The following is a 57,671-nucleotide window of genomic DNA, read 5'->3' on the forward strand; positions in this document are numbered from 1 at the left end:
TTCCTAAATAACGTTCAATTGTTTTAGCCTTTGCAGGCGATTCTACAATTACTAGGTAGTCAGACATCTATTTGTTCCTCCTCAAGAGGTAGAATAAAATCTTCATTATTATTAAATATTTGGTTCTTGTTTGTCAAATGTCCAAAAGATAAGTCATACGATTTTACTACGTATCTCACTAGTATTTCGTACCATGCAAGAATATGACTACTTTGAAACATTCATCTTATATACATCATTTCATCTGTAATATCAGCAGCGCTTTGCACAAGTTTTGCCCCTAATTGGATTAACTTATTCGTTCCACATGATGTTTCTTCAAAAATAGAACCCGGTATGGCAAATACTTCTCTTCCTTGCTGAAGCGCCTGGTCGGCGGTAATAAAAGATCCACTTCTTTCTTTTGCTTGCACCACCAACGTGCCTCCTGTTAATCCGCTAATGATTCTGTTTCTGCGAGGGAAAAACCATTTTGTCGGCTTCATAAACGGGGCATATTCAGAAAGCAGCAAATGATGCTGCGCAATTTCTCTTGCTAAATTTTGGTTTCCTCTTGGGTAAATATTATAAAACCCTCCGCCTAAAACTGCAATCGTTTTAGCTTTTTCAGCGATAGCCAGTTCATGAGCAGCCTGGTCAATCCCTAAGGCTAGTCCACTTACAACGACAAATTCTTCATGCAGCATCGGCTTAACAATATGAGTCAGAGCTGCAGTTCCATATGAAGTGGGATTCCTTGTTCCTACAACGCTTAAGCTTTCTGGAGCGTGTAGAAGAGAAATCTTTCCTCTTGCAAATAATACCCAAGGCGGATCATAAATATGGCGCAAAAGTTCAGGATATTCATCATCTAGGATGGTGACACATTGAATATTCTCAGCGTCATATTTATCTAGAATATCTCGTATTGGAATAGTTTGCAAATCTTTTTTTATTTGATTAGCACGTTCAATCGAGAGAGTCAATAGTTTTTGAAGCTGTGATGGAGAGTACTCGTAGAGATTTTGTAATGAAGAATTCTGTTGAAGTAGCGTAAAAATTTGTTTCCAATTAACAGATGGACAATGTGCTAAATGAATTAATTTTTCCCGTAAATCAGACATTCTACAATCTCCTTTTTAAATGGACAAAATAGCCCCCGGTCAAAGGAGGCTATATGTCTTCTATTAATGAGTCTTACACTGCTCGTAAATGCCTTGTTCTTTTAACACTTTAATAAGTGTTTCTCCCATAACAGATGGTGTTTCAGCTACTTGGATACCGCACTCATTCATTGTTTTAATTTTTTCAGATGCTGTCCCTTTACCACCTGAAATAATAGCACCAGCATGGCCCATACGTTTTCCTGGAGGTGCTGTTTGACCGCCAATGAAGCCAACCACAGGTTTTGTCATGTTTGCTTTTACCCATTCTGCCGCTTCTTCTTCTGCCGTACCGCCGATTTCACCAATCATAATTACTGCATACGTATCTTCATCTTCATTAAACGCTTTTAATACATCGATAAAGTTCGTGCCGTTCACTGGGTCACCACCGATACCAACAGCTGTTGATTGGCCAATGCCAGCTTCAGAAAGTTGATGAACAGCTTCATATGTTAATGTACCAGAACGTGAAACTACACCTACATGACCTTTTTTGTGAATGTACCCTGGCATAATTCCAATTTTACATTCTTCCGGTGTAATAACACCTGGGCAGTTAGGTCCCACAAGGCGCGTACGCTTTCCTTCCATATAACGCTTTACTTTTACCATATCTAATACTGGAATACCTTCCGTAATACAAATAACTAAATCTAAATCTGCGTCAACTGCTTCAATAATGGAGTCAGCTGCGAATGCTGGCGGAACGTATACAACAGAAGCCGTTGCGCCTGTTTTTTCTTTTGCCTCGGCAACCGTATTAAATACCGGAACACCTTCTACTTCTAAGCCGCCTTTACCTGGTGTTACGCCACCAACAATTTTCGTTCCATATTCTAACATTTGCTGTGTATGAAAAAGGCCAACTCCGCCTGTAATTCCTTGTACAATTACTTTTGTATCTTGATTAATAAATACGCTCATTCCTATCCCCCAGCCTTTCTATTTCACTAGTGAAACGATTTTTTGTGCGCCGTCTGCCATAGATTCAGCAGCTGTGATATTTAAGCCTGATTTTTGTAAAATTTCTTTTCCAAGTTCAACGTTTGTTCCTTCTAAGCGAACAACTAATGGAAGGCTTAATCCAACTTGTTTCGTTGCTTCAACAACACCTGTTGCAATAACATCACATTTCATAATCCCGCCGAAAATATTAACGAAAATACCTTTTACATTTTGGTCAGATAAAATAATTTTGAATGCTTCTGTTACTTTTTCAGCAGTTGCGCCGCCCCCAACATCCAGGAAGTTAGCAGGGTCGCCTCCGTAATGTTTAATAATATCCATCGTTGCCATTGCTAAACCTGCACCGTTTACCATACAACCGATATTACCATCTAGTGAAATGTAGCTTAAGTCGTATTTAGATGCTTCAATTTCTTTAGCATCTTCCTCTTCAAGGTCACGATATTCAAGAATATCTTTTTGACGATACAGCGCATTTGAATCAAAGTTTAACTTCGCATCCAATGCCATAACGTCTCCGTCACCTGTTACAACTAGAGGATTAATCTCTGCAATTGAGCAGTCTTTTTCAACAAATACTGTATATAAACCTGTCATGAACTTAACTGCTTTTCCAACTAGTTCTTTTGGAATATTAATATTAAATGCAAGTCTGCGAGCTTGGAATGCTTGTAAACCAATCGCAGGATCTACATATTCTTTAAAGATTTTTTCAGGCGTTTTTTCCGCCACTTCTTCAATTTCAGTTCCACCTTCTTCAGAACCCATCAATACAACTTGAGACGTTGCACGATCAAGAACTAAACCGATGTAATATTCTTTCTTAATATCGCATCCCTCTTCAACTAACAAGCGCTTAACTTCTTTTCCTTCAGGGCCTGTTTGGTGTGTTACGAGGGTCTTTCCTAAAATATCTTGTGCATATGTACGAACTTCATCTAAGTTTTTTGCTACTTTGACACCGCCCGCTTTACCGCGTCCACCAGCATGGATTTGTGCTTTCACCACTGATACTTGTGAACCTAATTCCTTTGCTGCTTCAACTGCTTCTTCAACAGTAAAAGCTACTCGACCGTTTGGTACTGCAACCCCATATTTTCTGAGTAGTTCTTTTCCTTGATACTCATGGATATTCATTTCCCATCCTCCTAACATAATCAACCACAAAACTATACTGCACAAAATAGACTGCGCTTTCATTGTATAAAAATAATTGTCTAATTGTCTACTATTCTAGTGAAAAATATTGAAATAATAAGAAAATTGATATTTTTATGGAGATAGTACTTAACCATACCTTATGAGGTCAATGAGACTCTGCGGACGTTAAACGTACGGTTGATCATGTAAATCAACCTTCACAACTGAAGCGAACTGAGAGGAAAATAATTTACGAATTTCACCCTCTGCAATATCTCCACTTAAATAAGCTATATCCTTTTTGAGCCTAAAATCCCGCATGTGAAACATGCAAAGCAGAGATATGCTCGGGTATCATGTTCTAGTTTACTTGGTTTTTTATTGGTGCAAAAGATCGGCGGTGTTCTGGCAAAATTCCATATTGTTCGATTGCTTCTAAATGTTGTTTTGTTCCATATCCCATATGTTTTTCGAATCCGTATGCAGGATAGCGTTCACCAAGTTCTTTCATCATTCGATCTCGCGTCACTTTTGCAATAACAGAACTTGCAGCAATGGAAATGCTTGTAGCATCGCCTTTGATGATTGACTGCTGCGAAATAGGCACCGGCAGCTTCATCGCATCAATAAGTAGTTCATCAGGCTGAACAGCTAGAAGTTCAATTGCTTCAGTCATTGCCTTTTTTGTTGCTTCATAAATATTAATAGAATCAATGACCTCTGCGTCTATAATACCTATACCGATAGCGACAGCGCTTTTACAGATTTCTTCATAAAACGCTTCTCGCTTTGCTTCTGATAACTTCTTTGAATCCGTCAAACCAGGGAGAAAAAAATCCGGCGGCAAAATAACAGCAGCAGCTACTACCGGTCCTGCTAACGGTCCTCTTCCTACTTCATCTACTCCGGCAATATAGGTTGCTCCTTGATTGTATAATTCGTTTTCATATGCCATCATTTCATCAAACTGTTTCTTCAAGCGCTCAGCGGCTTCAAATTGCCTTTGTTTTTGAATAATAACCTGCTGCACACCTTTACGCTCATCTTGCGCATATGCCTTAAATAAAGCATCTTCCGGGCTTCTCACTTGCTTTAGTTCTTCTTTTATTTCCTTAATACTCTTTTTCATTAGCTCCACCTTCTTTATATCAACATTTTCATACGGCACCTTTACATAAAAAACGCCTCATGCTAAAAAGGCAGAGGCGTTTTTTGTTTCAGTTCGCAATGTATTGCTTACAGCTGCTGTTCAGCTTCACTTGGATCATCAAATGTAAAGGTGCCAATTTTATCCGTTCGAATTTCTCGAAGAACAAGCTCAGCTGTTTTATCATAATCCACCATGCCGCCACCCATTAAACAGCCGCGGCGCGACCCAATTGCATCAAAAAGCTCTACAATATCTTCTGGGATTTCATTTAAATCATAACGCTGCTTTAATTGTTCTGGGTAATGGCTAGTTAAGAAGCGCAGCGCATAAACAGCGACATCTTGCATATTTAAAATGGTATCTTTGATAGCACCCGTTGTCGCAAGCTTATATCCAACTGTTTCATCTTCAAACTTAGGCCACAAAATACCTGGCGTATCAAGTAGCTCTAGCTCATTTCCTACCTTAATCCACTGCTGTGCTTGCGTCACACCTGGACGGTCTCCGGTCTTGGCGATTTTTTTGCTGGCAAGGCGATTAATCAGCGTTGATTTACCGACGTTAGGAATCCCTACAATCATCGCTCGGATAGCGCGGGGTTTTTTAACTCCTTTTGCGCGCATGCGGTCAAACTTCTCTTGAAGAAGTTCTTTGGAAGACGAAACAATTTGTTTCATTCCTTTACCTGCTTGTGCGTCAATAGCTAAGGCATAAATACCTTGTTGTTTATAATAATCTAGCCACTGCTGAGTAACGCGCGGATCAGCTTTGTCCACTTTATTCAGCAATACGATTCTCGGCTTGTTCACAATAATCTCATCAATCATTGGATTTCGCGATGATTGCGGAATGCGTGCATCAACCAGTTCGTATACAATATCAATCAATTTTAGCTTTTCAGTTACTTGTCTTCTGGCCTTGGCCATGTGGCCAGGAAACCATTGAATTGTCATATTTTACTCACCTTTTATATTTTACTTTGCAAAACGCGCTTCTTTAATCGGCCAGTATACGGCACTCGTTTTACCAAGCACCTTGTCCATGCTCACAAAGCCAATCTGACGGCTGTCTTTACTGTAGCGTCGATTGTCTCCCATCACGAACAAATAGCCTTCTGGCACGGTCTTTTTACCCGTTACGTCTTCTAGTTTAAAGTCTTCGGTTAAATTACCGTCAATCACTTCTTTTTTATACTGATCTAAATAGGGCTCTTTATAAGCTTTTCCATTTACATATAGCGTATCATTTCGATACTCAATATGATCACCCGGCAGTCCGATAATACGTTTTATGTAATCTTTTTCCGCTGTAGCATGAAAAACAATAATATCAAAGCGATCAGGATCACCAATCTTATAGGAGAACTTATTTACAATCATTCGATTTTGGTCATGCAGCGTAGGCATCATAGAAAGTCCATCTACTACAATCGGTGCAAACAAGAAATAGCGAATTACAACAGCTAACAGTACGGCAATGGCGATTGCTTTTATCCATTCCCACAGTTCATTTTTCTTTCGAGCCATCTTCAGTCCTCCAACTCTTATGTCATACCTTTATTTTAAACGATAATGTTTGAAACGCCTAATAAATAAATAGAATAAAAAAATGATGACTTGTACGTCTATTTTTTACTGTCAGAGAACGAATCGTTCTAAAAAAACATTTGAAAAAAGGAGCTTGTATAAACAAGCTCCCCTTTACTATTATCGAATTTCTTTAATACGCGCAGCTTTACCACGTAATTCACGTAGGTAATAAAGTTTCGCACGGCGTACTTTACCGCGGCGCATTACTTCGATTTTTGCAATTTTTGGCGTATGAAGTGGGAATGTACGCTCTACACCTACACCGTAAGAAATCTTACGTACTGTAAATGTTTCGCTGATACCACCGCCACGACGCTTAATAACAACACCTTCAAATACCTGAACACGTTCACGAGTACCCTCAACGATATTTACGTGTACACGTACAGTATCACCAGGACGGAACGTAGGAAGATCTGTTTTTAATTGTTCTTTTGTAATCTCTTCGATTAATTTTTGCATCGCGTGTTTCAACTCCTTCCAACAGACGCTCATACCAATGCTTTTCAATCATTGCAGCGGAACATCGTTATAGGTGACCAGACATCTGCCCAAGCCACAAAATCTATCTTAGCACACTCTTATACCGTATGCAACAGAGTTTATGCATAAATTTTATGGATTTATGAAAGGTTGTTTTCCTCTTTTAATTGAGCTACTAGTTTCTTTTGCTCTTCCGTTAGCTCCATTTTTTCAAGCATATCCGGTCTTCGAAGCAACGTGCGCTTTAAAGACTCTTTTTGGCGCCACTGTTCAATTTTTTTATGATTTCCTGACATAAGTACTTCAGGAACTGTTAAGCCTCTAAAATCAGCAGGACGCGTATAGTGCGGGTGCTCTAGTAAACCTGTACTGTGTGAGTCTTGTACAGCTGAATGATTATTGCCAAGCACATCAGGAAGCAGGCGAACAACGCTATCGATCACAACCATTGCACCAAGCTCTCCCCCAGTTAATACATAGTCACCAATTGAAATTTCATCAGTTACCAGCTGCTCACGAATCCGTTCATCATACCCTTCGTAATGACCGCAAATAAAAATTAAATGCTCTTCCGCTGCTAGCTCTTCTGCTTTTGCCTGCGTATAGCGTTCGCCCTGGGGACAAAGCAAAACTACCCGGGGCTTCTTAGCTGTTTCAGTCAGCTTTTCTACAGCGTCAAAAATAGGCTGAGGTGTCAATACCATTCCAGCACCTCCGCCGTAAGGATAATCGTCCACATTTTGATGTTTGTTCGTAGAGTATTCTCGGAAATTAACTACATTCAGTTCAACCGCATTTTTTTCCTGTGCTTTTTTCAAAATTGATTCACCAAAAACACCGTCAAACATAGAAGGAAATAGCGACAGTACATCAATTTTCATTAGTCCAATAACCCTTCCATTACCGTAATAACAATCTCTTTTTCATCTATATCAATAGATTGTACAACGTCGTCGATGTAAGGAATAAGAACTTCTTTTCCGCCTTTTTTAACAACCCACACATCATTAGCTCCCGGCGTTAAAATTTCTTTGACCGTTCCTACCTCTACCCCGTCTTCTGTTTTTACTGTACACCCAATAATTTCGTGGAAATAGAATTCACCGTCTTCTAAATCCGTTAGCTGCTCCTCAGGGATTTTCACTTCACAGTTTTTATACTGCTCAACATCATTTACGTTGTGGTAGCCTTCGAATGTAAGCAGATCAAAATTTTTATGCCTGCGGTGGCTTGCTACCGTTACTTCTACCGGCTCGCTTTGCTTTTCTTTGAAGATATAAAGTTTATTTCCTTTTTCATAGCGCTCATCAGCAAAATCCGTAGTTGATACAATACGAACTTCTCCTTTTACACCGTGGGTATTCACAATTTTTCCAACCTTAAACCATTCCATGCTTCTTCACCTCTATCTAATCTCAACAACTTTGCTATCTTTTATAATAATTGTTTTACTTTCTTTTATCTTTTCCCAATCATCGCCGATTTTTACCTCTACTAAGGCATCCAGTTCCGTTTCAACGAGTTCGCTCCCTAAAGGAAGCTTTTCTAATTGCGTCAGCTGAAAGTTCAACACTTCAATTTTTTCAAGGCGAGCGGATTTTTCTTTTTCAAACTGACTATGTAATAAAGAAGAACCTTTATTGGCTTTTTCCATGTGCTTTAACTGAAATTTCAGCTGTTCCATCTCTTTTTCAAGCGCCTGCTTGCGGTTTATAAAACGATTTTCAAGATCTTGTTTGCTTGCTTCAGTTAACACTTGTTTCACAACCACTTTTTGAATAATGTTCAAAACGTTCCCTCCGCTCTCAAGATAGTGACCTTGTGCTTTTTACATGCATATTGAAATAGCTGCTTCTTGCTCGCAAAAGACTTACTGTGATCAAAACGTTCATCTTATCATAACATAAAAAAAGGGCGAGGTTATCCCTCTCCCTTTTTGATTACTCTTGAATTTTCACATACACTTTTTTACCTTGCTGTGATGCTGCTGCATTCACAACAGTTCGAATCGCTTTTGCAACGCGGCCTTGTTTGCCAATTACTTTGCCGACATCTTCTTGGTGAACAGTAAGGATGTACGTCACTTGACGTTCATCTTCTTGTTCCTCCACTTTAACATCAGCTGGGTAATCAACAAGCGGCTTTACAATTGTTTCGATTAGTGATGTCATCTCGAGTGAAATTATTTTCCTAATTTAGCATTATGGAATTTTTCCATGATGCCTTCGTTAGAGAAAAGGTTACGAACTGTATCAGATGGTTTAGCACCATTTTGTAACCATTTAAGAGCTAGCTCTTCATCGATTTTAACTTCAGCTGGTTGAACTACAGGATTGTAAGTTCCAACTACTTCGATGTAACGTCCATCACGTGGTGAACGAGAGTCTGCTGCTACGATACGATAGAAAGGAGATTTTTTAGCTCCCATACGTTTTAAACGAATTTTTACTGCCATTTTATAAAGCACCTCCGAATATGTTTCAACAAGATAATATAATATCAAATAGGTAAAATGTTTGTAAAGGTTTTTTTCTTAACACTAGAAAAATATTTTATTTTCTTTGGTTTTTCAGTCCAAATCAAGCGTTTTATCATGAAAAGAATGGAAGTTTCATACCCTTTTTCTTGCCTTTTGACATATTTGTCATTTGTTTCATCATTTTTTTCATGTCTTCAAATTGTTTAAGCAAACGGTTAACTTCTTGTACAGAACGTCCGCTTCCTTTTGCAATACGCTTTCTTCGACTTGCATTAATGATTTCAGGGTTTGTTTTTTCCGCTTTCGTCATAGAACGAATAATTGCTTCTACATGATTAATTTGCTTTTCATCAACCTGCAGGTTTTTGAGCCCCTTTACTTTATTGGCGCCCGGAAGCATACCAATCAGCTCATCAAGCGGTCCCATTTGACGCACCTGAGCAAGTTGATCTAAAAAGTCATCAAATGTAAATGACTGCGTGCGCAGCTTAGCTTCAAGCTCTTTTGCTTTTTCAGCATCTACATTGGCCTGAGCCTTTTCGATAAGCGTCAGCACATCACCCATACCTAAGATACGGGAAGCCATACGCTCTGGATGGAATGCTTCAATAGCATCCATTTTTTCTCCAAGACCGACAAACTTAATTGGTGTATCGGTTACTGCACGAATAGAAAGCGCTGCACCACCGCGCGTATCGCCGTCTAGTTTCGTTAATACAACTCCAGTTAATCCTAATTGCTTATTAAAGCTATCCGCAACGTTTACTGCATCTTGACCCGTCATCGCATCGACAACAAGGAAAATTTCGTCTGGGTTAGAAAGCTCTTTGATCTGTTCTAACTCCTCCATTAAATTTTCATCAACATGCAAACGTCCCGCTGTATCAATTAATACATAATCGTGATGCTCTTCTTTCGCATGAGCAATAGCTTGTTTCGCAATCTCCACAGGACTTACTTGATCACCTAATGAAAAAACAGACATGCTAAGCTGTTTTCCTAGTGTTTCAAGCTGTTTAATAGCTGCCGGACGATAAATATCTGCTGCTACAAGCAATGGATTACGGTTATATTTTTTACGTAATAAATTGGCAAGTTTACCGGTTGTTGTTGTTTTACCTGCACCTTGAAGTCCAACCATCATAATTACAGTTGGAGCTTTCGGAGCTACTGCAATCTTGCTTTGCTCTCCGCCCATAAGTGCAGTTAATTCTTCTTGTACAACCTTAATAACTTGTTGTCCAGGCGTTAAGCTCTTAAGAACGTCTTGACCTACAGCACGTTCGCTTACGCGCTTAACAAAGTCTTTTACTACTTTAAAGTTTACATCGGCTTCTAAAAGGGCAAGTCTAACTTCACGCATCATTTCTTTAACGTCAGCTTCGTTAACTTTTCCTTTTCCTTTTAACTTTTGCAGTGTGCTTTGCAAACGGTCGGCTAATCCTTCAAATGCCATATACGCCGCCCCCTAATCTAATTTCTCGAGCGAATCAAGAAGAGAAGAAAGCTTACTATTCTTGTGTAAGTCGGCTGCAAGTTCGTCTTTCAGTTGTTGAACAATTGATTGACGCTCTTGAAACCGTTGAAATAACAATAGCTTTTCCTCATATTGTTCAAGCATTTGCTCTGTACGTTTTATATTATCATAAACTGCTTGACGACTCACATCAAATTCTTCCGCTATTTCACCGAGGGAATAATCATCCAAGTAATAAAGTGACATATAACTTCTTTGTTTGGGCGTCAACAACGCCTGATAGAAGTCAAATAAGTAATTCATTCTTGTTGTTTTTTCGAGCATATGCACGCTCTTTTCAACCATCTGACCGCCCCCTTGTTAAGTGAAAAGCCTTTACATGTTATTAGTTTAACTAGGCGAGGTTTGAATGTCAAGTTTTTTCCTTAACACCTCACATTTTCCCACTTAAAAGAGATGGAGACATAACTAAATTACTTCAATTTAAAGACGAATAAATATGAAACCTGCGTCCATCCTACTAATAAAAAATCCGAACGATGAACCGTTCGGATCTTCCTTCAACTAAGATACTTATATCCTAGCCTCTTTTTAGATTACGCCTCTTTTTCTGTTTCTTCTTCTACAGCATTGGCAAATAATCCATAAATATATTGCTCCGTGTCAAACGGCTGAAGATCGTCCACTTTTTCTCCAAGTCCAACGAATTTAACAGGAAGCTTCAGTTCGTTTCGAATGGCAAGAACAATTCCGCCTTTAGCCGTACCATCTAGTTTTGTCAACACAATTCCCGTCACGTTCGTTGCTTCTGAGAATGTTTTAGCCTGACTTAAAGCGTTTTGACCCGTCGTCGCATCAAGTACAAGCAGTACTTCATGAGGAGCACCAGGAATTTCTCGCTCAATAACACGCTTTACTTTCTCTAATTCTTTCATTAAATTCACTTTATTTTGAAGGCGGCCTGCTGTATCACATAGTAAAACATCTGCTTTTCGAGCCTTGGCTGACTGAACAGCGTCATACATGACAGCGGCAGGGTCAGAACCTGCAGATTGCTTAATAACATCAACACCAACGCGTTCTCCCCATACTTCTAACTGCTCAATCGCACCAGCACGGAACGTATCACCTGCTGCCATTACAACTTTTTTGCCTTCTTGTTTGAATTTATGCGCAATTTTCCCAATTGTTGTTGTTTTCCCAACGCCGTTTACCCCTACAAACAAGATCACTGTTAAATCATTTTGCTGCATATTCAGTTCACCAATCTGCTCTTCACCAGACTCATAAATGTCAATTAATTTCTCAGAGATAACAGCCTGCACATCTTGAGGATCCTTAATATTACGGCGTTTCACTTCCGATTTTAAGTCATCAATTAAATCCAACACGGTAGCCACACCGACATCAGCACTAATTAAAATTTCTTCTAATTCCTCAAAAAACTCTTCGTCTACTTGACGATAGCGAGACACTAGATCATTCACGCGTTCTGAAAAAGAATTGCGCGTTTTTGATAGTCCATCTTTAAATTTTTGTGTAACAGAATCGGTTTGCATTGTAATTTTTTCTTTTAGTTTCTTAAAAAAGCTCATTCGTACCACCCTTTCATTCTATGAGTTAAACATATTGCTTTGATTCTTCTAAACGAACAGAGACTAATTTCGATACGCCAGATTCTTGCATTGTCACACCGTACAGTACATCAGCTTCTTCCATTGTACCTTTTCGGTGAGTAATAACAATGAACTGTGTTTGATTACTAAATTTGCGTAAATACGTAGCGAAGCGATGAACGTTTGCTTCATCAAGCGCCGCTTCCACCTCATCTAGCACACAAAACGGCACCGGACGTACTTTCAAAATAGAAAACAGGAGGGCAATGGCTGTTAACGAACGCTCGCCGCCTGACAGCAACCCTAGATTCTGCAGTTTTTTCCCAGGAGGCTGGGCAACAATTTCTACACCTGTATTTAATAAATCTTTCGGATCTGTTAATTTCAAATCCGCCTTTCCTCCTCCGAATAGGGAAGAGAACACTGTACCAAATTCATTGCGGATACGAGTGAACGTATCAGAAAAACGTTTCTTCATTTCCTCGTCCATTTCTTCAATCACTTGATACAGCGTATTTTTCGCTTCGTCAAGGTCCGCTCGCTGCGTATTTAAAAATTCATAGCGCTCTGAAACGCGTTCGTATTGTTCAATAGAACCTAAGTTTACGGTTCCTAATTCATCAATTGCCAGCTTAATGAGCTTGATTTTTTTCCTCGCTTCTTGAATATCTAATGTTAAAGGATATTTTTCTTTTGCTGCTTCAAAGCTAATTTCGTACTCTTCTGTCAGCTGCTGCAGACGGCTGTCTAGCTCTACGTCAATTCGATTGATTTTGACTTCTTCATCTTTTAAAGCATCCGTAATTTGTTTGTACTGACGCTGCAGCTCTTTTACAACCCTCTCTTCGTCTTCAAGTTTATTCTGGGCTTTCAACCGCTCTGATCTGCAGTCATCCATTAATTGTAACGTTTCTGTCTTTTCTTTTATTCGCTCATGCGCCGCTTCTTCGAGCTTAAGTTCACCCGAGTCATTGCTCGTGATTTCACTCGTTAAAAGAGAAAGATCATCTGTAGCTTCAGACAAACGCTGAATGGTTTGATCAAGCTCAAAGCACACTCTTTCATATTTTTCTTGCTGATTTGTGAGGAACTGTTCTTTTTTCGCAAGAAGCACTTTTACTTCTGTAAGCTCATGTTGAACCGTTTCTTTAGACGTTTGCTGTGTATGCTTGCGTGCAGCTAACTCTTCAATGTTTTTCTCTAATACATTTGCCTGCTGCTGATTTCCTTGCAAACTCGTATGCAGCTCATCAATTCGAGCGGACAAGCTTGTTTGATCTTGTCTAAAGCTAGCAATATCATGATCGTACATGGTTAAACGGTCATTCACTGCTTTTTCTTCGATGTCAATTTGCTTTACTTCTCGGTCAGATTCCTGCTCTTTGTCTTTCAAGCGTTCCACAAATGCCTGCTGTTTATTAATTTCCTGTTGAAGCTCTTCAATCTGTGACTTTTTATCTTTTACATCTTGCTCGAGCACAAGCGTCTTTTGTTCCATCTCTTCTATTTTTGCCGTAATGGCTTCCACTTCACGCTGACGGCCTAATAAAGAGTTGGACTTTTGCTTCATGGAACCCCCTGTCATCGAACCACCGGGGTTGACGACATCTCCTTTAACGGTCACAAAACGATAGCGATGCTGCACAAGACGGGCAAGTTCATTTGCACCTTTTAAATCATTGACAACAATAACGGTTCCAAGCAAATTTTTAATAACTCGGTCGTAGGTAGCTTCGTATTTAACAAGAGATGAAGCGATCCCTACATACGCTTCGTGACTCTCTAGCATAGAAATAGTTTGAGCCGGAACATAACGGTCTTTTACAGACGTCAGTGGTAAAAATGTAGCTCTCCCGTAACCATTTTGTTTCAAAAAGCCAATTGCCTGACGTGCACTTTGTTCGTCTTGAACGACAATATGCTGAGCTGCTCCTCCAAGCGCAATTTCAAGCGCTGTTTCATACTCTTTTGGAACATTGATTAACTCAGCAATGGCGCCTTTGATACCTGCAAGCTTCTCATCACGCGCTTTTAACACTTCTTTTACACCGTGAAAATAACCTTCATAGTCTTCTTGCATCTCTTCAAGCATTTCTTTTCGTGATTTTGTCTGCTGCACGTACTGATAAGCTTGATAAAGCGTAGACTCTTGTTTACGATAGGCTTGCCTTAATGACTCAAGCTTCTCTCCTTGTTGCTTATACACGTGTACAGCCTGCTGAAGCTCTTGACGAAACTGAGCAAGCCTTTTGATCGCCGCTTCTTTTCGCTGCGTTAATTCACGGCGCTGTTCTACGTATTGCTCGTTGGATTTTGTTAAACGCTGCTCTTTTTCAAACGTTTGCATTTTTTGCTGCTCTAAAAATGAAATTTCATTTCGAGCGGATGTTTGAGCGTTCGCTAATTCAAAATACTCGCTTTTCATCTGTTCAAGTTTTTCTTCTAGATTCTCGCTGTACTGCCTGAACAGCTGTTCCTGCTCAGTAAGCTTTAGACGTATCTCTTGTACTTCTTTTTGAGATTGCTCAAGATCTTTTCCTTCGCTGTCTTTTGCTTTACTTAGCTCTTGATGCTTATGAGTATACTCTTTTACTAAACGTTCCAGCTGCTCTTTATTTTGAAAGGCGTTTTTCTTACGCTCTTTTAATACTTCTTTTTTGCCTTCTAGCTTTTCTACTTCTTCACTTACATATAGTAGTTTTTTATGTAAAGAGTCTAGTTGTTCATCTATTTGCTGAATGTGCAAACGAAGGGTCTGGATTTCTCCTTCACGCGTGCGAATATTCGTCGCGAGAGATTCTTCGAGCTGCTCGTGCTGAGCCATTTCAGCCTTTAATTTTTCCCATTTCTGATGAAGATCTTCAACTTCAAATACCGTAACAGCCACATCAATGTGCTCTAATTCTTCTTTTTTCTGCAAATAATCTTTTGCAATAGACGATTGAATCTGTAAAGGCTCTAACTGACCTTCAATTTCATGAAGAATATCTACCACTCGATTTAAATTTTCTTGCGTTTCGAGAAGTCGAAGCTCCGCTTTTCGTTTACGCGTTTTGTATTTTAATACACCTGCTGCTTCTTCAAAAATTTTACGGCGCTCGTCAGATTTACTGCTTAGTACTTCTTCTACTTTTCCTTGACTAATAATCGAAAAAGCTTCTCTTCCAAGTCCTGAATCCATAAATAAATCGACAATATCTTTCAAGCGGCACGGCTGGTTGTTAATAAAAAATTCACTGTCTCCTGAGCGGTACACGCGCCTTGTAATACTAACTTCATGGTAGTCAAGCGGGAGAAACTGGTCATCATTTTCTAACGTAAGCGTTACGTCAGCAACATTTACTGCACGGCGCGATTCGCTTCCTGCAAAAATAATGTCCTCCATTTTCCCTCCACGAAGCGATTTGGCTGACTGTTCTCCAAGCACCCAGCGTATGGCATCCGTAATGTTGCTTTTTCCGCTTCCATTCGGTCCTACTACCGCCGTTACACCTGGCACAAAATCTATCGATACTTTTTCTGCAAACGATTTGAACCCTGCAATATCTAATCGTTTGAGGAACATAGAAATCCCCCCTCACACATGTAATTTTTTCATAGCAAATCCCCCTTTATAACGAATACGTTAAGAGGGGGATCATTTTATTTCGTTTGACTTGCTCTAATTTTCGTAATAGCTACTTGAGCTGCTTTTTGCTCTGCTTCTTTTTTCGAACGCCCTACACCAACGCCGAGCTCTTCACCATTTAACGATACGCGAGATAAGAATTCGCGATTATGCGCTGGACCTTTTTCTTGCAAAACTTTGTATTCTAAGTGTCCAACTCCATCACGTTGAATCACTTCTTGAAGCTGGCTTTTGAAATCCATCACATGAGAAAAAGCACCTTCATTAATTTTTGGAAAGACAACTTTTTTTAGAATCGTTACTACCGTATCAAGCCCTTGGTCTAAATAAAGAGCTCCGATAAATGCTTCAAACACATCGGCCAGTAAAGCCGGTCTAGATCGGCCGCCTGTCATCTCTTCACCTTTTCCAAGTAACACTAGTTTACCAAAATCCATTTCATTTGCAAAAGTAACAAGCGACGGTTCGCACACAACTGCTGCACGAAGCTTCGTTAACTCACCTTCACTCATCGTTGGATATTTTTTAAATAAAAATTGTGATACGGTTAGTTCTAATACAGCATCTCCTAAAAACTCAAGACGCTCGTTGTCTTCATACGGTCTTCTGCGATGCTCATTCACATAGGATGAATGTGTAAATGCTTGAAAAAGAAGCGCTTCATTTGTAAACTGAATACCAATTTCCTTTTGAAACTCTGCAAAATTTTGCTTGAATTTCACGTTTATCTTTCGATCTCGATTTGAATATTGTTTAGGCATAAAATACCTCCGCTTACCTGCTTCAATTGTTTCGTAGTTTTTTCCTAACATCTCTCATTATAAAACGAGGTATCCTAAAAGATACACTACCTTTTCAAAAAAAGAGGTCTTTTTTTGAAATTCTTAAAAAGAAGAGAAAGCCCCGCTGTTTAACGGGGCTTTTCATACATATACTACAGATTAAATTTGGCTCTGTATGTAATTAACTGCATCTCCTACAGTTGAAATTTTTTCAGCTTCTTCGTCAGAAATTTCGATATCGAATTCCTCTTCAAGCTCCATTACAAATTCAACTACGTCTAGAGAGTCAGCACCTAAGTCTTCTTTGAAACTAGATTCTAGTTTCACTTCACTTTTGTCTACACCAAGACGATCAACAATGATTGTTGTTACGCGTTCTAGTACCTCTGCCATTGTTCTTCACCTCCCCTCAAGTCATTATAGATGATTTCCATCTAAAATACTATGGTTGAATAATAAAGTTTATCGGTCGCCTAGTAAACGTCCCTTTGTACTTTATCACCAAATTACACTTTTCGTAAAGTGCCTTTTTTACATCACCATTCCGCCGTCAACGTGAATCGTTTGACCCGTAATATAGCGGCTTGCATCTGATGCTAAAAACGCAACTGCGTTCGCAACATCCTCAGGCTGGCCGAAGCTTGCAAGAGGAATTTGCTTTAACATTTCCGCCTGCACTTCTTCATTCAATTTATCCGTCATGTCTGTTGCAATGAAACCAGGAGCAACTGCATTCACTGTAATATTGCGGCTTGCTAATTCTTTAGCAGTTGTTTTTGTTAAACCAATCACGCCTGATTTTGCTGCTACATAATTTGCTTGTCCAGCATTACCGCTGACGCCGACAATTGATGAAATATTAATGATACGTCCTGCGCGCTGCTTCATCATTTGACGAGTAACCGCTTTTGTACACAAAAATACGCCTTTTAAGTTTGTATTAATAACATCATCCCATTCGTCTTCTTTCATACGCATAAGAAGATTATCACGTGTGATGCCCGCATTGTTCACTAAAATATCTACTGAACCAAATGTAGAAATCGCTTCTTTTATCATTGCTTGTACAGAATCACTTTCCGCCACATTTGCTTGTACAGCAATTGCATCCGTTCCTAATCCTTTAATTTCATCCACTACTTCAAGAGCTTTCGCTTCACTACCAGAATAGTTTACAACTACTTTAGCACCAAGCTTTCCGAGCTCAATTGCAACGGCACGACCAATTCCGCGAGAAGCGCCTGTTACAACCGCAACTTTCCCTTGTAACATGTTATTCTCCCCCTTTTAGTGCGTCAATCGTTGATTTTAATGATGTAAGATCATTAACAGCATAAACAGCCGCACGGCGATTTACTTTTTTCACAAGACCTGATAATACTTTTCCTGGTCCAATTTCAACAAATGTATCTACACCTTCTGCAAGAAGTGTCTCAACTGTTTCTTCCCATCTCACCGGAGAATACAGCTGTTCCACTAGCTTGTTTTGAATATCTTGACTGTCAGTAACCGGCTTTGCTGTTACGTTTGCTATGACTGGAACTTTCGCATCGCTAAAGCCCACTGTTTCTAGCGTATCACGTAGTTTTTCAGCGGCTGGCTTCATTAAACTAGAGTGGAACGGACCGCTTACCACTAGAGGAATCACGCGTTTTGCACCTTTTTCTTTGGCAAGAGCTCCAGCTTTTTCTACGCCATTTACCGTACCTGAAATAACAATTTGACCCGGACAGTTAATATTTGCAAGCTGGACAGCGTCGCCTTCGCTTGTAATTTGAGCGGTAACAGCTTCTAGATCTTCTGCTGACATGCCAAGCACTGCTGACATTGTACCTTGACCTGCTGGTACAGCTTCGTCCATATAGCGACCTCTTTTGTGAACAGCAACAACGGCATCTTCAAACGATAAAACCTCAGCAGCCACAAGCGCACTGTATTCTCCTAGACTGTGACCCGCAACAAAATCGGGTGTAATTCCGCTCGTTTTAAATGCTTCAAGCAGCATTGTACTCGTTGCTAAAAGAGCAGGTTGAGCATGATAAGTTAACGTCAATTCTTCTTGAGGCCCTTCAAAAATAATGTTTGAAAGACTGAATCCTAAAGCTTCGTCAGCCGTATGAATCAGCTTTTTCGCTTCCTCTGTTCCATCATATAAATCTTTTCCCATACCAACAGTTTGTGACCCTTGGCCTGGAAAGATAAATGCAATTTTCCCCATTTCTTATCTCTCCTTTTCTTCATTAGCAGTTTGTTCGATTGCTTTTTGAATAGTGGAAGACACATTGTTTTCCACCATATTCACAGCTTGCTTAATCGCGCTAAACACTGCATTCGCATCCGACGAACCGTGCGCTTTGATAACAGGCGCATGCAATCCAAACAGCCCTGCGCCTCCATATTCACTGTAATCCATTTTCGCTTTCAACCCCTGCAGCTGAGGTTTTAGCACCGCTGCGGCTAACTTGCTTTTTAACGTGCTCATTAATTCTTGTTTAATCATAGAAAACAAGGAAAGCGCCGTTCCTTCAATGCTCTTAAGAGTCATATTCCCTGTAAAACCATCTGTTACAACCACATCCGCTACGCCGTTTAGCAAATCACGGGATTCCACGTTGCCTACAAAATTAAGATCAGCATTTTTTAGCAGCTGAAAGGCTTGCTTTGTTAAATCATTTCCTTTTTTATCCTCAGTTCCAATGTTCAGCAGCCCCACTCTAGGAGCTTGAATGCCGCGTACTTTTTCGGCATACACAGACCCCATCACAGCGTACTGGAGCAAATGTTCAGGCTTGGCATCAACGTTTGCACCAACGTCTAGCATCAAAAAGCCTTTTCCATCTAGTGTCGGAAGCGTCGGAGCAAGTGCTGGACGTTCAATGCCTTTGATACGACCTACAATAAAAAGTCCCGCTGTCATTAGCGCACCTGTGTTTCCTGCTGAAATACAAGCATCCGCACGACCTTCGGCTACTTCATTTGCCATTAATACCATAGATGCTTGTTTTTTACGGCGCACAGCTCGCACTGGCTCATCAGTTGCATCAATGGTTTCTTCTGTATGAATAATCGAAATACGATCTGAATTTGTTAAATACTTTTTTATTTCTGATTCGTTTCCAATTAACGTAATATGTAATTCTTTAAATTGAGCAGTAGCTTTTTCTACACCTTCAATAATGGCTTTCGGTGCATGATCTCCGCCCATTGCATCAATAGCTAGTTTCATGTTGCGTCTCATCCTTTTTATTATTTATCCTTTGTAGAACGATACATTTTAAAAGTGCCAGAGAACACTTGCTCTTGCCCTACATAGCTGTTTACCTCAACGGTGGTTCGCACTTCACTAGTTGACAGAACTTTCGCTTTTGCTATCACTCGTTCATGAAGCTTAACAGGGCGATGATAACGGATCGACGCATCTGCTGTGAGCGCTAGTTCGTTGTTAATAACAGCGACAGCTAACGAATTAGCTTGCGCAAAAAGGTGGTGACCACGAGCAATTTGATTACGCTGAAACACATGCTCTGTTTTCACATCAAAAATAGATATCGCTGATTGATCTAGTTCAATGTCGATAACTTCTCCAATTACTTCTTCAATCGGAAGCGAACGCACTTCCTCGTCTAGTTGTTTGGAAGCTACATGCTTAATACGTTCTCGCAGTTCAGGAATCGACAACTCTAGGCGGTCTAATCGAATTGTTTGAACGCTCACTGAAAAACGGTCTGCTAGTTCTTCATCCGTAATAAATGGGTTTTCTTCAATTGTCGTTTTTAATAGCTGCTGTCTTTCTTTTTTACTGCGCTTCATTGTCCACCATCCGAACTTTTAATACTAGGTACTAATAGCAGTATATAATCATTGCCTTCTAATTGCAACATTTTTCACATGCTGTATTCTGTGCATTGACGTCGTAGTAATGGCCACCAGCCGCTAACTCTTTCACTCTAAGCCGCTTTTTATCTTTATAGACGAAAAGAGATTGTCACTTCAATCTAAAGATGAACAAATGGGATAAAGGAGCTCGTATAGATTGCTTGTTACACCGCTGCTGATTTCCGTGCAAGACTTCGCTTTCCCCGCAGGAGTGCCATGCCCTTTACTTAACAGTTAGAAGCACCTACATACCCATCACATACATGAAATCTACGTTCATCACCACAATGAAAAAAATCCGAACGATTGATCGTTCGGATTTTCCTTCAACTAAACTACTTTGTTTCAGTCTCTTTTACTAATCAAATTTTTCTCCAGTCAATACGCCCGTTGCTTCTAGTTGTATTCTCAGCAGTGCAAACTGATCTTCTGTCCAAAAGCTGTCGGAATTTACAAGCTTAGCAGCATCTTCTCGAGCTACTTCAAGCGCACGGTAATCGTGCACCATATCGGCTACTTTAAACTCAGGCATCCCGCTTTGTTTTCTGCCAAAGAAATCACCAGGTCCACGAAGCTCTAAGTCTCTTTCTGATAATACAAATCCATCGTTTGTTTCCGTCATAATGGTCATTCGTTCTTTTCCAACTTCTGATTTCGGATCCGCGAGCAGAATGCAATACGACTGTGCATCTCCTCGTCCTACGCGTCCTCTTAGCTGATGAAGCTGAGATAACCCAAAGCGCTCTGCATCATAAATGACCATCACGGTTGCATTCGGAACGTTCACTCCTACTTCTACAACCGTTGTTGATACTAAAATCTGCACGTCATTTACGCTAAACTGTTTCATCACTTCTTCTTTTTCATCAGGTGACAATCTTCCGTGCATGAGACCAACGCTTGCTTTTCCATTAAAATAGTGAGTGAGTGTTGCATGTACATCAATTGCATTTTGAACATCCAGCTTGTCCGATTCTTCAATCAACGGACAAATAACGTAAGCTTGTCTGCCGTCATGTATTTCTTTTTCAACGAAATGTAAAATACGTTCAAGCATATCATGTTTTACCCAGTATGTTTCAATTGCCTTACGTCCTGCTGGCATTTCATCAATAATGGACACATCCATTTCTCCAAACACCGTAATAGCAAGAGTTCTTGGAATAGGAGTCGCCGTCATAAACAGTACATCAGGACTCTCTCCTTTTTCACGTAAAACCCGGCGCTGCCCAACTCCAAAGCGGTGCTGTTCATCCGTAATGACGAGTCCTAAGCTATTATATATAACTTCGTCTTGAATTAAGGCATGTGTACCTACTAATACATGAACATCTCCGTCTTTCACTCGCTGAAGCAGCTCTCTTCTTGCTTTTCCTTTAACAGACCCTGTTAGCAAGCCTACGCTGATTCCTACCTTTTCAAGCATCGCAGTCAATGACTCAGCATGCTGTTCAGCTAAAATTTCAGTCGGTACCATTAAAGCACCTTGATGCCCTGCTAAAACAGTGGCGTATAAAGCAACCGCTGCTACGACTGTTTTACCTGACCCTACATCACCTTGCAGCAAGCGATTCATGCGATAAGGCGATTTCATATCGTGCGTAATTTCGTTTACTACACGTTTTTGAGCGTTTGTTAACGGAAACGGCAGCAAGTTCGTGAAGTTTACCAGCTCAGTTGAATCAAACGCTTGCTTCATTCCAGGCGTTTCTTCTCTTTCGCGCTTTCTAAGCGCCTGCATTTTTAATTGAAAAAGTAGAAATTCTTCATAGACAAATCGACGTCTTGCTTGTTTTAAATCTTCATGATCACGAGGCAAGTGAATACTTCTAACCGCTTCTTCACGCGTTACTAGTTTGTATCTAGAACGAATAGAAGCCGGGAGCATATCCTGAATGCTGCTGCCATAATTCTTCAACGCAAGAGAGACGAACTTCCGCATTCCTTTGACCGTTAAGCTGCCTTTAACCGAGTAAACAGGCTCAATCGTTTGATTTTTAACAAACGGAGAAAATTGAAGCTCCTGCAAGTTAATCGTTTGCCGATGCTGATCCCATTTCCCCGTAACCGTAACAGTTTGATCGATTTCTAACTTTGACTTATAGTAAGGGCGATTAAAACAAGTAACCGTAATCAAATAGCGGTTTACTAGCAGTCGAAATGTCAGGCGCGAACGTTTTTTTCCGTAATACGTAAGCGAGGGGACGCTGTGAACCTTTCCTTCTACGGTGACCTTTTCGTCGTGCTTTGCTTCAGCCAAATCTTTTAACTCATAATCTTCATAGCGGTATGGGAAATGTTCTAATAAGTCATGCACACTGTGAATATGCATATCCTCTAATGCTTGTGCTGTTTCCTCTCCAATACCTTTAATGGTTTTAATTGAAATAGTTGTTAGTTCATTCACTTTTGTTTAATGCAATACCAAAGATCTTCGCTTCAAGCTCGCGACCTGTTGGTGTTGCCGCTAAGCCTCCTTGTGCAGTTTCTCGTAATGCAACCGGCATTGTTTGACCAATTTTATACATAGCATCAATGACTTCATCACATGGAATACGACTTGTAATGCCTGCCAAGGCCATATCTGCTGCAATCATTGCATTCGCCGCTCCCATTGCGTTTCGTTTCACACATGGAACTTCTACTAGCCCCGCTACTGGGTCACATACTAATCCTAGCATATTTTTGAGAGTAATTGCCATTGCTTCAGCTGCCTGACTAGGTGTACCTCCTGCCATTTCAACAATCGCTGCTGCTGCCATACCTGAAGCTGAACCAACTTCTGCTTGACATCCGCCTGCTGCTCCTGAAATAGACGCATTATTGGCTACAACAAACCCAAAAGCACCTGATGTAAATAAAAATTCAATCATTTCTTTACGAGTTGGGTTTAGCTTATGTTGCACTGCAAACAGCGTTCCTGGCACTACCCCCGCAGATCCAGCAGTAGGCGTTGCACAGATTGTCCCCATTGCCGCATTTACTTCGTTTGTCGCTACAGCTTTGCTGACTGCATCTAAAATTAAATTTCCAGATAAAGATTTTCCACTTTGAATATAGTTTTGAAGCAGCACTGCATCTCCGCCTGTTAAACCTGTAACAGACTGTACCCCTTTTAAACCTCGTTCAACCGCTTCTTCCATAACCGTTAAGTTCCGGTCCATTTTTTCCATAATTTCTTCACGAGTAACTCCCGTGATATCTATTTCCTGTTGAATCATAATCTCTGCAATTTTTACATTTTGACTTTCTGCTAATTCTACTAGTTCTGCTACGTTTCGAAACATAGTAACCTCCGCTATTATTCTGTCTTATTTTCACTTCAGAATCATCTATAACCACTCGGCTCCAGTTATTCTCTCAAGCCGTTCCTATTCGCTCTATCCTACTCCACCATTCTTGTTACTTGAATAATGTGAGGTAATGTTTTTAACTCTTCAATTACATCATCTTCAATATTCGTATCCATTTCAATTGCCATGAGCGCTACTTCTCCGCGCTCTTTGCGAGATACTTCCATATGTCCGATATTAATTGAATGTTTCATCAAAATATTCGTAACGGTCGCAATGGCACCAAATCGATCATTATGCACAACGAGAATAGCTGGATTCATGCCTGATAAATTTAATTCAAATCCGTTCAGCTCCGTAATTTGAATTTTTCCTCCGCCAATTGAAATTCCAACAACTTCAATTTCCTTTAATCCGTCGCTCATTTTGATGCGAGCAGTATTCGGATGATCTGTGATTGCCGCTTCCTCAACAAATGTGACGTCCATTCCTTCTTTTTTAGCTAAGTCCAAAGATTGCGGAATACGCTGGTCGAACGTATCAAAATCTAAAATACCGCCAATTAGCGCTACGTCTGTTCCGTGCCCTTTATACGTTTGAGCAAAAGAACCGTACAGTGAAACCACAACTTTTGTGGGCTGCTTGCCAAAAAGCGTTCGGGCAACGCGTCCAATACGCGCTGCACCAGCTGTATGCGAGCTGGATGGTCCAATCATTACCGGACCAATAATATCAAAGACAGATTTATATTTCATAAGGATTTTCCCCCTGCTATTTAGACATTGTTATTACTTATATGTTACTTGAGCTTTTGACTTTTTGGAAGCTTTGTTTCACGCTCTTAAAAAATTTAAAAATTCTCATTTTTATTAGGGATTCACGCACAAAAAAAGCAGTGTATTTATCCATAAAAATAAGATAAGCACACCGCTTTTTTTGCTATATTATGCAGGAAAAGATAAATTACTTAAGCTGCTTCTTGCTCGGAAGCTACATCGTCTACTGTTTTAATTTTAAAGTTTTTAAAAACAACTGAACCTATAAATCCAGCTAATGCTCCCGCTAGTGCGCAAAGCACTGCACAAATTGTGACCTTCATAGGGTCATTAAACCCAAACATCACTGCAAGTCCTGCGATGGGCGTTGCCGTGCCTGCAGCATCATTTACCAATCCGAACAGAGCCACAACCACACCCGCCATTGCACCTCCAACAAAGTTTGTAATGTAAATAGGAATTGGATTTGCTGAAATAATATTCGCTTGCGTTAAAGGTTCAACTGCAACTGAAATGGTTGTACGACGATCCCCAATTTTTAATCGATCAAACAGCACATAGTTCATGAAAGAAGAACCAAACACAGCAAGAGCTCCAATCGCCATAGGCAATCCCGTTAACCCTAGCATAGCCGTTAAAGCCATTGAGCTAAGCGGAGCCGTTGCTACTACTGTAATAACTCCCCCTAAAATAATTCCCATCAAAATAGGGCTAGCACTTGTTGTATCTTTGATAATTCCTCCAATATTTAAAAGAGTCGCATCTACAATAGGTGAGAATGCATTACCAATTAATCTTGTTAAAGGTGCCGCAATTAAGATGTTGCCTAATAAGTCTAGACCAGCAGGTGCCTTTTTCTCAATAAATTTCACGACAAATGCCATGAGGTATCCCGCAAAAAATCCAGGAAGCAAGCCTAGCCCTGAACACACCACTCCCATCATAAGAGCATATACAGGAGATACTCCTAACGCCAAAGCAACTAGTGCTGCCGCTGCAACTCCTCCCATTCCTCCTGCAGCCTTTCCAACTTCACCCAGGAATGAAATACCTAGTAAATCTCCTCCTACATATGACTGAAAGGCCTCTACGAGAAACGCAGCTACCGCTCCGCTTGCCAGAGCCCCCATTGCTTTCATGCCGTAAGGTGCCTTGTTGCTAAACAACCAAAATAAAAATAAAACTAATAATAATAAACCTGTTCCTTTTAAAATATCCACTGTTGTCTCTCCTCTCATGCTGTTTTCTTTCACATTTGACTTAATCAGTTTTCAAAACTACCATATAAACGGGTTCTTTTCAACTAATATACCTAACATACCGAACGATTACAACACTTAAAAATAAAATAGTTCGTATTTAACTTAAAAAAACACCAAAAAAGAAGCGCCCCTCGGGAGGGATGCTTCTTTTTTGGTTATTCAATTGCAAAAATGTAAGAATATAAAGGTTGATCTCCTTTATGAAGCTCTACTTCAACTTCTTCAAACGTTTCTTCTACAAACGATGTTAGCGCTTCAGCTTCATCGTCTGAGACGTCCTCGCCTTGAAGAATCGTAAGGATTTCCGCTTCCTCATCCATCATATAAGTCAAAAGCTTTTTTGCTGCTTCTAATTTCTCTGAATCTTTTACGACGATTTTCTTTTCGGCAATACCCATAAAATCGCCTTTAGCTAATTCAAGGCCATCAATATTTGTATCGCGAACTGCATACGTTACTTGTCCTGTTTTCACGTGCTGTAGAGCTTCTGTCATTACTTCCTCATTTTCTTTTAAGCTTTGCTGAGGATTAAATGATAGCAGCGCTGTCATTCCTTGAGGAACCGTTTTAGACGGGACAACCGAAACGTGACTGCCGGCAACAGCAGCCGCTTGGTTAGCAGCCATCACAATATTTCCGTTATTAGGTAAAATCAGTACCTGTTCAGCATTTGTTTCTTCAATCGCTTTGACAATATCCTCCGTACTTGGATTCATTGTTTGTCCGCCTTCAATGACAACCGTTGCCCCAAGGCTCTTGAACAATTCAGCAATTCCTTTTCCCATTGACACAGTAACAATGCCAAAGGGCTGTTTTTCAGCATTTTTTACTGCAGGCTTTTCTTCACCTGAAACAATGCTGCTATGCTGTTCTCTCATGTTTTCAATCTTCATTTTAATTAAACTTCCGTACTGCTGCCCGTAGTTTAACACTTCTCCAGGATGCTCGGCGTGAATATGAACTTTCACGATTTCATCATCAGATACTACAAGCAATGAGTCGCCCCATTTACTTAAGTCTTGACGAAACGTTTCTTCAGAAAATGTTTTAGCTGCAGGCTTATCCTCTTCCAGCCTTACCATAAATTCTGTACAATAGCCAAATTCAATATCTTCTGTATTCATATGGCTTTGCGCATGCTTATGATGCTCAGCATTTACGAGTTCATTCATTGAAGGGGCTGACATGGGTACACCCGGAAGTTTTTCACCTTTTAATTCAGCTAAAAAGCCTTCATAAATTAAAACAAGCCCTTGACCTCCGCTATCCACTACGCCTACTTCTTTTAACACGGGTAAAAGATCTGGCGTGCGATTTAACGAAGCATTAGCTTCCTTAAGTACTTCTTCCATGAACAGAATCATATCAGATTGCTTTTTAGCAACAGCCGCTGCTTTTTTAGCAGTATCCTTAGCTACTGTTAAAATGGTTCCTTCGATTGGTTTCATAACAGCTTTATAAGCAGTTTCTACACCAAGCTCAAGGGCTTCAGCAAACTCTACTGTTGTAATCGCTGACTTTTGCTCAACCGATTTCGCAAAACCGCGGAATAATTGAGATAAAATAACTCCTGAATTACCGCGCGCGCCCATCAATAAGCCCTTAGACAAAGCTTGACTCACTTGGCCGATGTGATCAGATAGTTTATTTTTCACTTCTTTAGCACCAGACGTAATCGATAAGTTCATATTTGTTCCAGTATCGCCATCTGGTACGGGAAAAACGTTCAGCGCATCTACATAATCTGCATTGTTAGATAGATGCTGGGCTCCTTGAAGCACCATTTCTCTAAACCGCTTTCCGTCTAACGTTGTCATTGACACGAATCTTCCTCCTTAATTAAACGTTCGTTACACGAACACCCTGCACATAAATATTTACTGAATCAACCGTTAAACCAACCGTTTGTTCCAGTGTGTATTTTACTTTTGTTTGCACATTATGAGCAATTTCAGAAATTTTTGTTCCATAGCTTACGATAATGTACATGTCGATATGTACGTCATCCTCTTCTTGTCTTACCACAATACCTCGTGTAAAGTTTTCTTTGCGAAGAATTTCTGTAAGACCATCTTTAAGCTGATTTTTTGAAGCCATTCCGACAATCCCGTAACAATCAACAGCTGCTCCTCCAGCAATTGTTGCAATTACATCTGTAGAGATATCAATTTGACCATACTTCGTTTTCATTTCGATGGACATACTCGTTCCCCTTTCTACTTTCATAGGTTATAAATATTCTACTATAATCAATCTCGTTTTAAAAGAGGCGTCCAGCTTGTCCCTTTTAAAGATGACAGTATTAGGTATCAACTTGTCTTAAAATAAGTAATAGCCCAAGTTATACCTATTTCTACTCTCTATATTATTGAACATAGATTCATTTTATATGTCAAGGAAAATTTCTTGAAAGCTTTTCTCCAGAACTATTGCATTCTCTGTAAGGCTATGATAAATTAATATAGTATTTCTCAAAACAGAATTGAGTAGTTTTTTTGGTGTTAGGAGGGAAAATCATGGCACGCAAATGTGTAGTAACTGGTAGAAAAGCTCGTTCAGGTAACGCACGTTCTCACGCAATGAACGCTACTAAGCGTAAATGGGGTGCTAACGTTCAAAAAGTACGTATCTTAGTGAACGGTAAACCAAAACGTGTGTACGTTTCAGCTAGAGCCCTTAAGTCTGGTAAAGTTCAACGCGTTTAATCTTTATAATGAAAAAGCACCATATTTTATGGTGCTTCTTTTATTATTCCGGCGTTGTTAATCTTTTTTGAACGAATTAAGCATGACCTTTACGATCCCACCTAAAAACTTTGGAAGTTTGATTGTATAGAATTTCATACTGTCCCTCCTAACCGTCTCCACACTTTATCTCCTTTTAAAGAAAGCCCTATGTCCTGCTCTCATTTTCCATACTTCATCACAAGCAACGTTTATCATTGCTTCTTACCATCATTAATATGCCTTTTGCAAATGAAAAAGTACCTCTTTGTTGAATAAGTTCATTGCTAATACATAAAGTTGAGCCGAGTTCTACTTCATGCTTATTGAGCGGATATTTGAAACCTTCTAGCGTAAGCTCTTTTACACTGCCTGCAAATGGAACGAATGAAATATAGTGAAATTCCTTGAAATGATCTACATGATAAGTGCCTGGTTCAAACAATTGAATGATATTTTGATTGTCAATCATTTGTACATTCGCTTTCTTTTTTAACCCTTTGTACAGGAGCTGAATGCTTCCAAACATGTGGTCAAGCCTTCCACCTGTTGCTCCAAAGATACAAATACTGTCCGGTTTTTGCTCTATTGCCCACTCAAAGGCAAGCTCCAAATCCGTTGCATCTTTTTCTGCAGGATACAGTTCAACATCTTGTAATGCTTCTCTCACTAGCTTAAGCTGCGCATTTGTAATGGAATCAAAATCTCCGAATGCTTTTACGGGCAAAATGTCTTGCTGAAGAAGAAGGAATACGCCGCGGTCTACTCCTACCCACTTTACATCATTTGATTGGTGCAAGGGCGGCATATGTTCATCCGGTCCCCCTGCTAGAATATGAATTTTCATTATGTATATGCTCCTTTTCTATTAAAAAATGAACGAAATAACTATGTTTTCTTTATCCTAAAAGAAAAAGCTGCTGTGTACAAGTTCTACTCGTTGTACACAGCAGCTTTTATTACTTACGCTTGAACAGTTGTGCGAATTTGACTAATTGCGCCAGCTCGGTCTTCTTGGTTATAAATAGCTGAGCCAGCCACTAAGACATTTGCTCCTGCTTCCACACATTTTCTTGCTGTTTCTTCATTAATTCCTCCATCAACCTCTACTTCAATAGAAAGGTGACGAATTTCAATAAGCTGAGAGATTTGCTCAATTTTCGGCAGTACACTCGGAATAAAGTTTTGTCCTCCAAAGCCTGGGTTCACCGTCATTAATAAAATAAGATCGATATCTTCTAAGATATGCTTTACCACGTCAATTGGCGTTGCAGGATTTAAAGCAACGCCTGCTTTCATGCCGTGCTCTTTGATTAATTGAATGGTGCGGTGCAAATGAGTACACGCTTCAGCATGTACCGTTAAAATATCAGCACCTGCCTTTGCAAACATTGGAACGTATTGATCTGGGTTTTCAATCATTAAATGCACATCTAATGGCAGTGTTGTGACAGGGCGTACAGCCTCAACGATAAGCGGTCCAATTGTAATATTAGGAACAAAATGGCCATCCATAACGTCTATATGGATGTAGTCTGCTCCACCTGCTTCAACTTCACGAATTTCTTCAGCAAGCTTTGAAAAATTGGCAGATAAAATGGAAGGTGCGATTTTTGTCATTTTTAATACCTCGGCTTTCTTTGCTTAATTTCCTCAATAAATTGCAAGTAATGTTCGTAGCGATAACTCGGAATTTCTTTTTGTTCGTATGCTTCTTTCACCGCACATTTTGGTTCTTTCACATGCAAACAACCTCGAAATTTACACTGTTCACTCAAACGCGACATTTCAGGAAAACAATGGGTTAACTCTTCTACTTCTAACGTTAAAAATTCCAGTGAGCTAAAGCCTGGCGTATCGGCTACTAAACCTTCACCAAACGAAATCAGTTCTACATGACGTGTTGTATGCTTTCCTCTTCCAAGCGACATTGAAATATCATTTGTCTTTAACTCAAGCTCTGGTTTAAGTGTATTTAACAGTGAAGATTTACCTACACCTGACTGTCCGGCAATAACCGTTACGCGATCTTCAAATAACGGCTGAATTTGTTCCATGCCTTTTTCTGTGACTGTCGACGTTAAAATGACCTCATATCCTATTTTACGATATTCTTCGGCATATTGCTCGATTTCTTGCTTTTGCTGCTGTGATAAAAGATCTACTTTTGAAATACAAATAATAGGTTCAATATGATTAGACTCCACTAACACTAAAAATCGGTCAAGAAGCATCGTGCTAAAATCAGGTTCAATCGCTGAAAAAACAAGCAGCGCCTGATCAACATTTGAAATTGGGGGACGAACTAATTCATTTTTACGTTCTTTAATTTCAAGTATATATCCTTCAAGCTTATTTTCTGCCTGAAATACTACATTGTCACCGACTAAAGGCGTTACCTTCTTTTTACGAAAAACACCTCGTCCTCGACATTGCGTTACTTGTCCGTCATGAAGAACATAATAAAATCCGCTAAGGGATTTAATAATTCTTCCTTCTGGCATAACCTCACTCCTATCACTCTGGATATTCAACGTCTTTTTCTTCAATAACTTCCCCGTCTCGGACAATTTTATAAGACGCTTTTTCATTTTCATCAACTAAAACATCGAACGATTCTTTTGTTGTTTCAGTAATCGTTAGTTCTTTAGCAGGAACGGACATATCGTTATCTGCATCTTCGATATAAATTTGTACTTTTTGCGGCTTTGGCTTTTCCTCTTCTGTTCCGGTGGCATCGCCTGTTTCCGTTGCGTCGCCTTGTTCCGTGCTTGCTTCGGTGTCAGTCTCTTCTTTATACGGAATAGTCACATCCACTGACACCGTTTGAGGAGCTTTTGGCTCCTTGCCCATTGAGACCGTAATGGTGAGCTTATCACCTTGCTCGATACTCTGCTCCGCTGCAGGCTTTTGAGACATCACAAGACCTTTTTCAACAGTGTCGGAATACGCTGTTTTTACGTCCACTTCAATATCTTCATCTGACGCATAATCTTTTACGCTTTTTTCCGTCCAGCCCGAGAAATCCTTTAATGTAATCTTCGGCGGACCCTTACTTACCCATAGCGTAACCGTTGTATCTTCGGGCACGACTTGTTCGGTTTCTTTAGGCGTCTGATCTGTAATATTGCCTTTTGGTTCTGTGCTTTCAACTTCGATGGATTGGATATCTTTATAATTCTGCTTTTCTAACAGACTTTTTACTTCCGTAAAGCTTCTTCCAATGTACCGATTAAATGCTTCTTTTTTCTTTCCTGTACTCCGATAAATAATGACATTAGATCCTTCTTTGATAACGTCTCCCGCTTCTGGCATCGTTTTAACCACGTCGCCTTCTTCCACCTCATTATCAGATATATCTTTAGGATTCTTCACTTTAAAGCCTAAAGAAACTAAATCGGTTACTGCTGATTCATAATCTTGATTATGTAAATCAGGAACCTTTACGTCTTTTGGCAGTAATAAAGCCGGAATAAATGTAACGGCGGCTACGCTAGCAGCTGCCAGCAGCAAAAAAATTAAAACAAGCGTTACAATCAGCTTGCTCTTGCCTTTTTTCTTTTTCTTCTTTTTTTTCTTCGGCTTTAACTCTTCTTCCTCTTGTTCTTCCCGCTCTAAGTGAGGCGGTTTTCTCACAGGTACGTGCGTTTCTTCGGATTCAACAAAATCCTCCTTAATAACTGGAATGGCTTTTGTCACTTCTTCATCATCAGGCACCGTAAACCTTTGTTCATTATAACGATTTGGATGAACAGCAGACTGTAAATCCGCTTCGAGTTCTTCGACGGAACTGTATCGGTAAAATGGATCTTTAGTTGTTGCTTTTAATACAACATTCTCCACGCTTTGAGGGATAGATGGATTCCATCTTTTAGGAGAAGGTGTTTCTGTCTGTAAATGTTTTAAGGCAATTGACACAGCCGATTCCCCAGAAAAAGGGACTCGACCCGTTAGCAATTCAAATAGGACGATGCCAAGCGAATAAATATCAGAACGCTTATTCGCAAGCCCTCCCCTTGCCTGTTCAGGAGATAAATAATGAACAGAGCCCAAAACAGAATTAGTATGCGTAATGGTTGTAGAACTTAGTGCTACGGCAATGCCGAAGTCAGTAACTTTAATGGTATCATCATGATCAATTAAAATATTTTGAGGCTTAATATCCCGGTGAATAATTCCGTACTGATGAGCATGGGCAATAGCTGATGTAATCTGCGTCATAATATGTATGGCTTTATCAAGAGATAGTGGTGATTCTTGCAGAATGTATTGCTTTAATGTCATACCCGGTACATATTCCATGATGATATAGTAAATATCTTCTTCTTCTCCAACATCATAAATGCTGACGATATTAGGATGAGCAATACTCGTAGCAGATTGTGCTTCTCGATGGAAACGCTTTATAAACGCATCGTCACTTGCAAAGTCTAAACGAAGCACTTTAATTGCCACATCACGATCCAAAATCATGTCGCGACCTAAATAGACGTTTGCCATTCCGCCTCCACCAATTACTTGCAATACCTTATAACGGTCGTTTAGCCGTCTACCTATTAGCAACACTCTCACCCACTTTCAGATGTAAAGTCCACAATTGCAAGTGTAATATTGTCTTCTCCACCAAGCTCATTTGCTAATTGAATCAGGCTCGTACCCTTTTCGTGAAGTGATGAACTTGTTGATAACGTTTCGTTCAGCTTTTGTTCCGTTACCTTATTTGTCAGTCCATCTGAACATAATAATAATCGATCTTCTTTTTCCACTTCAATTGTTTTTACATCTAAACTAACATTTTCTTCGGTACCTAGTGCTCGCAATAAGATATTTTTTCGTGGATGATGCTCGGCATCTTCTTTGGTGATTTGACCATTTTTTACGAGTTCATTCACAAGAGAATGATCTTCTGTTACTTGTTGAAATCCATATTCATTTGAAATATAGCATCTGCTGTCTCCTATGTTACCAATCGCACAAAACGTATCGGCGCATAAAGCAAGTACAACTGTTGTACCCATTCCTTTACACTCTTCATGCTCCTGAGCATACTGATAAATATCTTGATTAATTTGCGAAACATGCGTACGAATCCACTGCGTCGCCTCATCAGGAGACGTTACTTTGTCCGCTTCTTCCCACGCTATTTGCAATTTTTTAACCGCCATCTCACTGGCGACGTCGCCAGCTCGATGACCTCCCATACCATCAGCCACAATTGCAAGCAGCTGATTGTATTGGTTCAAAAATACCCCTCCGTTATCTTCATTATGTTGTCTAACTCTCCCTCGGTCTGTCATGAAGACAGTTGCCATACAATCACCTCGTCTCTTCTTTACGCTCCTTCGCACGTAATTGGCCACAAGCTGCATCGATGTCATGACCTTGCTCACGTCGAATAGTCACGTTAACGCCACGCTTTTTAAGCGTACGTTCAAATGCAAAAATCTGTTCACGCGGTGTACGAACATAATCACGCTCAGGCACATAGTTTACGGGAATCAAGTTCACGTGACATTTAACGTCTTTAATCAAATCCGCTAATTCCTCCGCATGCTCTACTTGATCGTTTACTCCTCCGAATAGACCATACTCAAAGCTAATACGTCTTCCCGTTTTATCCGTATAGTATTTAATGGCTTCCATCAAATCAGGAAGTTTGTACGCACGGTTGATCGGCATTAAGCGTGAGCGGATGTCATTGTTTGGAGCGTGAAGTGAAATCGCAAAATTGATTTGCATTTTTTCATCAGCAAACTTATAGATTTTCGGAATGATTCCACTTGTCGATACTGTGATATGACGTGCACCAATATTTAATCCATCATCACTGTTAATTGTTTTTAAGAAGCGCATCATTTCATCGTAGTTATCAAATGGCTCCCCAATACCCATAATTACGACAGAGCTCACGCGTTCTCCTTGTTCATCTAGCGCTTTTTGTACTTTTACTACTTGCGCTACGATTTCTCCAGCTTCTAAGTTACGCTTTAAACCTCCAAGAGTAGACGCACAGAATGTACAGCCGATGCGACAGCCAACTTGAGTTGTTACACAGACAGAATTTCCGTATTCATGACGCATAAGCACCGTTTCAATTGTATAACCGTCATGGAGTTCGAATAAAAACTTCATCGTGCCGTCCCCAGACGTTTGCTGGACAACTGTTTTTAATGTCGTTAATGCAAATTTGTCTTTTAACTGTTCACGTAATCCTTTAGATAAGTTTGACATATCGTCAAAGTCCGTTACGCGTTTAACATATAACCAGTCAAAAATTTGTTTAGCACGGAACTTCTTATCTCCGTGTTCCACTAACCAATTTTCTAGGTCGTGCATTTCTAATGAATAAATAGATGGTTTTTGCGCTTTTTCTTCTGCTTTTGCTTTTCTTTTAGCTACTTCTTCCATTTTTACACCTTCTTCTGTAAACATGCAATATAAAACCCATCGCTTTGTGCATCTGGCAGCAATTGAATTTCACCATGTTTTACGTTTTGTTTAAGCTTTTGCGGCATGCGTGCAGCGAGTGTTTCATCTTTTTGAAAATCAGCATGATCTGCTAAAAATGCTGCTACAACATCCCCATTTTCATCCCGGTCAATTGTACATGTACTATATACAAGGGTCCCACCTTTTTTTAATAAAGGCGCAACCGCATTTAAAATATCTTGTTGAATACGCGCCAGCTGCTTTACATCTTGCTCAGTTTTTGTATATTTCAAATCAGGTTTACGTCTCATTACACCAAAACCTGAGCACGGAGCATCTACTAAGATGCGATCAAACATTTCTTCATCAAACTGTTCGCCCGCTTTGCGGCTGTCTTGAACCGTCGGCTCAATATTGGTAAGATGCAGACGCTCTGCCTGCTGGGCGATCAGCTTTACTTTATGGTCATGAATGTCCAAGGAAATAACTTTACCACTGTTTTTAAGCTGCTCTGCAATATGAGTTGATTTTCCTCCCGGTGCAGCACAGCTATCTAAAATTAGCTCTTCTGCCTCCGCACCGAGCGCATGAGCCACTAACATAGAGCTTTCATCTTGAACGGTAAACATTCCTTCACGAAATGCTTGTGTATGAGCTGCATTTCCTTTTTGAACTTCTAGCGCTTCTTCTACAAAATGGCCTGGTTCTACAACAATACCTTCTTTTTCAAGCGCTTCTTTTACTTCATTTTGCGTAAAGCGTGCACTGTTTACTCGGATTGTTTGTTTAGGGGCCATTAAATTAGCTAAACAGATTCCGCGTGTTTTGTCCAATCCATATTGTTCCACCCAGCGTTTTACAAGCCACAATGGATGACTCGTTTCAATTGCCAACCGCTCCACAGGATTTTGTATTTCTTCTAAAGAAGGCGTGCCGCTGCGCTGAATATTTCGTAAAACGCCGTTTACCATTGAGGCAATTCCTTTGTGGCCGCGTTTTTTGGCAATTTCTACTGCTTCATGAAGGATTGCCCGGTCCGGCACTCGGTCTAAATATACCATTTGGTAAAGCGATAAACGAAGCAGCACTCGCACCCAAGGCTGCAGTTTTTTTGGATTTTTCAAGAAAGGCGCTAACCCGTAATCTAACGTATCACGTCTTTGAATCGTTCCATACACAATTTCCGTTAACAGTCCTGCATCTTTTCCTTGAATACCACGTTTTTGTATACTGTTATTTAACAATAGATTGCTGAATGCCTGATTTTTTTCAATAGCTAGTAAAATATCTAAAGCTATGTCTCGAACGTTGTACTTACTCATTGACATCCCCTAATACTGTTCCGACTTCAACGGATGTACCTCGTAAATACTGCGCTGCATCCATACGTTTTTTTCCAGCCGGCTGAAGTTCCGTCACTTTAATAGCTGTTTCATTTCCAGTTGCTACTATAAATCCATCCTCTTCAAGTGATAAAACGGTACCCGGTTTGCCTGATGCAGATACTTTCTCTCCCCACCAAATTTTCATGACCTGACCGTCTGCTGTTGTATAAGCAACCGGCCAAGGGTGAAGTCCGCGGATATGGTTATAAATTTCTTCTCCTGTACGGGCCCAATCAATTTTCTCTTGTTCCCGCTTAATGTTAGAAGCAAATGTCGCTTCGTCATCGTTTTGTTTAACCGGCGTAATTTCACCTTTTACAAGAGAAGGAATGGTTTCTGAAAGCAGTTTTGCACCAGCAGCGCTGAGTTTATCATGAAGCGTGCCAACGTGATCACGTTCTTCAATCGGAACTTCTACCTGTGTTAAGATATCACCTGCATCTAATTTTTCTACCATATACATAATTGTAACACCAGTTTTCGGCTTACCTTGTAGAATTGAATAATGAATCGGCGCGCCTCCGCGCAGTTCAGGTAACAGAGAAGCATGCACGTTAATACAGCCGTATTTAGGCGCTTCTAAAATAGGGGTTGGTAAAATTTGACCAAAAGCCGCTGTTACAATTAGGTCAGGCTCATACGCTAATACTTTCTGATATTCTTCTTCTAAACGAATCTTTTCTGGCTGCAGTACAGGTATTTCATGCTTTAACGCCTCAACTTTTACTGGAGGAGGTGTTAATACGCGCTTGCGCCCTTTTGGTCGGTCCGGCTGTGTAACCACTGCGACCACTTCATATCCATCTTTAAGTAATGTTTGTAAAACCGGCACTGAAAAATCCGGCGTTCCCATAAATACGACTTTCATCGTGTAAAACCTACCCTTCTAGTTCATCCTCTTCGTAATACTTTGTTACTTTTTCCGTGAACAATACACCGTGTAAATGATCAATTTCATGTTGAATTGCTCGTGCTAAAAAACCTTTTGCTTCTATAAAATAAGGTTTTCCTTTACGATTTTGCGCACGTACTTTCACATAATCAGCTCGAGCCACGTCACCAAAAAGGCCCGGAAAACTTAGGCAGCCTTCTGGACCGATTTGTTCGCCTCGTTGCTCAATAATTACCGGATTAATTAACTCAATTTTACCGTGTCGGTCATCCACGTCTACCACTGCCACTTGCTGCAGAACTCCTACTTGAGGAGCAGCTAGACCCACACCGTCTGCTTCAAGCATTAAATCATACATGCCGTTTAGTAATTTCGCTAATTTATTATCAAAGTTTTTAACGACTTCACACTCTTGTTCAAGTACTTCATTAGGATGGTAAACAAGCTTAAGCTTAGCCAAATAGGCACCTCCTTTATTCTTTCTATTTATATCCAAAAACCTTCTTCTTTAACGCCATCAAGACGACTGGTTACATCATCGAGTATGGATTCAAATCAATAGTGATCGTTAAATTCTCCTTCTGCATTTCCGCTTGATAGCGTTCTAATATATATTTCAACAGCGGAATCAGGCTTGGTTCCAGCTTGTATTTTAACATGCATTGATAGCGATATCTATCTTTTATCTTAGCAATCGGAGATGCGACTGGCCCTAAGATCGTTGTTTGCGGCGAAAGTTTCTGACGCAGATACTGCGAAATTTTGTCTGTAACAGACACCACTTTTGCAATATTTTCATGAGATACGGTGACAAGCGCCAAGTAAAAGAAAGGAGGATATTTATGCATTTTACGAATTTCCATCTCCTGCTTATAAAACGCATCATAATCATGCTGACTCGCAAGTTGAATGCTGTAGTGTTCAGGCGTGTACGTCTGAATCACTACTTCTCCTGGAAGTTTGTGGCGTCCTGCTCTTCCGCTTACTTGTGTTAAAAGCTGAAACGTTTTTTCAGATGCACGAAAGTCAGGTAAATTCAGCATCGTATCTGCTGTTAGAACGCCTACAAGCGTGACGTTTGGAAAGTCCAGTCCCTTCGCAATCATCTGGGTCCCTAGTAAAATTTGCGCTTCTCCACTTGCAAACTTGTTCAGGAGCTTTTCATGCGCGCCTTTTCTGCTTGTCGTATCAACATCCATTCGAACGACTCTAGCCTCAGGCAGCACTTTTGTTAATTCTTCTTCCACTTTTTGTGTGCCAGATCCAAAAAAGCGGATATGTTCGCTGTGGCATTCTGGGCACTCAGTGTGCACTTGTTCTTCATGTCCGCAATAATGGCATTTTAATTTATTTTGATAGCGGTGATACGTTAGTGAAATTTCACAGTGCTCACATGTCGGAACGTAACCGCAGTCTCTGCACATAACAAAAGAAGAGTGACCTCTTTTATTTAAAAATAAAACGATTTGCTCCCCTTTTTCCAAACGGTCTTTCATCTTTTCAAACAGCAGAGTTGAAAACATAGAGCGATTGCCGCTGCGAAGCTCTTCTCTCATATCAACGATATCCACCGACGGCATTGATGACTTATTCATTCTTTGCTTTAACGTCAGCAGCTTATACACACCTTTTTGCGCTCTTGCAAAGGACTCAAGCGTTGGTGTTGCACTTCCTAAAATGACTGGACACTGATGATGCTGCCCTCGGTAAATAGCTACATCTCTGGCATGATAACGGGGGTTTTCTTCTTGTTTATAACTCGTCTCATGTTCTTCATCGATAATAAGAAGACCCAAATTTTCAAATGGAGCAAATACAGCAGAGCGGGCCCCTACTACAACGGATACTTCTTTTCGCTGAATTTTTCGCCATTCATCGTATTTCTCTCCAGTAGACAAGCCGCTATGAAGCACAGCAACTTTTGAGCCGAACCGCTCTTTAAACCGCTTGACCATCTGAGGGGTAAGGGAAATCTCCGGAACAAGCATAATCGCTTCTTTTCCTTTTTTCAGCACTTGATCAATTGATTGGAGATACACTTCCGTTTTTCCGCTTCCGGTTACTCCGTACATTAAAAACACATCGTGAAGATTTTCTTCGATGTCCCGCAGAATTGGTGCAATTACCTCAGCTTGTTCATCCGTCAATTGAAATGGCTTTGATGGTGTAAAGTATCGATCTTGATAAGGATCACGGTATATTTCAATTTCCGTTTCCGCTAAGAGTCCTTTGTTAATCAGCGCTTTTATAGGAGCGGAGGTAATCTGCAAATCTTCCGCTATTTCTTTTATGGCTACTTCTTCATTTCGCTCGAGCATAAAAGACAGCACTTGTTTTTGCTTTTCTGCCTGCTTATTTAACTCGCTCATAAACTGCTGAATTTCTTCAAAGCTTTGATTCAGTTTTACGCCTTTTGCCGTTTTTTTGTTTCCTTTGTTTTTCACCACGTAGACAACTTCGATTAGACCTTTTTGAATATCACGGTGAAAAGCTGGAGCAGCGGCTGTCTTTTCTACTTCACTCCACTTCAGCGAGGATCTTGACTGAAAAAACGGCTTTACTTGCTCATGGAGCTGTTCGTATGCCTCTTTTGAAAGGAGTGACAGTTCTTTATCATATTTTGCTTTCATCGCCGCAGGCAGCATGACTTGAAAAGCCGATATCATAAAACAAAGCGTTTTTTCGGTTAGCCAGTGCCCAATCTCTAACAGTTCGGGAGTCAGAACCGGCGTTAAATCAAGCAGGTCAGCAATTGGTTTAACACGCTTAACTTCGGCCTCTTCTTTAAGAGCCACCACAAACCCTTGAACTTTTCTAGGACCAAACGGAACGACAACTCGCATACCCGGAACAATAATTCCTTTCCATTTGTCAGGAACAGCGTAGTCAAAAGCTCGATCTGTTTGCTTAGCAGCCACGTCCACAATTACACTAGCTACACTCATTTTTTCAGCCCTTCTAACATTTCCTTCACTTCTTTTAACACCTCGGTAGCTACATCGTGTTTTGAAAGAATGGGAAGTTTCCTAGACTCTCCGCTTCGCTTATAGAGCGTTACAATATTTGTGTCCGTTCCAAAACCTGCTCCCTCTGTCGTTACGTTATTGGCTACAATCATATCCAAGTTTTTAGATAAAAGTTTCTTTTGTGCATATTCATCCACTTGTTCTGTTTCTGCTGCAAAGCCGACTAAAAGCTGGTGTTCTTTTCGCTCTCCAAGCGTGCGTAAAATATCTGTTGTTCTCTCTAGCTCTAATACTGCTGCACCAGGCTGCTTTTTCATCTTTTGATCAAACACATGCTTTGGTCGGTAATCTGCCACTGCGGCTGATTTGATAACAACATCTGCTTCATGATAGCGCTGCATAACAGCTTCAAGCATCTGCTGCGCACTTTCAATTTGAACAACCTGCACTCCTTTTGGATACTCTAAATTCGTCGGTCCCGTTACAAGTGTTACCGATGCGCCTAACTTAGCAGCTTGTTCTGCAAGAGCATAGCCCATTTTCCCGGTAGAACGATTGGTGAAGAATCGTACGGGATCGATGCGTTCTACCGTAGGTCCTGCTGTAACCAATACATTCACACCTTCAAGGATCTTTTGTGTACCTAATGCTTGTGAGAAATGAGATCCGATTAGTGAAACAATTGTTTCTGGCTCTTCAAGACGGCCTTTTCCTACATAACCGCATGCCAAATACCCTTCTCCAGGTTCTACAAAAGAGTAACCAAATGATGAAAGAGTGCTCATATTTTTTTTAACAGCTGGATGATCGTACATATGAACATTCATTGCAGGTGCAATCCACACAGGTGCAGTAGCAGCGAGCAGCGTTGTGGAAATCATATCATCCGCAAGACCATTTGCTATTTTCCCTATCATATTTGCCGTAGCAGGAGCTACTAAAATTAAATCAGGCCAATCTGCTAAATCAATATGTGCAATCACAGATGGATCTTTTTCATCAAACGTATCTGTATAAACTGGGTTTCGAGACAGAGCTTGAAACGTAAGCGGCGTTACGAACTCGCATGCCGAAGCAGTCATCATTACTTTAACTTCCGCTTCCGCTTGTACTAATTTACTTGCTAAAGCTGCGGCTTTATATACGGCGATCCCGCCGCTAACACATAATAAAATTCGTTTTCCCTTCATCATTATGCCCCCATCTATTTATCCCGCTCAACCAGCATCCGCTTGTTTACTCGGGTAACTATCTAAAGCTTTTCAATTTAATTATTATACCATTTTTGTAATGAGACATTCACTATCCTGCTTGAATACAAACAAAAGCATCAAAAAAATAACAACCTATAAAGTAGGTTGTTATTTTTTCACTTACTGATGTTTAGAATCTTCTTCTGCTACACCTTGCTTATAGCTTAATTGTTCAGCATTAATTTCTTCTAAAGCACAGCCTACAAATTTATAAGAAACCGGCTTTTCAATCGGCGTATCATTGTGAAGCTGTAATTGACGTGCACGTTTTGCAGCTACTGTCACAAGCGTGTACTTAGAATCTAATTTTTCCATTAGGGAATCAATTGATGGATAAAGCATGTTTATTCTACCTCCAGCATTCTTTTATAGCGCGCAGAAATACGATCACGACGGCAGTGTTCAGCCGTTACGATAGCACGGATGCGAGCACAAGCATTTTCTACTTTGTCATTTTCTACAACATAATCGTAGGCGTCCATAAGTTCAATTTCTTCTTTTGCCACGCGCATACGGTTATTGATTAAATCTTCTGTTTCAGTACCGCGGTTTACGATACGACTTTTAAGCTCTGACAAACTCGGCGGTGCCAAGAAGATGAACAAACCTTCTGGAAACGCTTCTTTCACTTGAAGAGCACCTTGCACTTCAATTTCTAGAAATACGTCTTTGCCTTCAGATAACGTTTGTTCTACATAATCAACCGGGGTACCGTAGTAGTTGCCTACGTATTCAGCCCACTCTAATAATTTCTTGTTTTCAATCATGCGCTCAAACTCTTCGCGTGGTTTGAAGAAATAGTCAACACCGTCTACTTCACCTTCGCGGGGCTTTCTTGTTGTTGCAGAGATAGAATACTGCAATTTAATGTCTTCTTGCTCAAACAATGCTTTTCGTACCGTTCCTTTTCCAACACCTGATGGTCCGGAAAGAACAATTAATAAACCTCTTTCAATCATCGGTTCAAGTGACCTACCCTTCTAATAATTCTTCTTTGTTTATAAGTCGCTGTGACACAGTTTCTGGCTGTACAGGAGCTAAAATAACATGATCGCTATCCATAACAATAACAGATCGTGTTTTACGTCCTTGCGTTGCATCTATTAAAGAGCCTCGATCTTTTGCATCTTGAATAATGCGTTTGATTGGAGCTGATTCAGGATGAACGACAGAGATTATACGATTAGAAGAAATAAAATTTCCAAATCCAACGTTCACTAATTTACCGCTCATAAGAAGCCTCCCGCTATACCAATATAATCTTTATCTTACACGAAGGCTATTCAATATTTTGAACCTGCTCTTTTATGCGTTCTAATTGTGCTTTCATACTAATAACATACTGAGCAATAGTACCATTATTTGCCTTCGCACCGATTGTATTCATTTCACGATTCAGCTCTTGAACAAGGAAATCCAGCTTGCGTCCTACTGAATCAGGTGTATTTAATGCTTGAATAAATTGTGAAACATGACTTTGAATTCGCGTAAGTTCTTCGCTAATATCTGCTTTTTCAGCAAAAATAGCTACTTCAGTCAGCACTCGCTGCTCATCGAAAGTACCTTCTAAATAATCGCTCAGCTTTCTTTTAATACGCTCGCGATATTGTTCAGCAACTTCAGGAGCAAGCTGTGTAATTTTTTCGCGAATGTCTTGAATATCCTGTAAGTACCCCATCAAATCGTGATACAGCTCTGATCCCTCTCGTTTCCGCATATCCACTAACTGATGCACAGCAGCGTCAACGGCTTCAAAGATTGCACCATGAATACTCGTCTGATCAGCTTCTTCTTCATAAGTTGTCATCACTTCAGGCATGTGTAAAATGTCTTGAATTTGAACAGATTGTGACAGCCCATGCTTTTCTTGTACTTGCTGCAACGCATTCATGTATTCCTCAAGCAGCTGCCAATCCGTCTGCAGTTTCTTTTTTGCCATTTCTTCACCTGAAATAGTAACAAATACTTCTACTCTACCACGTTTTATGTATGTTTGAACGATTTTTTTTATTTTATCTTCAATTTCAATTAATTGTCTTGGCATACGAATAACAATTTCACAAAAACGATGATTAACAGACTTCATTTCCACTGTTACTGATCGATTTTCCACTTCCGCTTTTCCGCGGCCAAAACCCGTCATACTTTTTATCATTATCATCACATCCACTATGTACATCTTACATAAAAAGTATCATAAAAGAAAGTGTTAGCAAAAAAAAGAAATCTCTCTTCTTTATTCAACCTGTAAAGGCTGCCTTCATGAGTTTTCTCATTTAGGACAGCCTGTATTAAAGTATAGCACAATTTATGAAGCTTTTCTTGTTAAAAGTGAACCGGCAAGTAAAAAAGTTGGAAGGCTTGCAAGTCCTAGAATAACGAGCCATTCCCGCGGTGCAATAGCCATTGTATGGAAAATAGGCTGCAGGGGCGGATAGTAAATGGCCACCAGCATAAGGATAATAGATGAAATAACGGCTCCTACAAGATATAAGTTTTGAAATGGATTGCGATCAAAGATTGATTTTTCGCTCCGGCAGTCAAATACGTGAATAAGCTGTGCCATGACAAGTGTGGCAAATGCAATCGTCTGTGCATACTGCAGCCGATCTGGGTCATTGTCGTAAACAATCATGAATGCAGCAAGTGTAGCAGCTCCAATTAAAAATCCGCGGCTGACTACTTTCCACCCTAATCCTCTTGCAAAGATACCTTCACGCGGATGCCTTGGATGGCGCTTCATCACGTTGTCCTCTGGCTGGTCTAAGCCAAGAGCCATCGCAGGCAAACCGTCTGTTACTAAGTTTACCCATAGTATTTGAATGGGCACTAGCGGAAGCGGAAGTGCTAAAATCATCGCAAAGAGCATAACTAAGATTTCTCCTACATTTGATGCAAGCAAGTAACGGATAAACTTTCGAATATTTTCATAGATGTTTCGTCCTTCTTTGATCGCTGATTTAATAGTAGCAAAATTATCATCAAGCAAAACGAGTGAAGACGCTTCTTTTGCTACGTCTGTCCCGGTGATGCCCATCGCGATGCCTATGTCTGCTGCTTTAATAGCCGGTGCATCATTTACGCCGTCGCCCGTCATGGCTACAATGTGATCTTTTGCTTGAAGAGCCTTAACAATTTTAAGCTTATGCTCAGGTGATACCCTGGCATATACGTAAACATCATCCACTACTTCTTCTAGCTCTTCCTGCGTCATTTTGGATAAATCCGTTCCTTCCAAGACTTGACCGTTTTTCGGTAGAATGCCTAGCTGTTTTGCAATCGCCTGTGCTGTAATGACGTGATCACCTGTAATCATAACGGTTTTGATTCCTGCGTCTCGGCATTCTTTGACCGCTTGCTTGACTTCTGGTCTTGGCGGATCAATCATTCCTTGAAGCCCGAGGAAAGTCAGGTCTTTTTCCGCTTCCTTCTCTGTATGAACGCTCTCATGGTCTTCTAACGGCCGATAAGCAATCGCAATAGTTCGAAGCGCTTGGCTAGCTAACTGATCAATCGCTCCTTTTACTTCATTATGAACTGTTACCGACAGCGTTTGTTGTCTGCTTTCCCATAAAATATTTTTGCTGTTTACAAGCAGCACATCCGGAGCACCTTTTGTTATAACATAGCGCTTATTAGATGCGTCTTCAATGACTACACTCATCATTTTACGCGTTGAATCAAATGGAAACTCTTCAATAATCGTAAACTGCTTTTGAATGTTTTCTTTTGTCAGCCCCGCTTTCATTGCGGCAACAAGCAAAGCCGCTTCAGTAGGATCTCCGTCGATGACATATTCTTTATCTTTTCTCGAAATGGACGTTTGATTGCAAAGCAGACCAAACACTAAAAGCTGCTGAAGCGGTTTTTCATTCCGTGTATCAACTTCTCTTTCCTCTCGCGAAAATACGCCCGTAGGTTCATACCCTGTCCCTGATACCCTCCACGTCATTCCTCCTGACCAGAGGTGAGTAACCGTCATTTTATTTTGCGTTAATGTGCCCGTTTTGTCTGAGCAAATGACTGATGCGCATCCTAGTGTCTCAACAGCAGGAAGTTTGCGAACAATGGATCTTTGCTTAATCATGCGCTGTACACCAAGAGATAGCGCCACGGTTACGATGGCAGGAAGACCTTCGGGTATGGCAGCAACAGCTAACGAAACTCCTGCTAAGAACATACTGTATAAATCATGGCCTTGCAGTACCCCAATCCCGACAACTAATACAGTAAGTGCAAGCGCTACAACTATTAAAATTTTACCTAATTGCTCTAACTTCCGTTGAAGAGGAGTAATCATGGCTTCAGCATTTTGAAGCAAATCAGCAATTTGTCCCATCGCTGTTTTCATTCCAATCCCTACAACGATACCTGTTCCGCTTCCTCGCGTCACAAGTGTACCCATAAACGCCATATTGTCCTGATCTCCAAGCGGCACTTCATCTCCGGGCAAAGCTTTTATTTGCTTGGCAACTGGCAAAGACTCTCCCGTAAGCGCTGATTCTTCAATTTCTAGACTTTTGGCTTCCATAATCCGAAGGTCAGCCCCGATGCGGTCTCCGCTCGAAAACTTTACAATGTCTCCTACTACCAGCTCTTTAGATGGCAACTTAACCCATTTCCCTTCACGCATAGCTGCTACTTGAGGAGCAGAAAGCTCTTTTAATGCATGAAGAGATTTCTCTGCTTTTCTTTCTTGAAAAAAACCTAGAAATCCATTAATTACTACAATGGCAATAATAGCAATCGCATCGATGTATTCGCCTAAAAGACCTGAAATAAGCGTAGCAGCTAGTAAAACCAGCACCATAAAATCTTTAAACTGCTCTAGAAACACAAGAATGGCCGGTTTTTTCTCTCCTTCAGTCAATTCATTAAATCCTTGCTGCTGCTGACGTGCTTTTACTTCTTTGTGTGTAAGACCATGCTGTCTGTCTGTTTTTGTTACTTCCACTATTGCTTTTTCACCTAATTCATACCATTTCATTGCATCTTTTCACACCCTTTTATTTGTAAATGCACCTATTAGATTGTTACAATCTTATATCGTATGCTTATTCAGACTCGTCCTAAAAAATGCTATACTTTTCTATAGGACAATTTTCAATTACTTAAGGATGTGAGCACTATGTCATTTGATGGTATTTTTACATATGGCATTTTACAAGAATTATCTGAGACCTTGGTTTCAGGACGAATTTCAAAAATATATCAGCCGTTTCCAAACGAGTTGATTTTACAAGTGCGCGCTAAAGGTGAAAACCGCAAACTTTTAATCTCAGCTCACCCTAACTATTCACGCGTTCATTTCACAAATGAGCCCTATGAAAATCCATCTGAGCCTCCTATGTTTTGTATGCTTCTTCGCAAACATTTAGAAGGAAGCATTATTGAACAAGTGTATCAGCTTGGATTAGACCGCATTTTAGTCATTGAAACAAAAGGACGAAATGAAATTGGCGATGTGACGTACAAGCAGCTTATTATTGAAATCATGGGAAGACATAGTAATGTTGTGCTTGTAGATAAAGAAAAACAAACGATTATCGACAGCATCAAACACGTTCCAATGGCCTTGAACAGGCACCGTACGCTTCTGCCCGGAGCTCCTTACGTACTGCCTCCTAGCCAAGATAAGCTTCATCCATTTGAAGCGGATGAAGAAACCGTGGTTAAAAAAATTGATTTTAATAGCGGAAAGTTAGCGACTCAGCTAGTGCAAACCTTCTCGGGGCTTTCTCCTTTAATTGCAAATGAAGTGGTGTTTCGCTCAGGCTTAGCGAATCGTTCTACCCTTCCAAAATCATTCGTCGAAACGATGACGCTGATCAAAGAAGGTCAGTTTACACCGACTCTGACAACCGTTAATCAAAAAGACTACTTTTATTTACTGGAATTAACGCATTTAGAGGGTACGAAAAAAACGTATGCAACCATCAGCGAGCTTCTTGACCGATATTACTACGGGAAAGCAGAGCGAGATCGTGTAAAGCAGCAAGCGCATGATTTAGTACAGTTTATCTCTACCGAGAAAAAGAAAAATGAGAAAAAAATAAAAAAACTTGAGCAAACGCTGCAAAATGCAGAAAAAGCATCTGATTACCAGCTAGCCGGTGAACTCCTTACCGCAAATTTACACCTTGTCAAAAAAGGAGATGCGAAAGTGGACGTGATTAATTATTACGACGAAAATAGTGGTACGCTCACCATTTCATTAGATCCACAAAAATCACCGTCTCAAAATGCTCAAAGCTATTTTACAAAGTATCAAAAAGCGAAAAATTCCGTTTCGATTGTAATCGAACAAATTGAAAAAGCAAACGAAGAAGTTCAGTATTTTGAATCACTTATTCAGCAAATGGATACTGCTACTCACAAAGACATTGCCGAGATTCGTGAAGAGCTTGTGGAAGAAGGATATTTGCGCAACCGTCAGCAAAAACAAGCAAAAAAACAAAAAAACACCACGCCTACACTTGAACAATACGTTTCAAGCGACGGCACGACGATTTTAGTTGGAAAAAACAATAAGCAAAATGAGTATTTAACAAATCGCCTTGCTGCTCGTGATGACATTTGGTTTCATACAAAAGATATACCGGGTTCTCACGTTGTTATCCGCAGCCAAGAGCCTTCAGAAGAAACAATTTTAGAAGCGGCTCATCTTGCTGCTTACTTTAGTAAAGCCAAGAATTCAAGTTCAGTACCCGTGGACTATACAAAAATTCGCCACGTCAAGAAACCAAGCGGTGCTAAACCTGGTTTTGTGACGTACGATAACCAGCAAACGGTGTACGTAACGCCTAGCGAAGAACTTGTACTGAAGCTGCGTCAGTCATAATAAAACCCCCTTTCTATATAGAAAGGGGGTTTTATTATATAGATCTAGTTTAGTTCATCCATGAAGGGTCTGAAGGATTTTCACGCCATTTAAATAGCTTGTCCATCGCTTCTTCTTCAATGTATCCCGCTTCGTTTGCTGCTTCTACTAGCGTAGAGTAGTCTGTTAGCGAATAAACTTGAAGTTCTTTTTCTTTAAACAGCTGACGCGCTTTTTCCAGCTCATATGTAAAGATAGACACAACTCCCAGTACTTCACACCCCTGCGCTTTTAATGCATCGACTGCGGTAAACACACTTCCGCCAGTTGAAATCAAATCTTCAATCACAACAACCTTTTGACCTTTTGTTACTTTTCCTTCGATTTGATTTCCTTGGCCATGTTCTTTTGCTTTGCTTCGCACATAGCACATTGGAAGCTCTAGCGCTTCGCTTACCCATGCTGCATGAGGAATACCAGCTGTAGCGGTACCAGCAATCACTTCTGCATTGGCAAAATACGTTTTAATTAAATGCTGCAGACCTTTTGCAATTTCTTTTCGCACTTTCGGGTAGCTAAGCGTTAGACGGTTGTCACAATAAATAGGTGACTTAATTCCAGAGGCCCACGTAAACGGCTCGTTTGGTTGAAGGCTTACTGCCTCAATATCAATTAATTGTTTTGCAATTTCTTTTCGTAGTTTTGTCATCGCGTAATACGCTCCCCTTTCCACTGCTGTAACATCTCATAATATGCTTTAAGCGGGTCTTTTGCTTTAGTAATAGAACGTCCAACGACAATGGCACTTGAGCCATATTCTCTCGCTAGCTGAGGGGTTGCCACACGGACTTGGTCATCTACCGAATCTGTGCCCATACGAATACCCGGCGTTACGGTCAAAAAGTCCTCTCCTGCTGCTTTTCGAATCGAAGGCACTTCATGAGTAGAACATACCACGCCGTCAAGTCCACTTTTTTTAGCAAGCGCTGCATAATGCGTAACCACTTCTTGCATCGAATGTGTAATAAGCTGCTGCTCTTTTAGCATTTCATCAGATGTACTCGTTAGCTGAGTAACCGCAATACAATCCGGGCGCTTTTTGCCGGCAGCGGTTCCTAAGTCAAGTCCTTCAACGGCTGCTTGCATCATGTTCATTCCGCCCGCTGCGTGAACGTTAACCAAATCTACTTCAAGAGAAGCTAAAGACTTCATCCCTTGCTTTACCGTATTGGGAATATCATGAAGCTTTAAGTCTAAAAAGATTTGGTGATTTTGCTCTTTTAATGCAGAAATAATGGATAACCCTTCTTTATAAAACAGTTCCATGCCTACTTTCACAAATAATGACTCTTGTTGAAAAGGCATTAAAAACTGCTGTACATCGTTAATTGATGAAAAATCAAGAGCAATGATTAACGGTTGCTTCACGCTTTTTCCAGCTCCTTCCGATACATTCTGAAACATGCTCGTATCCTAATGATGTTAATAGCCTTGGCAGTTCGTCAATGATGGTTGGACATACATACGGGTCAACAAAGTTTGCTGTACCAACCGCCACTGCACTTGCACCTGCATATAGGAACTCGAGTGCATCTTCAGCAGTTGTCACTCCGCCCATACCGATAATTGGAATGTTCACTTTTTGGCTCACTTCATATACCATTCGAATCGCTACAGGTTTAATGGATGGACCTGACAGTCCGCCTGTGCCGTTCGCTAAAACCGGCTGAGCTGTTTTCAAATCCAGACGCATCCCGAGAAGCGTATTGATCATCGTTAAGCCATCCGCGCCGGCTTCTTCAACAGCCATCGCCATGTCTACAATATTGGATACGTTTGGTGATAGCTTAACATAAACTGGAACATTTGAAACATCTTTTACTGCTTTTGTTAAACGAGCAGCAATGACAGGATCTACGCCAAACGCAATTCCGCCTTCTTTTACGTTAGGGCATGAAATATTCAATTCAAGTGCTTTTACATTTGATACGGTTGAAATTTCTTTTGCCACGTGCACATATTCTTCAATTGAAGCACCGGCTACGTTCGCGATAATCGGCACATCATATTGCTGAAGCCAAACGAGCTCTTCATTCATTACTTTCTCTAACCCAGGATTTTGTAATCCGATCGCATTTAACATTCCTGCAGATGTTTCCGCTACGCGAGGAGTTGGATTGCCAAAACGAGTTTCAGCAGTAGTCGCTTTAATCATAATGGCTCCAAGTGCATCAAGTGAATAAAATTGAGCATACTCACGTCCAAATCCAAAACAGCCGGATGCTGGCATAATTGGATTTTTTAAATCTAATCCTGGCAATGTCGTTTTTAGCATACTCATAGAAGCACCTCCCCTGCTTGAAAGACGGGACCGTCGCTGCAGATTTTTTTATAAGCCGTAGAATCTTCACTTTCCCTGCATACACATGCAAAACAAGCGCCGATTCCACAGCCCATTCTTTCTTCTAAAGAAATGTAAAGCGGCTTGTTTGTATAATTATTTTCTAATGCTTTTAACATTGGAGTTGGACCGCATGAAAACATAACGTCATATGAAAACTGCTGCTCGTCAATCACCGTTGTGACAAACCCTTTTGTTCCATAAGAGCCGTCTACCGTTGCAATATATGTTTCTCCTAAAGCTAAAAACTCTCGCTCGTAAAATACGTCTGCCTTTGATTGAAAGCCTAAGACGTGAATAACCTGCACGCCTTTTTCACGAAGTCTTTTTGAAAGCTCATAGAGCGGAGGCACTCCAATGCCTCCCCCTACTAATAAAGCCGTTTGACCTGACTCTATCGCTTCTAATGGAAAACCGTGGCCAAGCGGACCTAACACGTCAATCGACTGTCCGGCTTGTTTTTCGGCCAGCAGCGATGTTCCCGCCCCTTCTGCACGGTAAATCATCGTAAACTGTTCGTGCGTTTGGTCAATTTCTGCAATACTGATTGGTCTGCGAAGCAGTGGCAAATAGTCGTTGTTGACGCGGATATGCACAAACTGCCCCGGCTCATTCATGAAACGAACAAGCTCGCCTTGAAGGGTTAATTCATATACATTGTGTGTTAACGGTCGCTGACTGACGACTTGCATCATTTCATGTTTGATCATACGGTTGTCACCTCTTTAGTTGGACGAACTTTTTTCATTGGTGTTGTATGGAAGCTGATCGTTTCAAGCACTCGTAAAATCGCTTCTGCTGTATCAAGTGATGTTAAGCAAGGTACACCATTTTCAACTGCTTCACGGCGAATTTTAAATCCGTCACGCGCAGGCTGTTTTCCTTTTGTTAGCGTGTTGATGACAAGCTGCGCTTCACCTTTTCGTATCACATCTAAAAGATTGTGATCTTCATGATGAATTTTATTTACTACTTTTACGCGAATGTCTTCTTTTGTAAACGTTGAAGCTGTTCCTTCCGTTGCAATCACCTGGTAGCCGATGTTAGCAAAACGCTTCGCCAGCGCTGTTGCCTCTTCTTTGTCTTTATCCGCTACTGTCATAAGTACTGAACCGTACGGCTTAATGGACATACCTGACGCAATTAGTCCTTTATATAATGCTTTTTCGTACGTTGAATCTTGCCCCATTACTTCTCCAGTAGATTTCATTTCAGGTCCAAGCGTAATATCTACGCGGCGCAGCTTTGCAAATGAGAAGACCGGCACTTTTACGTAGACACCTTCTTCTTCAGGGTGCATGCCTGATTCATAGCCAAGCTCTCGCAAACTTGTTCCTAAAATAACTTTTGTTGCGACATTCGCCATCGGAATACGCGTGATTTTACTTAAGAACGGCACCGTACGGCTTGAACGAGGATTTACTTCAAGAACAAACACTTCTCCTTTTGATAAGACGAACTGAATGTTGAGCAGTCCAATAATGTTTAAGCCTTTGGCAATACGTGTTGTGTAATCAATGATTGTATCTTTCACGTCCTGTGACAGAGTTTGCGGTGGATATACAGCAATGGAGTCACCTGAGTGTACACCCGCGCGCTCTACATGTTCCATAATCCCTGGAATAACCACTGTTTCACCGTCTGAAATGGCATCGACTTCAATTTCTTTTCCAGTTAAGTAGCGGTCGATTAACACAGGGTGATCTGCGTGTACTTTTACCGCGTGTTTCATATAGTGAAGCAGTTCTTCTTCTTTATACACAATTTCCATTGCGCGTCCACCTAGTACATATGAAGGTCGTACAAGCACCGGATAACCAATTTCTTTTGCCACAACCACTGCTTCTTCTACGGATGTAACCGTCTTTCCAAGAGGCTGAGGTACTTCTAAACGCGCTAGCGTCGCTTCGAATTTTTTACGGTCTTCCGCTGCATCTAAGCTTTCAAGCGACGTTCCTAAAATCTTGACCCCTCTTGCTTCTAGCTCGTCTGCTAAGTTGATTGCTGTTTGACCACCGAACTGTACAACCACACCTTCTGGTTTTTCTAAATCGATGATATGCATCACATCTTCAATCGTCAGCGGCTCAAAGTATAATTTATCTGAAATACTGAAGTCGGTAGATACTGTTTCTGGATTGTTATTGACAATAATCGCCTCGTATCCAGCTTCTTTAATCGCCCATACGGAGTGAACTGTTGCATAGTCAAACTCAATTCCTTGTCCGATGCGGATCGGACCAGACCCTAACACTACAACGCTTTTACGATCTGTAACAATCGATTCATTTTCATCTTCAAACGTGCCGTAAAAATATGGTGTTGTAGATTCAAATTCTGCTGCACATGTATCTACCGTTTTGTATACTGGCATCACGCCATTTTGTTTGCGGAAGTCATATACTTCACGCTCTGTTTGATTCCATAGCTTAGCAATCGTGCAGTCTGCAAATCCCATTTCTTTTGCTTCCTGTAAAACTTCTACGTTATGAATCTCTTCTTTTAACACATTTTCAAAAGCAATCACTTTTTCAAGTTTTACTAAGAAGAAGAGATCGATTTTGCTCCAGTCATGAATTTGCTGAATCGTTACGCCGCGGCGAATGGCTTCTGCGATGTAGAATAATCGCTCATCGCCAGCTTTGCGAATACGTTTTTCAATAATGGCATCATCAAATTCATGCGCATCTTTCAGCTCTAAGTGATGAACGTTTGACTCTAGTGAGCGTACGGCTTTTAAAATTGACTCTTCGAACGTGCGGCCAATTGCCATTACTTCACCTGTTGCTTTCATCTGTGTACCGAGTTTACGGTTGGCTGATTCAAATTTATCAAACGGCCAGCGTGGAATTTTAGATACGATGTAATCTAGTGCCGGTTCGAAACATGCGTATGTCTTCCCAGTTACCGGGTTCATCATTTCATCTAATGTTAAGCCTACCGCAATTTTTGCTGCTAATTTTGCAATTGGATACCCTGTTGCTTTTGATGCTAAAGCCGACGAGCGGCTTACACGAGGGTTTACTTCAATTACGTAATACTGGAAGCTTTCTGGGTCTAGTGCTAGCTGAACGTTACATCCGCCTTCGATTTTAAGCGCTCGGATAATTGTTAGTGACGCATTTCTAAGCAGCTGATACTCACGGTCGCTTAGCGTTTGGCTTGGTGCTACAACAATTGAATCTCCCGTATGAATACCGACCGGATCAAAGTTTTCCATATTACATACTACGATCGCATTATCGTTTGCATCGCGCATTACTTCATATTCAATTTCTTTAAAGCCTGCAATGCTTTTCTCAAGTAAGCACTGTGTTACAGGACTATGTTTTAATCCACTTGTTACAATTTCAATCAACTCTTGCTCGTTGTTACAAATTCCGCCTCCCGTACCGCCAAGCGTATAAGCAGGACGCACGATTACCGGATAGTTTACTTGTTCAACAAACGCATACGCTTCGTCTAGCGAATGAATGATTTCACTTGCTGGGACAGGCTGATTTAGTTCATTCATTAGTGAACGGAATTGTTCACGGTCTTCAGCTTGTTCAATCGCCGATAATTTTGTCCCGAGAATTTCTACATTCAATTCTTCTAAAATACCCGTTTCGTGTAATTCTACCGCTAAGTTCAGTCCCGTTTGACCGCCAAGCGTTGGAAGCAGTGCATCCGGGCGTTCTTTACGAATAATTGAGCTTACAAATTCAACCGTTAGAGGTTCAATATATACTTTATCTGCCATTTCTGAGTCTGTCATGATTGTTGCAGGATTGGAGTTCACAAGAATAACTTTGTATCCTTCTTCTTTTAGCGCAATACACGCTTGCGCTCCTGCATAGTCAAACTCTGCCGCCTGTCCGATGACGATTGGTCCTGATCCGATTACGAGAATTGTGTTAATATCTTGACGTTTTGGCATTAGCAATTACCTACTTTCTGATTGTTTTTCATAAGATCCATAAATTCGTTGAACAATCCGTTTGCATCTTCAGGTCCCGGTGATGCTTCAGGGTGATATTGAACCGTAAATGCCGGATATTCTTTATGCTTTACTCCTTCAACTGTTCCATCGTTAAGCGCAACGTGCGTCACTTCTAATGGCGTGTTGACAAGAGATGGCTCACATACTGTATAGCCGTGATTTTGAGATGTAAGAGCTACTTTATTGGTTTTTAGATCCTTTACAGGATGGTTGGATCCACGATGACCAAATTTCATTTTTTCTGTATCTGCTCCGCATGCTAGCGCAAACAGCTGATGTCCTAAACAAATTCCGAAAAGAGGAACCTTTCCTAAAACCCCTTGAATCATCTCGATTGCTTCAGGTACGTCTTTTGGGTCTCCAGGTCCGTTGCTCAACATGATGCCATCTGGATTTAATTGAAGAATTTCTTGCGCAGTTACGTTATAAGGAACCACAATCACGTCGCATTGACGAGCTGTTAATTCGCGTAAAATTCCGTGTTTCATTCCAAAGTCAACGAGTACCACTTTTTTACCTCTGCCTGGGCTTGGGTAAGGCTTCACTGTTGATACTTTTTTAACTGAATCAGTCGGAAGTTCATGATTTTGAAGCTGTGCTACCACTTCTTCTACATTGACTTCCATGTTGCACACGCGTCCGCGAAGCGCACCGTGCTGACGAATTTTTCGCGTTAATTTTCTCGTGTCGATTCCAGCTAATCCTGGAATATCTTTTTGTTTTAAAAATTCATCTACTGATAGTTCGCTTCTGAAGTTTGAAGGAGCATCACAAACTTCTTTTACAATCAAACCGTGTACAGCTGGTTCAATCGACTCAAAGTCATCGCGGTTAATACCGTAGTTTCCGATTAAAGGATATGTTAATGTCACAATTTGTGCACAGTATGATGGATCAGATAGAATTTCTTGATATCCTGTCATTCCCGTGTTGAAAACAACTTCTCCTGTCATTTCTTTGTCGCTGCCGAATCCTTTTCCGATAAATACTGTTCCATCTTCTAAAATTAGTTGACGTTGCATGCTTTAACATCCTCCCATACTCGTTTACCTTCTACTAATGTCATTACCGGCCAACCTTTGCATACCCAGTTAGCAAACGGCGTATTTTTACCTTTTGATACAAATTCTTCTGAATTAATTGCTTTTTCTGTTTCAAGATCAATGATAGTCAAATCTGCTGGTTTCCCTACTTCGATGGTGCCATAAGGAAGGTTGAACGTGTCAGCAGGCTTGTTTGTTAAATATGATACTAGCTGCTCTAGCGTTATTACTTCTTTTAATACCAAGTTTGTATAAAGAAGCGGGAAAGCTGTTTCAAGTCCTACAATCCCAAACGGCGCAAGCTCCATGCCTTCTGCTTTTTCGTCCGCTTTATGGGGTGCATGATCAGTGGCGATAAAATCAAGCGTTCCGTCTAATAAAGCTTCAATTAATGCCTGTTGATCATCTTTTCCTCGAAGCGGCGGATTCATTTTAAAGTTTGAATCAAGCCCAGGGATGTCTTCCTCATTTAACAGTAAATGATGAGGCGTTACTTCTGCGGTTACGCGAATGCCTGCTTTTTTCGCATCCCGAATGGCGCGAATGGATTCTTTTGTACTTACGTGACACACATGGTAGTGACAGTTTGCTGCTTCAGCAAGCAGGACATCTCGTGCAATTTGAACGGCTTCGCAGATAGAAGGAATACCGTTTAGTCCATGTTCTTTTGCAAATTTTCCGTCGTGGACGCAGCCTTTGTTGATTAAATCATTATCTTCACAGTGTGCAACGATTGCTTTATTTAATGAAGCGGCTTTCTTCATCGCTTCCAGCATCATTCCTGTTGACTGAACGCCTACTCCATCATCTGTAAAAGCAAATGCGCCCGCTTCTTTTAAGCCTTCAAAGTCCGTTAGTTCTTTTCCTAATTGGCGAGTGGTAATCGATGCGTATGGTAATACGCGAACATGTGCTGTTTCTTCAATACGCTTGTTTACCCACTCCATTTGTTCAACAGTATCCGGAACTGGACGGGTGTTTGGCATTGCAGCAATTGCTGTAAAACCGCCCTTTGCCGCTGCTAAAGTACCCGTTTCAATCGTTTCTTTCTTTTCTCCTCCAGGCTCGCGCAAGTGAACGTGGACATCGATTAAACCCGGTGATAAGAAGTTCCCGCCTGCATCAATGACTTCTTCATTCTGTACGTCGATGTGTGAAGCTATTTCAGCAATTAAACCATTTTCAATTTTCAGTTCGACTTTTTTAATTTTCCCTTTATTTAACCATGTAGCATTTTTGATAATTGTTGTCATTATTAAGTCCCCTTTCAATTGGTTGTAGCGCTCTTGCTAATACTGCCATACGAATATATACGCCATTTTGCATTTGTTTAAAAATTCTTGAGCGTTCACATTCAACGAGCTCATCTGCAATTTCGACTCCTCTGTTTACAGGAGCTGGATGAAGGATAATGCTATGTGATTTCATTTTCCGCTCTCGTTCAACGGTTAATCCGAAGCGGCTGTGGTAGTTCTGTGCAAGCTCTGAAGTGTTCTCTTCATGCCTTTCAAATTGAATACGCAGCAGCATCACAACATCGACCGTTTCGATTGCTTCATCGATATCAAGATATGTACCGTGTCTGTTCTCTTCATCTTTCCATTCTTCAGGTCCCGCAAAATATACGGTCGCCCCTAGTTTTGTCAGCATTTCAGCATTCGATCTCGCTACGCGGCTATGTCGCAAATCTCCGACTATTGCGACTTTTATTCCTTTAAACGAGCCGAACTCTTGGCGAATTGTCAGTAGATCAAGCAGACACTGGGTTGGATGCTGACCGCATCCGTCTCCTGCATTAATGATGGGAATCGATACTTTTTCCTGCAGTGCTTCATAATAACGATCTTGCGGGTGGCGAATAACAACTGACTGAACGCCGATTGAAGCTAATGTTTCAATCGTGTCATAAAGCGTTTCTCCTTTTTGGACGCTTGAAGTTGTTACTTCAAACGGAATTGTTGTTAATCCTAGCTGCTGTTCTGCCATTTCAAAGCTGCATCGAGTACGCGTGCTCGCTTCAAAAAATAAGTTGGCAACAAACATTTTCTCTTCCGGTTTCCATCCTTGTTTATTCGTTCGATAGTTTTCAGCGCTGTCTAAAATCTCTAGAATTTC

The 57,671-nt window shown here is 40.6% G+C and carries 56 protein-coding genes (2 of these 56 only partly in view); 2 read left to right on the forward strand and 54 right to left on the reverse strand.

Features of this window, described 5'->3' with window-relative positions; all coding sequences use genetic code 11:
• From topA to LJC66_RS21475, 29 genes are all read right to left on the reverse strand, one after another.
• Positions 1-67, reverse strand: partial view of a type I DNA topoisomerase gene (topA, locus tag LJC66_RS21335; protein WP_028410804.1) — the beginning only. The gene continues 2,009 nt to the left of window position 1, outside the view; only the first 67 of its 2,076 coding nucleotides appear in the window; the start codon lies at positions 65-67; its stop codon lies off the left edge, out of view.
• A 154-nt stretch (positions 68-221) separates the two neighbouring features.
• Complete coding sequence (gene dprA / locus LJC66_RS21340) at positions 222-1,103, reverse strand: DNA-processing protein DprA (RefSeq protein ID WP_230933507.1); 882 nt, start codon at positions 1,101-1,103, stop codon at positions 222-224.
• A gap of 63 nt (positions 1,104-1,166) precedes the next feature.
• Positions 1,167-2,069, reverse strand: a complete 903-nt coding sequence (gene sucD / locus LJC66_RS21345) for a succinate--CoA ligase subunit alpha (protein WP_013058889.1) — start codon at positions 2,067-2,069, stop codon at positions 1,167-1,169.
• Positions 2,070-2,087: 18 nt separating this feature from the next.
• Entirely contained in the window at positions 2,088-3,248 is a 1,161-nt protein-coding gene (gene sucC / locus LJC66_RS21350; RefSeq protein WP_013058890.1) for an ADP-forming succinate--CoA ligase subunit beta, read from the reverse strand.
• A 364-nt stretch (positions 3,249-3,612) separates the two neighbouring features.
• Positions 3,613-4,380, reverse strand: a complete 768-nt coding sequence (locus LJC66_RS21355; RefSeq protein WP_043976467.1) for a ribonuclease HII — start codon at positions 4,378-4,380, stop codon at positions 3,613-3,615.
• A gap of 107 nt (positions 4,381-4,487) precedes the next feature.
• Positions 4,488-5,354 carry a ribosome biogenesis GTPase YlqF gene (ylqF, locus tag LJC66_RS21360; RefSeq protein ID WP_050689651.1) on the reverse strand — a complete coding sequence of 289 codons (867 nt, stop codon included), beginning with the start codon at positions 5,352-5,354 and terminating at the stop codon, positions 4,488-4,490.
• 21 nt (positions 5,355-5,375) lie between these two features.
• Entirely contained in the window at positions 5,376-5,927 is a 552-nt protein-coding gene (gene lepB, locus LJC66_RS21365) for a signal peptidase I (protein ID WP_013058893.1), read from the reverse strand.
• Between the two features lie 180 nt (positions 5,928-6,107).
• A complete protein-coding gene (gene rplS / locus LJC66_RS21370; protein ID WP_013084808.1) occupies positions 6,108-6,452 on the reverse strand; it encodes a 50S ribosomal protein L19 in 345 nt (114 codons plus the stop codon).
• Positions 6,453-6,613: 161 nt separating this feature from the next.
• Positions 6,614-7,354, reverse strand: a complete 741-nt coding sequence (gene trmD / locus LJC66_RS21375) for a tRNA (guanosine(37)-N1)-methyltransferase TrmD (RefSeq protein ID WP_014458419.1) — start codon at positions 7,352-7,354, stop codon at positions 6,614-6,616.
• Positions 7,354-7,866 carry a ribosome maturation factor RimM gene (gene rimM, locus LJC66_RS21380; RefSeq protein WP_028410799.1) on the reverse strand — a complete coding sequence of 171 codons (513 nt, stop codon included), beginning with the start codon at positions 7,864-7,866 and terminating at the stop codon, positions 7,354-7,356. Before rimM ends, trmD begins: the two co-directional genes overlap by 1 nt.
• A 12-nt stretch (positions 7,867-7,878) precedes the next feature.
• Positions 7,879-8,262 (reverse strand): YlqD family protein, encoded by a 384-nt coding sequence (locus LJC66_RS21385; protein ID WP_013058897.1) that lies wholly within the window; start codon positions 8,260-8,262, stop codon positions 7,879-7,881.
• Positions 8,263-8,413: 151 nt separating this feature from the next.
• On the reverse strand, positions 8,414-8,644 hold the full coding sequence (locus tag LJC66_RS21390; RefSeq protein WP_013058898.1) for a KH domain-containing protein: 231 nt from the start codon (positions 8,642-8,644) through the stop codon (positions 8,414-8,416).
• Between the two features lie 11 nt (positions 8,645-8,655).
• Entirely contained in the window at positions 8,656-8,928 is a 273-nt protein-coding gene (rpsP, locus tag LJC66_RS21395; protein ID WP_013058899.1) for a 30S ribosomal protein S16, read from the reverse strand.
• A 136-nt stretch (positions 8,929-9,064) separates the two neighbouring features.
• The gene (gene ffh, locus LJC66_RS21400) at positions 9,065-10,408 is read right to left on the reverse strand and encodes a signal recognition particle protein (protein WP_013058900.1); all 1,344 of its coding nucleotides are present in this window, start codon (positions 10,406-10,408) and stop codon (positions 9,065-9,067) included.
• Between the two features lie 12 nt (positions 10,409-10,420).
• The gene (locus LJC66_RS21405; RefSeq protein ID WP_025750337.1) at positions 10,421-10,753 is read right to left on the reverse strand and encodes a putative DNA-binding protein; all 333 of its coding nucleotides are present in this window, start codon (positions 10,751-10,753) and stop codon (positions 10,421-10,423) included.
• A gap of 272 nt (positions 10,754-11,025) precedes the next feature.
• Entirely contained in the window at positions 11,026-12,024 is a 999-nt protein-coding gene (gene ftsY / locus LJC66_RS21410) for a signal recognition particle-docking protein FtsY (RefSeq protein WP_013058902.1), read from the reverse strand.
• A 25-nt stretch (positions 12,025-12,049) separates the two neighbouring features.
• A complete protein-coding gene (gene smc, locus LJC66_RS21415) occupies positions 12,050-15,610 on the reverse strand; it encodes a chromosome segregation protein SMC (protein WP_028410798.1) in 3,561 nt (1,186 codons plus the stop codon).
• Positions 15,611-15,687: 77 nt separating this feature from the next.
• Positions 15,688-16,434 (reverse strand): ribonuclease III, encoded by a 747-nt coding sequence (gene rnc / locus LJC66_RS21420; protein ID WP_028410797.1) that lies wholly within the window; start codon positions 16,432-16,434, stop codon positions 15,688-15,690.
• 180 nt (positions 16,435-16,614) lie between these two features.
• Entirely contained in the window at positions 16,615-16,848 is a 234-nt protein-coding gene (acpP, locus tag LJC66_RS21425; RefSeq protein WP_013058905.1) for an acyl carrier protein, read from the reverse strand.
• A 138-nt stretch (positions 16,849-16,986) separates the two neighbouring features.
• A complete protein-coding gene (fabG, locus tag LJC66_RS21430; RefSeq protein ID WP_013058906.1) occupies positions 16,987-17,727 on the reverse strand; it encodes a 3-oxoacyl-[acyl-carrier-protein] reductase in 741 nt (246 codons plus the stop codon).
• 1 nt (position 17,728) lies between these two features.
• Positions 17,729-18,673: an ACP S-malonyltransferase gene (fabD, locus tag LJC66_RS21435; RefSeq protein WP_050689658.1), complete on the reverse strand. Its 945-nt coding sequence runs from the start codon at positions 18,671-18,673 to the stop codon at positions 17,729-17,731.
• Between the two features lie 3 nt (positions 18,674-18,676).
• Positions 18,677-19,681 carry a phosphate acyltransferase PlsX gene (plsX, locus tag LJC66_RS21440; RefSeq protein ID WP_028410795.1) on the reverse strand — a complete coding sequence of 335 codons (1,005 nt, stop codon included), beginning with the start codon at positions 19,679-19,681 and terminating at the stop codon, positions 18,677-18,679.
• A gap of 20 nt (positions 19,682-19,701) precedes the next feature.
• Positions 19,702-20,265: a transcription factor FapR gene (fapR, locus tag LJC66_RS21445; RefSeq protein WP_013058909.1), complete on the reverse strand. Its 564-nt coding sequence runs from the start codon at positions 20,263-20,265 to the stop codon at positions 19,702-19,704.
• 424 nt (positions 20,266-20,689) lie between these two features.
• Positions 20,690-22,738 carry an ATP-dependent DNA helicase RecG gene (gene recG, locus LJC66_RS21450; RefSeq protein ID WP_025750343.1) on the reverse strand — a complete coding sequence of 683 codons (2,049 nt, stop codon included), beginning with the start codon at positions 22,736-22,738 and terminating at the stop codon, positions 20,690-20,692.
• Positions 22,731-23,618 (reverse strand): L-serine ammonia-lyase, iron-sulfur-dependent, subunit alpha, encoded by an 888-nt coding sequence (gene sdaAA / locus LJC66_RS21455; protein WP_013084817.1) that lies wholly within the window; start codon positions 23,616-23,618, stop codon positions 22,731-22,733. The genes recG and sdaAA overlap by 8 nt, the downstream gene beginning before the upstream one ends.
• Positions 23,619-23,716: 98 nt before the next feature.
• The gene (gene sdaAB, locus LJC66_RS21460) at positions 23,717-24,379 is read right to left on the reverse strand and encodes an L-serine ammonia-lyase, iron-sulfur-dependent subunit beta (protein WP_013058911.1); all 663 of its coding nucleotides are present in this window, start codon (positions 24,377-24,379) and stop codon (positions 23,717-23,719) included.
• Between the two features lie 212 nt (positions 24,380-24,591).
• Positions 24,592-25,620: a PTS sugar transporter subunit IIC gene (locus LJC66_RS21465; RefSeq protein WP_028410793.1), complete on the reverse strand. Its 1,029-nt coding sequence runs from the start codon at positions 25,618-25,620 to the stop codon at positions 24,592-24,594.
• Between the two features lie 197 nt (positions 25,621-25,817).
• Complete coding sequence (locus tag LJC66_RS21470) at positions 25,818-27,485, reverse strand: DAK2 domain-containing protein (protein ID WP_230933508.1); 1,668 nt, start codon at positions 27,483-27,485, stop codon at positions 25,818-25,820.
• 16 nt (positions 27,486-27,501) lie between these two features.
• Positions 27,502-27,864 carry an Asp23/Gls24 family envelope stress response protein gene (locus LJC66_RS21475; protein WP_013058913.1) on the reverse strand — a complete coding sequence of 121 codons (363 nt, stop codon included), beginning with the start codon at positions 27,862-27,864 and terminating at the stop codon, positions 27,502-27,504.
• A 314-nt stretch (positions 27,865-28,178) separates the two neighbouring features.
• Between LJC66_RS21475 and rpmB the strand changes: the two genes are divergently transcribed.
• Positions 28,179-28,367: a 50S ribosomal protein L28 gene (rpmB, locus tag LJC66_RS21480; RefSeq protein ID WP_013058914.1), complete on the forward strand. Its 189-nt coding sequence runs from the start codon at positions 28,179-28,181 to the stop codon at positions 28,365-28,367.
• 57 nt (positions 28,368-28,424) lie between these two features.
• Here rpmB and spoVM read toward each other — a convergent pair whose 3' ends face one another.
• The 17 genes from spoVM to LJC66_RS21565 all read right to left on the reverse strand — a co-directional run bounded on the left by spoVM (position 28,425) and on the right by LJC66_RS21565 (position 46,297).
• Positions 28,425-28,505, reverse strand: a complete 81-nt coding sequence (gene spoVM / locus LJC66_RS21485) for a stage V sporulation protein SpoVM (protein WP_016765421.1) — start codon at positions 28,503-28,505, stop codon at positions 28,425-28,427.
• Positions 28,506-28,584: 79 nt separating this feature from the next.
• On the reverse strand, positions 28,585-29,232 hold the full coding sequence (locus tag LJC66_RS21490; protein WP_230933509.1) for a thiamine diphosphokinase: 648 nt from the start codon (positions 29,230-29,232) through the stop codon (positions 28,585-28,587).
• A gap of 116 nt (positions 29,233-29,348) precedes the next feature.
• Positions 29,349-30,005 (reverse strand): ribulose-phosphate 3-epimerase, encoded by a 657-nt coding sequence (gene rpe / locus LJC66_RS21495; RefSeq protein ID WP_013058916.1) that lies wholly within the window; start codon positions 30,003-30,005, stop codon positions 29,349-29,351.
• A gap of 2 nt (positions 30,006-30,007) precedes the next feature.
• Entirely contained in the window at positions 30,008-30,889 is an 882-nt protein-coding gene (gene rsgA, locus LJC66_RS21500; RefSeq protein ID WP_013084823.1) for a ribosome small subunit-dependent GTPase A, read from the reverse strand.
• A 13-nt stretch (positions 30,890-30,902) separates the two neighbouring features.
• On the reverse strand, positions 30,903-32,948 hold the full coding sequence (gene pknB, locus LJC66_RS21505) for a Stk1 family PASTA domain-containing Ser/Thr kinase (protein WP_028410789.1): 2,046 nt from the start codon (positions 32,946-32,948) through the stop codon (positions 30,903-30,905).
• Between the two features lie 5 nt (positions 32,949-32,953).
• Positions 32,954-33,697, reverse strand: coding sequence for a Stp1/IreP family PP2C-type Ser/Thr phosphatase (locus LJC66_RS21510; RefSeq protein ID WP_230933510.1), 744 nt, complete (start codon positions 33,695-33,697; stop codon positions 32,954-32,956).
• 4 nt (positions 33,698-33,701) lie between these two features.
• Positions 33,702-34,793: a dual-specificity RNA methyltransferase RlmN gene (gene rlmN, locus LJC66_RS21515; protein WP_013084826.1), complete on the reverse strand. Its 1,092-nt coding sequence runs from the start codon at positions 34,791-34,793 to the stop codon at positions 33,702-33,704.
• A gap of 2 nt (positions 34,794-34,795) precedes the next feature.
• On the reverse strand, positions 34,796-36,136 hold the full coding sequence (gene rsmB, locus LJC66_RS21520; protein ID WP_230933511.1) for a 16S rRNA (cytosine(967)-C(5))-methyltransferase RsmB: 1,341 nt from the start codon (positions 36,134-36,136) through the stop codon (positions 34,796-34,798).
• The gene (gene fmt / locus LJC66_RS21525) at positions 36,129-37,067 is read right to left on the reverse strand and encodes a methionyl-tRNA formyltransferase (protein WP_050689665.1); all 939 of its coding nucleotides are present in this window, start codon (positions 37,065-37,067) and stop codon (positions 36,129-36,131) included. Before fmt ends, rsmB begins: the two co-directional genes overlap by 8 nt.
• Positions 37,068-37,077: 10 nt before the next feature.
• Positions 37,078-37,551, reverse strand: coding sequence for a peptide deformylase (gene def / locus LJC66_RS21530; protein ID WP_013084828.1), 474 nt, complete (start codon positions 37,549-37,551; stop codon positions 37,078-37,080).
• A 70-nt stretch (positions 37,552-37,621) separates the two neighbouring features.
• Positions 37,622-40,036: a primosomal protein N' gene (priA, locus tag LJC66_RS21535; protein WP_230933512.1), complete on the reverse strand. Its 2,415-nt coding sequence runs from the start codon at positions 40,034-40,036 to the stop codon at positions 37,622-37,624.
• Positions 40,033-41,250 (reverse strand): bifunctional phosphopantothenoylcysteine decarboxylase/phosphopantothenate--cysteine ligase CoaBC, encoded by a 1,218-nt coding sequence (gene coaBC, locus LJC66_RS21540; protein ID WP_230933513.1) that lies wholly within the window; start codon positions 41,248-41,250, stop codon positions 40,033-40,035. Before coaBC ends, priA begins: the two co-directional genes overlap by 4 nt.
• Positions 41,251-41,430: 180 nt before the next feature.
• Complete coding sequence (rpoZ, locus tag LJC66_RS21545; protein WP_013058926.1) at positions 41,431-41,652, reverse strand: DNA-directed RNA polymerase subunit omega; 222 nt, start codon at positions 41,650-41,652, stop codon at positions 41,431-41,433.
• A 2-nt stretch (positions 41,653-41,654) separates the two neighbouring features.
• On the reverse strand, positions 41,655-42,269 hold the full coding sequence (gene gmk, locus LJC66_RS21550; RefSeq protein ID WP_013058927.1) for a guanylate kinase: 615 nt from the start codon (positions 42,267-42,269) through the stop codon (positions 41,655-41,657).
• 13 nt (positions 42,270-42,282) lie between these two features.
• Positions 42,283-42,543 carry a DUF370 domain-containing protein gene (locus tag LJC66_RS21555; protein WP_013084831.1) on the reverse strand — a complete coding sequence of 87 codons (261 nt, stop codon included), beginning with the start codon at positions 42,541-42,543 and terminating at the stop codon, positions 42,283-42,285.
• A gap of 46 nt (positions 42,544-42,589) precedes the next feature.
• A complete protein-coding gene (locus tag LJC66_RS21560) occupies positions 42,590-43,465 on the reverse strand; it encodes a YicC/YloC family endoribonuclease (protein WP_029320527.1) in 876 nt (291 codons plus the stop codon).
• Positions 43,466-43,618: 153 nt separating this feature from the next.
• On the reverse strand, positions 43,619-46,297 hold the full coding sequence (locus tag LJC66_RS21565; RefSeq protein ID WP_230933514.1) for a calcium-translocating P-type ATPase, SERCA-type: 2,679 nt from the start codon (positions 46,295-46,297) through the stop codon (positions 43,619-43,621).
• A 141-nt stretch (positions 46,298-46,438) separates the two neighbouring features.
• Between LJC66_RS21565 and LJC66_RS21570 the strand changes: the two genes are divergently transcribed.
• Positions 46,439-48,151 (forward strand): Rqc2 family fibronectin-binding protein, encoded by a 1,713-nt coding sequence (locus LJC66_RS21570; protein ID WP_028410780.1) that lies wholly within the window; start codon positions 46,439-46,441, stop codon positions 48,149-48,151.
• A gap of 49 nt (positions 48,152-48,200) precedes the next feature.
• Here LJC66_RS21570 and pyrE read toward each other — a convergent pair whose 3' ends face one another.
• The 8 genes in view from pyrE to LJC66_RS21610 are tightly spaced (each overlapping or abutting the next) and all read right to left on the reverse strand, a layout consistent with a single transcriptional unit that may run on beyond the window.
• Entirely contained in the window at positions 48,201-48,839 is a 639-nt protein-coding gene (gene pyrE / locus LJC66_RS21575; RefSeq protein ID WP_013058931.1) for an orotate phosphoribosyltransferase, read from the reverse strand.
• Complete coding sequence (pyrF, locus tag LJC66_RS21580) at positions 48,836-49,558, reverse strand: orotidine-5'-phosphate decarboxylase (RefSeq protein ID WP_013058932.1); 723 nt, start codon at positions 49,556-49,558, stop codon at positions 48,836-48,838. The genes pyrE and pyrF overlap by 4 nt, the downstream gene beginning before the upstream one ends.
• Positions 49,530-50,471: a dihydroorotate dehydrogenase gene (locus tag LJC66_RS21585; protein ID WP_013058933.1), complete on the reverse strand. Its 942-nt coding sequence runs from the start codon at positions 50,469-50,471 to the stop codon at positions 49,530-49,532. The genes pyrF and LJC66_RS21585 overlap by 29 nt, the downstream gene beginning before the upstream one ends.
• The gene (locus tag LJC66_RS21590) at positions 50,468-51,241 is read right to left on the reverse strand and encodes a dihydroorotate dehydrogenase electron transfer subunit (RefSeq protein ID WP_013084838.1); all 774 of its coding nucleotides are present in this window, start codon (positions 51,239-51,241) and stop codon (positions 50,468-50,470) included. Before LJC66_RS21590 ends, LJC66_RS21585 begins: the two co-directional genes overlap by 4 nt.
• The gene (gene carB / locus LJC66_RS21595) at positions 51,238-54,450 is read right to left on the reverse strand and encodes a carbamoyl-phosphate synthase large subunit (protein WP_025750359.1); all 3,213 of its coding nucleotides are present in this window, start codon (positions 54,448-54,450) and stop codon (positions 51,238-51,240) included. Before carB ends, LJC66_RS21590 begins: the two co-directional genes overlap by 4 nt.
• On the reverse strand, positions 54,450-55,535 hold the full coding sequence (locus LJC66_RS21600) for a carbamoyl phosphate synthase small subunit (RefSeq protein WP_025750361.1): 1,086 nt from the start codon (positions 55,533-55,535) through the stop codon (positions 54,450-54,452). Before LJC66_RS21600 ends, carB begins: the two co-directional genes overlap by 1 nt.
• Complete coding sequence (locus LJC66_RS21605) at positions 55,520-56,809, reverse strand: dihydroorotase (RefSeq protein ID WP_230933515.1); 1,290 nt, start codon at positions 56,807-56,809, stop codon at positions 55,520-55,522. The genes LJC66_RS21600 and LJC66_RS21605 overlap by 16 nt, the downstream gene beginning before the upstream one ends.
• Positions 56,772-57,671: the 3' portion of an aspartate carbamoyltransferase catalytic subunit gene (locus LJC66_RS21610; RefSeq protein WP_230933516.1), read on the reverse strand. Its footprint extends 39 nt past the window's final position; the window shows 900 of its 939 coding nt (coding positions 40-939); the start codon falls outside the window, past its right edge; its stop codon occupies positions 56,772-56,774. Before LJC66_RS21610 ends, LJC66_RS21605 begins: the two co-directional genes overlap by 38 nt.

The organism is Priestia sp. TSO9, assembly GCF_021029645.1.
Classification (GTDB): Bacteria; Bacillota; Bacilli; order Bacillales; family Bacillaceae_H; genus Priestia; species Priestia megaterium_E.

What these genes read in the sequence shown, in the direction of transcription:
- dprA (WP_230933507.1), bottom strand. Translation starts at nt 1,103, where the DNA reads ATGTCTGATTTACGGGAAAAATTAATTCATTTAGCACATTGTCCATCT.
- sucD (WP_013058889.1), bottom strand. Translation starts at nt 2,069, where the DNA reads ATGAGCGTATTTATTAATCAAGATACAAAAGTAATTGTACAAGGAATT.
- sucC (WP_013058890.1), bottom strand. Translation starts at nt 3,248, where the DNA reads ATGAATATCCATGAGTATCAAGGAAAAGAACTACTCAGAAAATATGGG.
- LJC66_RS21355 (WP_043976467.1), bottom strand. Translation starts at nt 4,380, where the DNA reads ATGAAAAAGAGTATTAAGGAAATAAAAGAAGAACTAAAGCAAGTGAGA.
- ylqF (WP_050689651.1), bottom strand. Translation starts at nt 5,354, where the DNA reads ATGACAATTCAATGGTTTCCTGGCCACATGGCCAAGGCCAGAAGACAA.
- lepB (WP_013058893.1), bottom strand. Translation starts at nt 5,927, where the DNA reads ATGGCTCGAAAGAAAAATGAACTGTGGGAATGGATAAAAGCAATCGCC.
- rplS (WP_013084808.1), bottom strand. Translation starts at nt 6,452, where the DNA reads ATGCAAAAATTAATCGAAGAGATTACAAAAGAACAATTAAAAACAGAT.
- trmD (WP_014458419.1), bottom strand. Translation starts at nt 7,354, where the DNA reads ATGAAAATTGATGTACTGTCGCTATTTCCTTCTATGTTTGACGGTGTT.
- rimM (WP_028410799.1), bottom strand. Translation starts at nt 7,866, where the DNA reads ATGGAATGGTTTAAGGTTGGAAAAATTGTGAATACCCACGGTGTAAAA.
- LJC66_RS21390 (WP_013058898.1), bottom strand. Translation starts at nt 8,644, where the DNA reads ATGACATCACTAATCGAAACAATTGTAAAGCCGCTTGTTGATTACCCA.
- rpsP (WP_013058899.1), bottom strand. Translation starts at nt 8,928, where the DNA reads ATGGCAGTAAAAATTCGTTTAAAACGTATGGGAGCTAAAAAATCTCCT.
- ffh (WP_013058900.1), bottom strand. Translation starts at nt 10,408, where the DNA reads ATGGCATTTGAAGGATTAGCCGACCGTTTGCAAAGCACACTGCAAAAG.
- LJC66_RS21405 (WP_025750337.1), bottom strand. Translation starts at nt 10,753, where the DNA reads ATGCTCGAAAAAACAACAAGAATGAATTACTTATTTGACTTCTATCAG.
- ftsY (WP_013058902.1), bottom strand. Translation starts at nt 12,024, where the DNA reads ATGAGCTTTTTTAAGAAACTAAAAGAAAAAATTACAATGCAAACCGAT.
- smc (WP_028410798.1), bottom strand. Translation starts at nt 15,610, where the DNA reads ATGTTCCTCAAACGATTAGATATTGCAGGGTTCAAATCGTTTGCAGAA.
- rnc (WP_028410797.1), bottom strand. Translation starts at nt 16,434, where the DNA reads ATGCCTAAACAATATTCAAATCGAGATCGAAAGATAAACGTGAAATTC.
- acpP (WP_013058905.1), bottom strand. Translation starts at nt 16,848, where the DNA reads ATGGCAGAGGTACTAGAACGCGTAACAACAATCATTGTTGATCGTCTT.
- fabG (WP_013058906.1), bottom strand. Translation starts at nt 17,727, where the DNA reads ATGTTACAAGGGAAAGTTGCGGTTGTAACAGGCGCTTCTCGCGGAATT.
- fabD (WP_050689658.1), bottom strand. Translation starts at nt 18,673, where the DNA reads ATGGGGAAAATTGCATTTATCTTTCCAGGCCAAGGGTCACAAACTGTT.
- plsX (WP_028410795.1), bottom strand. Translation starts at nt 19,681, where the DNA reads ATGAAACTAGCTATTGATGCAATGGGCGGAGATCATGCACCGAAAGCC.
- fapR (WP_013058909.1), bottom strand. Translation starts at nt 20,265, where the DNA reads ATGAAGCGCAGTAAAAAAGAAAGACAGCAGCTATTAAAAACGACAATT.
- sdaAA (WP_013084817.1), bottom strand. Translation starts at nt 23,618, where the DNA reads ATGTTTCGAAACGTAGCAGAACTAGTAGAATTAGCAGAAAGTCAAAAT.
- sdaAB (WP_013058911.1), bottom strand. Translation starts at nt 24,379, where the DNA reads ATGAAATATAAATCTGTCTTTGATATTATTGGTCCGGTAATGATTGGA.
- LJC66_RS21475 (WP_013058913.1), bottom strand. Translation starts at nt 27,864, where the DNA reads ATGTCCATCGAAATGAAAACGAAGTATGGTCAAATTGATATCTCTACA.
- rpmB (WP_013058914.1), top strand. Translation starts at nt 28,179, where the DNA reads ATGGCACGCAAATGTGTAGTAACTGGTAGAAAAGCTCGTTCAGGTAAC.
- spoVM (WP_016765421.1), bottom strand. Translation starts at nt 28,505, where the DNA reads ATGAAATTCTATACAATCAAACTTCCAAAGTTTTTAGGTGGGATCGTA.
- LJC66_RS21490 (WP_230933509.1), bottom strand. Translation starts at nt 29,232, where the DNA reads ATGAAAATTCATATTCTAGCAGGGGGACCGGATGAACATATGCCGCCC.
- rpe (WP_013058916.1), bottom strand. Translation starts at nt 30,005, where the DNA reads ATGACAAAAATCGCACCTTCCATTTTATCTGCCAATTTTTCAAAGCTT.
- rsgA (WP_013084823.1), bottom strand. Translation starts at nt 30,889, where the DNA reads ATGCCAGAAGGAAGAATTATTAAATCCCTTAGCGGATTTTATTATGTT.
- LJC66_RS21510 (WP_230933510.1), bottom strand. Translation starts at nt 33,697, where the DNA reads ATGGCAACTGTCTTCATGACAGACCGAGGGAGAGTTAGACAACATAAT.
- rlmN (WP_013084826.1), bottom strand. Translation starts at nt 34,793, where the DNA reads ATGGAAGAAGTAGCTAAAAGAAAAGCAAAAGCAGAAGAAAAAGCGCAA.
- rsmB (WP_230933511.1), bottom strand. Translation starts at nt 36,136, where the DNA reads ATGAGTAAGTACAACGTTCGAGACATAGCTTTAGATATTTTACTAGCT.
- fmt (WP_050689665.1), bottom strand. Translation starts at nt 37,067, where the DNA reads ATGAAAGTCGTATTTATGGGAACGCCGGATTTTTCAGTGCCGGTTTTA.
- priA (WP_230933512.1), bottom strand. Translation starts at nt 40,036, where the DNA reads ATGAGTGTAGCTAGTGTAATTGTGGACGTGGCTGCTAAGCAAACAGAT.
- coaBC (WP_230933513.1), bottom strand. Translation starts at nt 41,250, where the DNA reads ATGATGAAGGGAAAACGAATTTTATTATGTGTTAGCGGCGGGATCGCC.
- rpoZ (WP_013058926.1), bottom strand. Translation starts at nt 41,652, where the DNA reads ATGCTTTATCCATCAATTGATTCCCTAATGGAAAAATTAGATTCTAAG.
- gmk (WP_013058927.1), bottom strand. Translation starts at nt 42,269, where the DNA reads ATGATTGAAAGAGGTTTATTAATTGTTCTTTCCGGACCATCAGGTGTT.
- LJC66_RS21555 (WP_013084831.1), bottom strand. Translation starts at nt 42,543, where the DNA reads ATGAGCGGTAAATTAGTGAACGTTGGATTTGGAAATTTTATTTCTTCT.
- LJC66_RS21560 (WP_029320527.1), bottom strand. Translation starts at nt 43,465, where the DNA reads ATGATAAAAAGTATGACGGGTTTTGGCCGCGGAAAAGCGGAAGTGGAA.
- LJC66_RS21565 (WP_230933514.1), bottom strand. Translation starts at nt 46,297, where the DNA reads ATGAAATGGTATGAATTAGGTGAAAAAGCAATAGTGGAAGTAACAAAA.
- LJC66_RS21570 (WP_028410780.1), top strand. Translation starts at nt 46,439, where the DNA reads ATGTCATTTGATGGTATTTTTACATATGGCATTTTACAAGAATTATCT.
- pyrE (WP_013058931.1), bottom strand. Translation starts at nt 48,839, where the DNA reads ATGACAAAACTACGAAAAGAAATTGCAAAACAATTAATTGATATTGAG.
- LJC66_RS21585 (WP_013058933.1), bottom strand. Translation starts at nt 50,471, where the DNA reads ATGAGTATGCTAAAAACGACATTGCCAGGATTAGATTTAAAAAATCCA.
- LJC66_RS21590 (WP_013084838.1), bottom strand. Translation starts at nt 51,241, where the DNA reads ATGATCAAACATGAAATGATGCAAGTCGTCAGTCAGCGACCGTTAACA.
- carB (WP_025750359.1), bottom strand. Translation starts at nt 54,450, where the DNA reads ATGCCAAAACGTCAAGATATTAACACAATTCTCGTAATCGGATCAGGA.
- LJC66_RS21600 (WP_025750361.1), bottom strand. Translation starts at nt 55,535, where the DNA reads ATGCAACGTCAACTAATTTTAGAAGATGGAACAGTATTTATCGGAAAA.
- LJC66_RS21605 (WP_230933515.1), bottom strand. Translation starts at nt 56,809, where the DNA reads ATGACAACAATTATCAAAAATGCTACATGGTTAAATAAAGGGAAAATT.